The sequence below is a fragment of the Streptomyces sp. NPDC087844 genome (assembly GCF_044742785.1).
In the GTDB taxonomy this organism is placed as follows: Bacteria; Actinomycetota; Actinomycetes; order Streptomycetales; family Streptomycetaceae; genus Streptomyces.
In genome coordinates, this window is record NZ_JBIUVD010000019.1 from 1 (window position 1) to 57,671 (window position 57,671).

21 protein-coding genes and 2 pseudogenes (1 of these 23 running past the window's edge) are annotated in these 57,671 nt (G+C 72.0%); 5 read left to right on the top strand and 18 right to left on the bottom strand.

What is annotated here, in order from left to right; translation table 11 throughout:
• The 9 genes and pseudogenes from ACIOKD_RS30410 to eccD all read right to left on the bottom strand — a co-directional run.
• A pseudogene (locus tag ACIOKD_RS30410) lies at positions 1-14,796 on the bottom strand (hypothetical protein); the annotation flags it as partial.
• An 84-nt stretch (positions 14,797-14,880) separates the two neighbouring features.
• Positions 14,881-15,258 carry a hypothetical protein gene (locus ACIOKD_RS30415; protein ID WP_402090346.1) on the bottom strand — a complete coding sequence of 126 codons (378 nt, stop codon included), beginning with the start codon at positions 15,256-15,258 and terminating at the stop codon, positions 14,881-14,883.
• Positions 15,259-15,260: 2 nt separating this feature from the next.
• A complete protein-coding gene (locus ACIOKD_RS30420; RefSeq protein ID WP_402090348.1) occupies positions 15,261-15,716 on the bottom strand; it encodes a YbaB/EbfC family nucleoid-associated protein in 456 nt (151 codons plus the stop codon).
• A 187-nt stretch (positions 15,717-15,903) separates the two neighbouring features.
• Entirely contained in the window at positions 15,904-19,599 is a 3,696-nt protein-coding gene (locus ACIOKD_RS30425; RefSeq protein ID WP_402090350.1) for an AAWKG family protein, read from the bottom strand.
• A 122-nt stretch (positions 19,600-19,721) separates the two neighbouring features.
• Positions 19,722-20,183, bottom strand: coding sequence for a type VII secretion system-associated protein (locus ACIOKD_RS30430; protein ID WP_402090352.1), 462 nt, complete (start codon positions 20,181-20,183; stop codon positions 19,722-19,724).
• Positions 20,184-20,401: 218 nt separating this feature from the next.
• A complete protein-coding gene (locus ACIOKD_RS30435; RefSeq protein ID WP_267024490.1) occupies positions 20,402-20,710 on the bottom strand; it encodes a WXG100 family type VII secretion target in 309 nt (102 codons plus the stop codon).
• A gap of 85 nt (positions 20,711-20,795) precedes the next feature.
• Positions 20,796-21,131 (bottom strand): hypothetical protein, encoded by a 336-nt coding sequence (locus tag ACIOKD_RS30440; RefSeq protein ID WP_402090354.1) that lies wholly within the window; start codon positions 21,129-21,131, stop codon positions 20,796-20,798.
• Between the two features lie 493 nt (positions 21,132-21,624).
• Entirely contained in the window at positions 21,625-23,196 is a 1,572-nt protein-coding gene (gene eccB / locus ACIOKD_RS30445; RefSeq protein WP_402090356.1) for a type VII secretion protein EccB, read from the bottom strand.
• A 57-nt stretch (positions 23,197-23,253) separates the two neighbouring features.
• Positions 23,254-24,660, bottom strand: a complete 1,407-nt coding sequence (eccD, locus tag ACIOKD_RS30450; RefSeq protein ID WP_402090358.1) for a type VII secretion integral membrane protein EccD — start codon at positions 24,658-24,660, stop codon at positions 23,254-23,256.
• A gap of 476 nt (positions 24,661-25,136) precedes the next feature.
• On the opposite strand from eccD, the gene eccCa reads away from it, so the two are divergent.
• Entirely contained in the window at positions 25,137-29,174 is a 4,038-nt protein-coding gene (gene eccCa / locus ACIOKD_RS30455; protein WP_402090360.1) for a type VII secretion protein EccCa, read from the top strand.
• Between the two features lie 82 nt (positions 29,175-29,256).
• On the opposite strand, the gene ACIOKD_RS30460 is transcribed toward eccCa, so the two are convergent.
• From ACIOKD_RS30460 to ACIOKD_RS30475, 4 genes and pseudogenes are all read right to left on the bottom strand, one after another.
• A complete protein-coding gene (locus ACIOKD_RS30460) occupies positions 29,257-30,540 on the bottom strand; it encodes a S8 family serine peptidase (RefSeq protein WP_402090362.1) in 1,284 nt (427 codons plus the stop codon).
• Entirely contained in the window at positions 30,537-33,854 is a 3,318-nt protein-coding gene (locus ACIOKD_RS30465) for a right-handed parallel beta-helix repeat-containing protein (RefSeq protein WP_402090364.1), read from the bottom strand. The genes ACIOKD_RS30460 and ACIOKD_RS30465 overlap by 4 nt, the downstream gene beginning before the upstream one ends.
• A gap of 165 nt (positions 33,855-34,019) precedes the next feature.
• Positions 34,020-35,198 carry a ricin-type beta-trefoil lectin domain protein gene (locus ACIOKD_RS30470; protein WP_402090366.1) on the bottom strand — a complete coding sequence of 393 codons (1,179 nt, stop codon included), beginning with the start codon at positions 35,196-35,198 and terminating at the stop codon, positions 34,020-34,022.
• A 233-nt stretch (positions 35,199-35,431) separates the two neighbouring features.
• Positions 35,432-36,115, bottom strand: a pseudogene (locus ACIOKD_RS30475) (type VII secretion system-associated protein); the annotation flags it as partial.
• Between the two features lie 573 nt (positions 36,116-36,688).
• Here ACIOKD_RS30475 and ACIOKD_RS30480 point away from each other — a divergent pair.
• The 3 genes from ACIOKD_RS30480 (at position 36,689) to ACIOKD_RS30490 (ending at position 51,139) form a co-directional block, all read left to right on the top strand.
• Complete coding sequence (locus ACIOKD_RS30480; protein WP_402090368.1) at positions 36,689-37,840, top strand: mannose-binding protein; 1,152 nt, start codon at positions 36,689-36,691, stop codon at positions 37,838-37,840.
• 226 nt (positions 37,841-38,066) lie between these two features.
• Positions 38,067-50,075 (top strand): amino acid adenylation domain-containing protein, encoded by a 12,009-nt coding sequence (locus tag ACIOKD_RS30485; protein WP_402090370.1) that lies wholly within the window; start codon positions 38,067-38,069, stop codon positions 50,073-50,075.
• 143 nt (positions 50,076-50,218) lie between these two features.
• Positions 50,219-51,139: a helix-turn-helix domain-containing protein gene (locus tag ACIOKD_RS30490; protein WP_402090372.1), complete on the top strand. Its 921-nt coding sequence runs from the start codon at positions 50,219-50,221 to the stop codon at positions 51,137-51,139.
• 16 nt (positions 51,140-51,155) lie between these two features.
• On the opposite strand, the gene ACIOKD_RS30495 is transcribed toward ACIOKD_RS30490, so the two are convergent.
• The 4 genes from ACIOKD_RS30495 to ACIOKD_RS30510 form a co-directional block, all read right to left on the bottom strand.
• Complete coding sequence (locus ACIOKD_RS30495; RefSeq protein WP_402090374.1) at positions 51,156-51,971, bottom strand: SAM-dependent methyltransferase; 816 nt, start codon at positions 51,969-51,971, stop codon at positions 51,156-51,158.
• A gap of 257 nt (positions 51,972-52,228) precedes the next feature.
• Positions 52,229-53,869 carry a phosphoglucomutase (alpha-D-glucose-1,6-bisphosphate-dependent) gene (gene pgm, locus ACIOKD_RS30500; RefSeq protein ID WP_402090376.1) on the bottom strand — a complete coding sequence of 547 codons (1,641 nt, stop codon included), beginning with the start codon at positions 53,867-53,869 and terminating at the stop codon, positions 52,229-52,231.
• A gap of 171 nt (positions 53,870-54,040) precedes the next feature.
• A complete protein-coding gene (locus tag ACIOKD_RS30505) occupies positions 54,041-54,694 on the bottom strand; it encodes a CHRD domain-containing protein (protein ID WP_402090378.1) in 654 nt (217 codons plus the stop codon).
• A 158-nt stretch (positions 54,695-54,852) separates the two neighbouring features.
• Positions 54,853-55,275, bottom strand: coding sequence for a secondary thiamine-phosphate synthase enzyme YjbQ (locus tag ACIOKD_RS30510; RefSeq protein ID WP_402090380.1), 423 nt, complete (start codon positions 55,273-55,275; stop codon positions 54,853-54,855).
• Between the two features lie 477 nt (positions 55,276-55,752).
• Between ACIOKD_RS30510 and ACIOKD_RS30515 the strand changes: the two genes are divergently transcribed.
• Positions 55,753-56,835: an NAD(P)-binding domain-containing protein gene (locus ACIOKD_RS30515; RefSeq protein WP_402090555.1), complete on the top strand. Its 1,083-nt coding sequence runs from the start codon at positions 55,753-55,755 to the stop codon at positions 56,833-56,835.
• A 75-nt stretch (positions 56,836-56,910) separates the two neighbouring features.
• On the opposite strand, the gene mltG is transcribed toward ACIOKD_RS30515, so the two are convergent.
• Positions 56,911-57,671, bottom strand: the 3' portion of a protein-coding gene (gene mltG, locus ACIOKD_RS30520) for an endolytic transglycosylase MltG (protein WP_402090382.1). Its footprint extends 85 nt past the window's final position; only the last 761 of its 846 coding nucleotides appear in the window; its start codon lies off the right edge, out of view; it ends in the stop codon at positions 56,911-56,913.

Genomic DNA, 57,671 nt, shown 5'->3' on the forward strand with positions numbered 1-57,671 from the left:
ACCCGGGTCCGGATCCTGCTGCATGTGGGCCCGGACATCGGTGACCGCCGTTCCGTCGGTGGACGGTCGGGGCAGGGAGACCGGGTCGACCCAGATGGCCTCGCGAGGTTCCGCGGTGGCGCCCTGCCGGGCCGTCGCCCAGCTCTCGTCGGCCGGATCGGACCGGTCGTCGGTCTGTCGAGGCGCGGGGGTCACCTCGCCGATGAGCGCACCGAGCAGGGCCAGGTGCCGGTCGCGCAAGCCGGCGGGGGCGAGCGAGGAGTCCTCCGGCGCCGCGTCGAGGTCGCCCAGCAGGCTGCCGAGGATGTGGGGGCGGTGCTGGGAGTCGGCATCCCGGTACTCGTCGCGCAGGCCGAGCTGGTGGGTGAGCTCGTGCACGAACTGGACCGGGGCCGCGTCGGCCCACCAGGTGGTCTGGTGCATCGCCTGGTCCCGGCCCGCCAGGTCCACGGTCAGGTGCGGGGCATCCGTGGCGCCCGGGGCACGCGCGACTTCCGGGAGGTCGACGTGCTCGACGGTCACGTGCAGCCGGTCACCGTTGAAGAGGCGGTGGGCCGGGTCGTTCAGGAACTCGTCCACTCCCGCCCTGAGCTGGTCGAACACCTGGTTGACCTGCTCGTTCGTGCCACGCAGCGCGACACGGACAGTCAGCTCGGTGACCGGCTCGCCCCGGTACGAGAACCGCCGGGCGTCGAAGCCGGAGCGCACCACGAACCGCGGACGGGTGTCACGCGGGCCCCTGGGCCGCGATGTGCCGGGTGCCCGGGTCCGCGACACAGTCCCGGCGTCAGTATCGGCCTGGGGAAGTCTCGGACGTACCTCACCGGTGTCGTTTGTGGCCTGCTCCGGAGCACTGGCGACGGGCTGTTGGATGCTGTCGCCGCGGTTGTTGGTCGCGATGCTGCCGGCGAGTTGGGTGAAGGACCGCGCGACGCCGAACAGGCTCTTGTTCGAGGGCAGTAGGCCCTGAAGCGCGGTGTTCCCCGCCAACTCCGCGTGCAGCAGTCCCTTGTAGGCGTTGTAGACCCTCGCCGTGTAGTTGGGTTCCTTGACCGCGTTGATCCGGTAGTCGTTGGTGACCGCGATGGAGGCGAGGTCCATCAGATAGGTCTCGAAGAGATCGGTGACGTCCTGGGACTTGGCTCCCGCCACACCGACCCGCGCGCGCCGCGCGAGCACCTTGGCCATCTCTATGACGATGTCGCGGTAGATGCCGTACCGGATGGTCTTCGGGTAGGCGGCCATGATGTGGTCGGCCTGGCCCGCGCCCTCGGTGTTCATGGTGCGGGGAGTCTTCAGGTCGGTCAGCCCCGGTACCGTCAGGGGCATCCCCCGGTACGCCTCCTCCTGCTCGGGAATCTCCGTGTTGCGGGAGGCGAGGGGGTGCAGGCCGATCTCGTGGGCCAGCATGCCCATGATGTAGCCGGTGTCGTACTTCTCGAAGTAGTAGCTCGCGAGGTTGATCTGGACACCGGCGTCACCCAGGTCGCGTACGTCGGCGGGGGTTTCCGTCGTGCGCAGGTGCAGGGTGATGCGGACAGGACGACCGTCGACGTAACTCTTGATGGTGCTGTGCTCGTCGAGCAACTCGATGATCCGGACGGCCTTGTCGACGTACCTGTCCGTCTGGTTCAGGTTGGTGAACTCGAAGTTCCCCAACTTGAAGGGGCGGAGGACCGGCTCCGGCGCGGGCGCCGGGTCCGGGGCAGGAGACGGGTCCAAGGCAGGATTCGTAGGGGCGTCGGTGCCGGTGTCGTCGTCGTTGCCGGACAACGTGCTCAGCTCGTACGCCTCCTCCTCCAGGGTGCCCGGGAGGTCGCTGCCGGTCGGCGACGGGGGCAGCGGAAGGGTGATCGCGTCCTGCAGGGCCGTGTCCTCGATCTCCGGGGACGTCAAGTCCTTCGGAGGCGTCAAGTCCTTCGGGGCCGGCGTCTTCGAGTCCTTGGGCTCGGGGGCCTTGGAGTCCTTGGGCTCGGGAGCCTTCGAGTCCTTGGACTTGGACTCGGGAGCCTTCAGATCCTTCGGCTCCGGGGTCTTCGGCGTGGGCGCCGGGGTGTGCAGGGTCAGCGGGACGAAGTCTCCGCCCCGGCGGCGGAGCCGGATGTGCGGGCCGCTGTCGCCGGACGGGCCCACGTAGGTGTGAGCGGTTCCGTTCTCCTCGATCAGGGTGACGGTCGTACCGGTCGCCGCGGCGGCCCACTCGGCCATCGCGCGGTCGGCCCCCGGGCCCCACGGGGCCTCGGCGAGGTGGCGGCGCAGATGGCCGTCGCGGGTGTACTGGCTCGGCGCCGGGTCGCCGGGGCGGCCGGCGGGGAGCGGCGGGGGCGTGAAGAGGGTGTCGTGCGCTGTCCGGTCGCCGGGCAGGCCGTACCGGCGCATCAGTTCGGCGGGCGGCACCGTGGCACGCCTGCGCAGCCGTGCCACCTCCGGACCGACGATCCCGGGCTGTTGCGAGGCCTGACGCACTGCCGTGGAGAGCGCGCCGAAGAAGCCGTTGCCGCGGCCGGTGGGCGTGCCCTGGGTGTAGGTGGCGCCGTCGGGCGCGGTGAGGACCCCGTCGCGGTCCAGGCGGTAGCGCGGGCCGCTGCTGTCGGCGGGCGGCAGCCAGGGCGCGGTGCTGTGGCTGCGGTGCGCGGGCGGCTGCTCGGGGGTGGGGCGCGTGGTGCCGACTGCGGGGGTCCCGGTCGTCGTACTCGTACCGGCCGTGTTCGCCGGCAGCGCGGTGGCGACCGGGGCCGGGCTGCCGGGCGGGAGCGCGGCGTGGAAGAAGCCGTCGGTGGCGAAGAGGACGGGATCGGCGGCCGGGTCGACGGAGGCCGGGTCGATGCCGTGCGGGAGGAACAGCTGGTCGCGGCCCTCACCGGTGACCACCGTGAGCGGGGTGCCCAGCACGCGGGCGGCGAGGGCGGGCAGCAGGTCGGCGCCGCCGTGGTCCCCCGCGCGGCGCTCGGGCGGTCCCGGTTCGCCGTCGGGGAGCTCCGTGCCGCCGTCCTGCCGCGGTTCGCTCGCGAACGGGCGGGACAGCGCCACTGTGGCGAGCGCCACCCGCTGATCGGGAGTCGGCCAGTAGGTCTGCGGGAGGCGGCCGAAGGCGTCGAACTCGGCCTGTTGCGCGGGGGTGAACACCACGCCCGCTGTGTCGAGTTCGGCCTGGGTGAAGGTGTCCGCGGCGTCCAGGGCGAGGGCGTCGAGCAGGTCCTGGTTGCCGTCCTCGCCCAGTGACCAGGCGAGGCGGTCACGGGCGGCGCCGATGGCCTCCGCGGTGACCGCCGGATCGCCGGGGTCTCCGGTGAACCGGTCGGCGAGGTCGTCGCCGAGCAGGTACGGCAGACGGCCCCGTGTGTCGGCGGCGGCGAGCAGCGCGTGGAAGAACGAGGCGCCGTCGTGCGGCATGCCGTGCACTTCGCGCACCGTGACGCCGTCCGGCGAGGTGAGGGTGCGCGGCGCGGAGTCGGTGGCGTCGGTGGCGTCGGTGGCGTCGGTGGCGTCGGTGACGTCGGTGACGGTGTACGGCGCGGGTGCCTCGGAACGCCAGTCCGGCGCGGTGTACTCCTGCCGCGCGTCCGGCACCGTGACCGTGGCCGAACCCTGGTGGTGGGCGGTGAGGCGGGAGGCGGCGAGGTGCAGCCGGTGGTGGTCCTCGGCGGCGGCGTCGGTGCGCAGTTGCCAGCGGTGGACCTCCTCGCGGGCGGCCTGCCAGGCGATGACGGCCGGAGAGTAGAACACGTCCGGCGGCAGGTCGGCCGGCTCGCCGGAGTTGTCGTCGCCGAGCGCGGCCCGGTCCTGGTCGCTCAGGTCGAGCCAGGTCTCCCGGGACCGCGCGCGGGCGTCGTAGTAGTTCACCTCGGCCGTGGCGAGGTCGGCGGCTGCCTTGGCCTGGCCGTCCCAGGCCGCGAGGACGTCGTCGGTGAACGAGGTCTCGTCCAGGAGCCCGTGGTCGCGGGCGATGTCCTCGCGCAGCCAGACCAGGGCGGTGGTCTCGGCCTCGGCGGCGCGCGGCCCGCGCCTGGCCTTGCCGAGCGCGCGCAGCGGGCGGCTGTCGGTGAACCGGTGGTCCACCTCGGCCACCGAGAGCCAGCGCACCGGGATCGCGAAGAGCATGCTCCGGTCGGTGACGACCTTGAGGTGGGTGCCGAGGGTGGTGTCGGCGGTGCCCTTGAGGGTGGTGCCGTCGTTCGTGCCGCCGATGGGGACCGTGGCGCCCGGGTTGGTGACACCGGCGTTGCTGTTGCCCGCCAGTGGCGCGGTGCCCACCGCGCCCTCGACGTTGTCGGTGATGCCCGCCTCGGACGCGTCGGAGGTCTTGGCCCGCTGCATGGCCTCCATGCGCGGCTTGTTCTCCACGGCGAGCAGCCGTGCGCCGCGGCGGTGCATCTTCGCGTAGAGGCGGGAGTCGGCGGTGTGCGACTGGCCGAAGAGGTGGGAGGACGCCTGGGTGGGCAGTGATGCGCCGTCCGCGCCGAGCGCCTCGCGGAAGCCGCCGGTCAGGCCGACCTGGGTGGTGGCCTCCTGCTGGGCCTGACCGGGGGCGGTGCCGAGGCCGGTGAGGGAGGTGAGGCGGGCCATGCGTACGCGGTCCACGAGGCCGGTGCCGGTGTGCCGGCTGCCGAGGTCGCCGTCGCCGAAGCCGTCGGCGCGTGCGGTGGCGATGGTCAGGGCGTCGTGCACGCCGGCGGCGCCGCGGATGTCCACGGCGAGGATGCCGGAGCCGATGGTGTCGTCGAAGGGCAGCACGTCCGGGTCGGGACGGCCCCCCGGGTCCCCGGCGGCGGAGGTGCGCCAGGCGGCGATGCCCTCGGGGCGGGCCTGGGCGGCGGTCAGTACGCGTACCGCGCGCTCGGGTTCCGGTATGTCCTGCTCGGTGAGCGCGCCGTCGGACCCGTCGCCGTCCGGGGTGAGCAGGCTGGCGGGAAGCACCTCGTTGAGGGTGCCGACGGGGACGTCGGAGACGCCGGGGGTGAGCGCGTCGCCGGACGAATCCGTCATGGTGACGGTGAGTGCGTATTCGGTGATGATCTCGGCGTGGGCCTGGGTGGTGGCGATGTTCGGCATCGCGGTGGTGCCGGCGGTCTGTGTCCGGACGCTGGACCGCTGCTTGGCCGCGGTGCCCTGGAGCGAGGGGTTGGCGATGAGGACGCCGTCCTCGGCGGCGCGCTGGCCCGCGCTGAGCGTCGCGTCGGCGCCGCGGTCCTGTGAGGTGCCGCCGACGTCGTCGCGGGCGGTGGTGCGGTAGTCCTCCAGCTCGTAGCCGGTGCGCAGCCGGTCCACGGTGGTGGTGACCGGTGTCAGTTTGAACCGGAGCTGTCCGGGGCTGCCGTTGACGGGCAGGTGGAACGGGTTCGTCCAGGTGCGGTAGCGGACCGGCAGGGTCAACCCGTCGGTCGTCAGCTCGTGCAGATGCGCGGCGAGGAAGTCCGGGGAGAGCCGCTGGAGGACCTGCTCCCGGTCGTGGGAGGGCACCCCCATCCGCGTCAGCTGCTGCATCAGCTGCCGTGCCACGGGACTCGCGTCGAGCTGGCCGCTGGGGTGGGTGGGGAAGCGGCGGAACCGCAGGTAGGGCGGCAGCCGGTAGCCGCGGCCGAGGTTGTGCGGTGTGGTGGCGCCCAGGCCGTCGGGGGCCAGGCCGGCCTCGATGACGTCCTGCATCGGCAGGTGGAACATCACCGCGTCGCGGATGCGCTGGAGCGCGGCGGCGGCCCCGCGCGGGGCGAGGGCGTTGCCCAGGCGGCCGGAGACGCGTCCGGCCGCGGAGCTGATCCCGGCCCCGGCACGGGTGCCGACCGCGCCCATCGCGGCCGTCCACCGGTCCCGTACGGCGATGGTCTCGGCGGTGTCGGCGACCACCAGGTACATCCGCCCGGCGTAGGAAAGGGTGGTGTTGCGTCCCCGGGTGACGGTCTGCGAGACGCTGCGGCCCTTGCCCCAGGCGTACTGCAGGGCGGCCGAGTAGGAACCGACCACCGCCGGCCCGCCCGGGGCCTGCTGCAGGGGTGTGTCGGCGCCCTGGAGGCCGAGGGTGGTGCGCGAGACGGCGCTCGCGCTTGCGTTGACGCGGTGTTCGTTGCCGACGGTCGTCTCGGAGCTGGCCGGCTTCGGGTCGCTCCTGACGCGGAAGTTGCTCAGCTCGCCGCGGATCACTCCCTTGAGGTAGTGGGTCCTGAACGGTCCCGCGCCGTTGAGTCCGGCGACTCTGGAGCCGAACGGGCCCAGATACTGGCCCAGTTGTCCGGCCACGCTGAGGTTCGCCATCGCGCGGCGCAGCGCGGTGCGCACCGGGGCGCCGGGTGCGCTGACGTGCCAGGAGGTGCCCGAGGCACGGTCGGCGGTGTCCTGCATGAGCTGCTGGCGCTGCGGGCCGCCCTCGGCGCTGAGCACCACGTGCGGGGCGCGCAGCAGTTTCTTGGTGAGCTGCTGGTCGGGCGACTCCGAGTCGGGCAACGGGCTCGTGCCGTCGAGCAGTTGGTCCGCCTCGGTGGCGGAGAGCGGCTGCGCGGCGGGCGTGGTCGCGGTCGCAGGTGCCGTACCGGTCGATGGCGGGTCAGCGGGGGCGTAACGGTCGGAGCCGTGTGCGGCCGGTACGGCCAGTTCCACCCGTCCGACGGTCTCGTTGCCCCGGGTGAACAGGGGCCGTTCCTCGACCTTGCTGACGAAGACGCCCGCGCCGAGCAGGCCGACCGTGGCGAGCCTCGCCCAGCCGCGCGGGCGGCGGTGGCCCTCGAAGGTGGCGCCCAGTTCCACCTGGTAGCTGTACAGGTCTGCGCCGGTCTGGAACATCAGGTGGTCGTGGACGACCGCGACCGTGTTCCTGGTGGCCTTCTGGTCGGTCCGCCCGTGCCGGAGGCCGACGGCCACGCTGCCGGCCTGGCGCGGCAGTCCCACGTCGGGCACCTTGTCGTGGTCGCGCGGCCCGACGGCCAGCTCGACACCGCCGGACAGAGTGACGGCCGCCTGCTCCCCCTGGCCGGAGACCTCGGTGCCGATCACCGCGTTGCGCAGCGAGCGCTCGCTCATGGTGGTCTCGAACTGCCGGTCGGTCAGGCGCGCCCTGAGGACGAGCGTGTGGTGGCCGCGGCGCACCTTGCCGTCCTCGGTGAGGGTGACGGGCACACCCGTGGTGGACAGGTCGTCCAAACTCTGCGCCAGGCTGGGCCGGTTCAGCGCCTCGCGCACCTGGCGGTCGTTGTGCAGCGCGGTCCGCATCCGCCCGTCGCCGTACCAGAACTTGGCCAGCCGCGGATGCCGCAGCATGAAGGGCGGCACGAACAGCGACGGGTACGACTGGTGCAGCGTGTCCAGGACCGCGTCCGTGAAGGCGTGCATGGGGTCCTGGAGGGCGGGCGTCGGCGTCTGGTTCTGGTCCTGACCGGACGGCTGTACTTGGGTCTGGGGCTGGGACTGGGTCTGTATCGGGGGCGGAGTCCGGGACTGGTCCTGGTCCTGGACAGACGGCTGTACCTGGGTCTGCACCGGAGGCGGAGACAGGGTCTGCGTCTGCGTCTGCGTCTGCGTCTGCGTCTGCGGAGGCGCGACCGGGCGGAAGCCCTCGGCACGGACCTGGCCGCTCAGGTGGACCGGGTCCTCCCGGGTGAGGTACCACGGCACCGGCGGCTCGGCGTCCGGGTGGGGGCCCGCCTGTCCGGGCGTACGGCTGTCCCAGCCCGCGAGGCGGCGCGCGTCCTGGGTGGAGATCCAGTCCAGGCTGACCACCCGCACCGGGCGGGCGGCGGACGGCGGTTCGCCGGGCTTGCGCACCATCAGGGTGCGCTCCACCCGGTAGAGCGCGACCGGGTGGTTACGGACACGGCCGGTCGTCTTGCGGGCCGCGTCGACGCCGAGGTAGTGACCGCGCCCGGTGGAGAGGTCCGCGCGGACGAGGGGGCCGCCCTGGAGGCGTACGTCGGTCTCCAGGCCGGCGAGGGTGTAGTTCGGCCCCGCGGTGACCTGGATTCCCAGGCGGGTGTCACGGACGTGCCCGCGCTCGTTCTGGTACGTGGTCTGCGTGAGGTCGCGCAACTCCGCCTTGACCGACTCGGTGACCAGGGTGGCCCGGTGCGGCACCGACCGCTCCACGATCAGGTGGCCCAGCGGGTGCTGTCCGCTGCCCCGGCTCAGTTCGGGCCCCGTGACCGGCCCCGAGAACCGGCCGAACAACGAGAGCAGCCGCCCCGGCCGGACGTACGAGACCAGGGTGCGGTGCGCCGAACTCCCGGGCCGAGCACCGGAGATGGCGATCGCCATGTCCTCCGGCGAGTCCGTCAGGTGCAGCGCGGTGGTGTCGGTCATCCGCGGCTCGATGCCGTCCGGGAAGGTGAGCGTCTTCGGTGCCCGCTGCGGCCCCTTGTAGGGCACGGTGAGGTCGTCCGGCAGCCGCCAGCTCAGCCCGTCGCGCATGGCGAACTCGGCGGCGTACACCTGCGTGCGCTGCCAACTGGGCTGCGGCGGACGCGGGTTGCTTTGGGGCGTCGTCGTGGTGGTGGTCGTGGTGGTGGTCGTGGTGGTCTTCGGCGCCTCGGTGACGCGCTCCACCCGTACCCGGTAGTGGACATCGTCCAGGTGCAGGTGGGAGCCCTCCCAGTTGCGCCACTCGGACTGGTTGTACGCCTGGGTGCCTTGCGCGTAGTCGGTTCGGCGGGTCCAGCCCAGCGAGAAGCCGATCTTCACCAGCCAGCTGAGCGGCGGGCCCATGCTGATGCCGCCGGCGATCCGGCGCCCGAAGCCGACACTGCGCCCACCGCCCGTCCCCGCCTGGCCGCGCCGCATGGTGTCCACCCGGACGGTGGCGTCACCCACGTTGGAGAAGCGCTCCCAGCGGTGGTACGGGATGGCCTCGACCGTCATCTCGTGGCCGACTCCGGACTTTTCGCGGCCGACGAAGCGAGCACCGCGCGCAGCGGTGAAGGCGTCGGGCTGCTGGGTCAGCAGCCGCAGCAGCTCCGCTTCGTCGAACTGGGCGCGCAGCTTCGCCGGAAGCCTGCCCAGGATCTCCTCGGCCACCTGCTCGGGCGAGCGGAGGGTGGTCTTGCCCAGACCGGTGAAGAGTCCGGTCCGGCGAGCGGGCGGGGTCGTCGCACTCGTCGCGCCGGGCGGAGTGCCGTCGCCCGGGTCGGCGCCCGGGTCGACACCCGGGTTGATCAGGGTCGCGGGCAGGCGGCTGCCGTCCTCGAAGGTGACGATCCCCGGCGCCGGGCCCGGCAGCCGGGCGTCCGGGCCGGTCAGCAGCCGTGCCGGGCGGTACCGTTCGAGTTGAGTCTCCAGCGGTACCGGGTCGCCCCGGTCGGGGGTCTCGGCGGCGGGGCTGTCGAGGTCGGTGACCCCGCCCATGCTGCGCAGCCACTCCCCGAAGACACCGTCGTCGGCGCCCACATCCTGGACGGCCGGGTCCTGGACGGCCGGGTCCTGCTTGCTGTTGAGGTCCGGCTTGCTGTTCGGGTCCGCCGTCGCGTTCGGGTCCGGTACGGGAGTGAGCGGCGCCGAGGCCGGAACCAGCGCGTCGAAGTGGTCGGTGCCGTTGTAGGACAGGTGCAGGGTGCCGCCCTGGCCGCCCGGGTTGAGGGTGTTGACGAAGGTGGTCCCGGGCGACCGCGGGTCGGGCTGGACGAGCCGCAGGTCGAGGTCGAGGGTGTGCGCCAGCGCTTCCGGGAGCAGGTCGGCGAAGGGAGAGGCCCAGAGGTCGGAGAGTTCGGCCGCCGCGGCGACCAGTCCCCTGGCTCCCAGGCGCCGCGCGTCGGCGGGGGTGGGCACCACGGCGGCGAGTTGCGGGTAGTCGCTCGCCCCGATGATCCGCTGCCACTGGGCAGCGTCGGCGCCGGTGACGACGTCCTGCGCGATCCGGTTCCAGCGCCGGTTGATCCGGCGCTGCTCGGTCGCGTCCTGGACCCCGGCGAGGGCGCGCATCCGCAGGTCGTCCACCACGGCGAACACCGGGTCCGGGATCGCGAGGGCCATGTTGTCGCCCAGTTCGGAACCGGTGATCCGGTCACGCAACCGGCTGCGCAGCCCGGCGACGTTCCGCGCGGCCCACGCGGGCGGGATGGTCTGGCTGCGCGCGCTGTCGAGCGCCGCCCGGAAGAGACAGTTCCCGCCACCCGGGGTGTCGAGCCGCCGGAAGGCGATGCCGCTCGCGCGCACGATGCCCGCCGAACCGGGTCTGGCCTTGCTGAGGAGGGTCAGGTCCTCGGCGAGACTCTCCGGGCGGCTCGGCGGGGGCGCCAGGCCGGGTTTGCGGCGGGCGAGTTCGGCGGTGTCCTCGGAGCTCAGCTTCAGCTCGGACAGCGGCAGCGGGGTGCCGGCGAGCGACCAGGTGATCTGCGCGGCGGGGGCGTAGGACAGACCGCGTACGTCCTCCGGCGAGACCATGGTGGTGGGCGGGAGCGCGGGCGGCGGCGGGGGCAGCAGGGCGTCGAGCGTGGTGGAGGGCCCGGCGGTGGACCGCAACATGGCGGCGGCGCGCAGGAGTTCGGTGTACTCCTCGACGGTGGGGTCGGCCGCCGGGTCGGTGCCGGTGTCACCTGTCGCACGGCGCCGGTCGACAGCCATCCGGCGCAGCAGATCCGGCGTCATCCGGCCGTCGCCGTACCGGGCCGCGGTGTCCTGGCTGAGCCAGCGCAGGTTGTCCATGAAGGCGAGCCCGGCGAGCAACTGCCGGTTCTCCGGGCGCCGTTCGGCGTCCGGGCCGAGGGCGCCGCGCAGTGTGCGGACCTGCTGAAGGGTACGGGCCCTGGCGAAGGCGTCGGCCGGTCCCGGGCCCGCGTGCAGGCCGGCGTCCCGGGCCGGACCGTCCAGGTCGGCGCCGCTGGGCTCCGGGGTGAAGAGCCGCCATCCTCCAGGCCCGTCCGGGCCCTCGGTGAGCACCGCGCGAACGTTGCCGTCCCCGTCCCGGGCCGTGCCCACCTCGGTGGTCGGCGCGTACACCTGTCGCCCGGTGCGGTTCGCCACATGCTGCGCCACGGGCAGTCCCGCGACCTCCGGCTGCCGCCCGGTCTCGCAGGAGAACAGCACCAGCGGCCGGTCCTGATCGCCTTCCTGCGCCCACGAGTTGAGCACTTCACCGAGCTGCACACCGCTGACCTTCACGGTGGGGTGGGCCGCGTCGTCGGTGCCGAGGGTGACGGTACGGGGGGTGCCGTGTCCCGCGAAGTAGTCGGCACCGCGCTCGGTGCCCGAACCGGGCAGTGCGGTCGGCGGGCCGGTGAACACGGTACGGCGGACGGGCGGGTCCGCGGCGGTTTCCGGAGCCGGAGCCGGAGAGGCGGAGGTGGTGCGCACACCGCGGAAGGTGTCCTGGCCGAGCAGCGCGCGACGCCCCGCACCGAGCGCCGTACCGTCCTCGGCCGGGTCCTGCGAGATGGTCAACGTCTGTACGGCACGGCCCGGTTGCGGTCTCACGGCCGAGTCCGCGACCAGGCGGCGCAACTGCGCGACGGGCACGGTGTGGCCGTCAAGGGTGGTGACGACCGGACCGCTCACGGGCCGGACGACGATCCGCCCGGCGGGCGGAAGCACCACAGGCAGCACCACCGGGGGCGTCGCGGGGGTGCTGTCCGACGTGGTGGGTGAAAGCGGCGGCGGGGTGCCGCCGTCGCCGGGCCCGCGTCCGCCGCCGAGGTCGGTGGTCCGACCGCCGGTCGCATCGCCGTTGCCCGACTCCAGGTGCAGGTCGGTGGCCGTCTCGGTCCAGGGACGGGACAGGGCTGCGAGCTTGGCCGCGACGGGGGCACCGGTGTCCATGGGGTGCGGACCGACTCCGTTGCCGTTCAGGCCGGTTGTCACCTCCGAGACCAGTTTCGGGCGCGCGGCCGGGGCGGGGGCCGGGTCGCCGCCGGTCGTCACGCCGGCCTGCGGGGCGGGGCCGGCTGTCGCGGAGGGGGCGGGGCCGAGCGCGTCGGCGAGCGGCAGCAGTACGTTCGCGCCGGGGAAGTCGGTGTCCGAGGTGTCCGAGGTGACCGCGGCATCCGAGGTGCCGTCCGTCGTCACGGCGGGCGGCGGCCCGGCGAGTGGGCGGACCCGGACCGGGGCGCCCGGCCCTTCACGAGTCAGCTCGACAGCGGCGCGTACCGGGCGCCCCGATCCGTCCGGCGCGACGACCGCGGGACCGAGCACCACGGCCCGGTCGACCCCGGCACCGTCCAGCAGCTCGGCCGCCTCCGGTGCCCCCTCCCCCGGCGGCGGCACCTCCGAGACCACGATCGTCAACGGGGGTGCCTTGCTGGGTTCGGGGCTCCCGACTGCGGTGGGGCCGGCCTTCACGTCACCCGGGCCCTCCAGGTCACGTACGTCGCCCGTGTCGGCGTACGAGCCGGTGGTGTTCACCTTCGGCGGCGCCGCGCTGGTGTCGGTGTCCGGCGCGGGGGTGCTCTCGGCGGAGTCCGAAGTGACGGGGGTCTCGGCGGAGTTGACCGTCTCCGGGGAGATGGTGGTGTCCGGGGAGGCGGTGGTGTCCGGGGAGAAAGCGATCTCCGGCTCTGTCGTCGTCTCCGGCGACTGCGAGGTCTCGGAGGTGTGCGGGGTCTCCGATGTGTGCGCGGCGTCATCGGCTGTGGTCTGCGAGCCGTCCGCCGGGTTCGTGACGTCCGAGTCCCGGGTGCCCTGAGGCTGCGTCCCGGAGGAGGACTGGTTGGTTCCGGCGGCGGGGGCGCCACCCGGCCGAGCACCTGCACTCGTACCGGAGCCGGTGCCCGTACCCGTACCGGAACCCGCGCCGGTACCGGTACCGGTACCGGTACCGGTACCGGTACCGGTACCCGCGCCCGTCGCAGCCGGGTTGGTCGGGCCGTTGGATGTGACGGGACCGCCGTTCGCCTGCCCGGGCATCGGATTCGTACCGTCGGTGCTGTCGCCCTGCGCGGTCACCTCGTCCGGCGAGGGCTGGACGCTGCTCTGCGACCCCTCGGAACTGCCGGACTCGGGGATGGAGTTTCCCGTGGAGCCGTTGCCCAACCCGTCCATGGTGAGCGGGGTGTCCACCGTGACCGGGGTGCCGAAGCCGTCGAGGGCGCGGCGGACCTCGTCGGCGTCGACCTGGGCGGCGGGGCTGTTCCCGGCCGGGACCACCCGGACCTCGGGCAGCTGCGACAGGTTGCTGTGCAGGTTGTCGCGGACGCCGATCTCGGTACTGCCGGGCTGCTGGGAGCCGCGCAGCTGGGCGAGATCGCGCAGGGCCTGCTCACGGACCTCGGCGGAGCCGTTGTGGACCTGCTGCCACAGCTCGTTCTGCGCGGCGGTCACGGGCATGGGCCCCGGCGAGTACGCCGGCGGGTTCACACCGGTGTACGGGGGCGGGTCGCCGACCGAGTAGGGCGGAGGCGAGCCGTTGCCGGTCAAGTCCCCGGTGAGGTCACCCGTGAAGTCCCCGGTGCCGATGTCCTGTTGGGAGACGGCCGGGGGTGGGTTGCGGGTGGACCCGCCGCCCACGGAGCCGGCGGAACCCGAGGAACCGGACGTGTCCGTGTTCGAGGGGCCGTCGGCGCTGTCGGAGTCGCCGCGGGAGCGCGTGGAACCGTCGGAGTCCCGGGTGTCGGAATCGGTGCTGCCGCCGGAGGCGGTGGGCGGTGGCTGGCTGCGCAACTTCTCGATGGCGTTGCGCAGTTCGGCGCCGCTGTTCACGGCGGTGTCCGAGAGGGTGGCCTCGACCTGGCTGCTGAGGCCCGCGCCGACGAACGTCGACCAGCTGGTGGACCAGTCGCCGTCGAAGGCGCCCTTGATCAGGATCTCCGCGAGCGCCTCACCGGCGCCGGCGGCGATGAAGTCGGTGGTGCCCTTGAGGCCGTAGTGCCCGGCGAGCGCGCCCGGCCGGTCGGCGTTGTTCTTCAGGATCTGGTTGTTCCGCAACAGGCTGGGGTTGTTCTTGAAGGAGGTCGGGTTGAACCGGAACGAGAACGAGTTCTTGTTCGTGAGGTTGGGGCTGTTCAGGTTCGGGTCGGGGCCGGGGCTGTTGGTCGGCGGATTGTCGTTCTTGGAGCCGGGGCCGGGGCCAGGACCGGGGTCGGGGCTCGGCTTGGGGTTCGGCGTGTTGTTCCTGAGATCGAGGTTCGGCGGGTTCCTGAAGTCGGGGTTGTTCTTGAAGTTGAGATCCGGGCCGTTCTTCAGGAAGTTGCTGTCGAATGCCCTGACGATGTCCTTCGCGAACTTGTCGAAGACGCTGGTGAGGAAGCCCGCCGCGGCGCCGAACGCGGCGGACTTGAGGATGTCGTTCCAGTCGAACCCGTCGGGGCGGCGGCCGTTGGGGGCGAAGTTCATCATCGCGAGCCGCACCGCGAAGGTGGTGAACGCCTCGGCGAACGCCTCGGTCAGCGAGGGCGCCAGGTGCAGCCGCTGGAGCAGATGGGTGAGCGTGGCGAGGATCATGAACCGGCTGCGCAGCTTGGCCATCATGATCTGGCTGGCCGAGGCGCCTCCGGTGAAGAAGGACATCGCCAGATAGATGGCGATCTCGATGAGCAGCCGGATGACCTCCGCGATGACCTGCCACTTGGACTCCATGATGTCCATGGAGGTCTTGCGGCGGCCCTCGGCGATCTTGTCGAGCTGGTCGGAGAACTCGCGCAGGTAGTTCTTGCCGCCGTCGTCGATGAGCATGCCCATCGCCTTGGCGTACGACTTGGAGAGGTCGTCGGGCATGACCTCGGCGATGTCGTGGATCGACTTCTCGATCAGCGACGACACCCGGTCGAGCTTCCGGCCGAGCCCGGAGTAGGGCCGACGGCTGTCGAAGGCCAGGTCCTCGTCGGCGTCGATGAGCCTCTCCCCGGTGAGGATGAAGAGCATCGCGTTGACCTCGGGCGACGCCATCATGCTCATCCGGGACCGCCTCGCGCGCCGTTCGGGCAGGACGGAGCGGCCGCTCCCGGCGTCATGACGTGGGAGCGGCCTGCCGTGCGGAGGTCAGCGGCGACCATGCCCGCCGGGGCCGCTGTCGCCGTCCAGCCCATGGGTGTCGATTTCCCTGTTGTTCTGCTCGATGTCCTCGATGTTGGCGTCACGGGTGTTCTTCATCAGCCGGACCTGGCTGACCGTGGCGTCGGTGATGCCCACCAGCGCGTCGCGGATGGACATCATGGTGTCCTTGGTGGTCTGCCGTTCCTTCCGCTCCTGCGGCTTGGCCTTCTCGGCGAAATCGCCCTCCGTACCGGGCCATCCGACCGTGGGGGCCAGTTCGTCGAAGAACTCCTCGGTCATGCTCCTGGTGAGGGCGCCGATCTCCTCAAGCTGTCCCGCCAGTGCCTCGATGCGCTGCGGGTCGACGTAGTACCGCTGTCCCATCGTCAGTCCTCCCCGTCCTCGCCGAGCGCGTCCCGCCAGCCGGGGGCGGCCTCGACGTCGCGTGCCGTGTCCTCGTCGTCCTCGCGCAGCACCTCCGGGCCGAAGATGCGCTCCCAGTCCAGCTCGAAGCCCTTCAGTTCCGGCACGTCGGCGCTGGGCTCGGTGAAGGGTGCCATCGCCTTCATCACATGCTTGTTCATCTTCAGGCGTGCCGCGTTCGCCGCCTCCAGGACGCTCGCGGACAGCTCCTGGTGGGACATGTCGCGGTACTTGTTCTCCAGGAACTCGATCCCGGTCAGCTCACCCTGCGGGCCCACGGTGGCGCGGACCGCACGGTCGGAGGAGAGCACCGCGAACGACGCCTGGCGCAGCTCGCGCTCGGTGCGCGCGACCGCTTCCTGGGCAGCCTGGAGTTCGGCCATGGCCTTCTCCAGTCGCTTCTCCAGCGGTTCCGTCACGCCCGCCCCGCCCTTCTCGTCGGCAACTGACCTGCTGATCTTGCCTGGTGGGTGCCGCTTCGCGGAAGTCCGGGAGGGGTGGGATTCGTCTCTCCCCGGTGGTCGCACCGGTCTCCGCGGTGATCGCACCGGTCTCCGCGGTGGTCACGAAGGTCCCCGCGGTGGTCGCGCCGGGCCTCCACCGTGCTCACCGCCCGATCACGGCCGGAGTGCCGCCCTCCTCGGTGCCCCACACGTCCACGTCCTCCTCCAGGTAGTCGACGGAGCTGGTGGCCCTGCGGCCGGGCTCCGACTCCTCCTCGGTGGAGTCACCGACGCCGCCGGTGGTGTTGACCCGGGAGGCCGGCGCCAGGAAGGTGTCGCTGTCCTCCTGCCGGTTCCACGGGCTGCGCCGCCGGCGGTTGCGACGCTCGCTCTCCTCGGCCGCGTCGACCAGGACGGAGCGCACCCGCTCGCCGTTGCCCTTCTCACCGCCGCCGCCCATGCCGCCCGCGCCGCCGCCCATCGGCATACCGGGGCTGCCCGGTGTCCCGGGGGCGCCGGGGGTCCCGGCCGAGGCGGCCGCGGTGGTGGCACCGAGCGGGGAGGCCGTGCTGTCCGAGAGGGGGGCGACACCGGACGAGCTGAAGTCCGAGGACAGTGGGTCCGACCCGGACAGGCCACCACCGGTGGACCCGAGGCTCGTACTGCCGCCGCCGAGGCCCAGCTCGGAGAGCGGTACGTCCCGGGAGGTGGTGCCGTCGCCGCCGCTCCCGCCTCCGACGCCGTTGAGGTCTCCGAGGCCGTCGAGGACGCTCGAACTGTCCGTGTTCGCGTTCGAGTTGAGGTCGTGCAGGTCCACCCTCTCCGTGTTGCCCTGCGCGTCGGTGACGGTGGCGATGCCGGTGTCCGGGTCGATGACCTGCTTGCTGCCGTCCGGGAAGGTGGTGGTCAGCTGGCCGTTGTCCAGGGTGGTGACGGAGCCGTCCGGGTTGGTGAGACTCGCACCGTGGGTCAGGTCAGTGGTCGTGGTGGTGCCGTCCGCGTTCGTGGTGGTCAGCAGTCCGTTGTCCGGGTCGAACGAACTCTCGCTGCCGTCCGCGAACGTGGTGGTGAAGTCCCCCGCGTCGTCGAGTTCGACGCTGCCACCGGTCGGGGTCTCCAGTCCGTTCCGGTCGCCGTTGAGGTCCCCGAGGTTGCCCAGGTCGTCGATCGACTCGGTGGTGATGTCGCTCAGGTCGTTCAGGTCGCTCAGGTCGTTGAGACTGTTCTGGCCGTTGAGGTCGCCCAGGTTGCCGAGGTTCTCGGTGGTCGTCTTCCCGTCCGGGTCGACGGTGGTCGCCTGGCCGGTCGTGGGGTCGACGGTCTGGGTCGTGCCGTCCGGGAACGTGGTCGTCAGCTTCCCGTCGTCACCCAGCGACGTCACCGAACCGTCCGCGTTCGTCACCTTGAGACCGTCACCCAGATCCTGCGTGGTGACCGAACCGTCCGGCGACGTGCTGGTGAGCAGCCCGCTGTCGGGGTCGAACGAGGTGGTGCTGCCGTCCGGGAAGTCGGTGGTCAGGTCGCCGGCGTTGTTCAGCTGTGTACTGACGCCGGTCGGGCCTTCGAGCACTCCGTCGCCGTTGGCAGTTCCGTTGAGGTCGGTGAGGCTGCCCAGGTCGGTGGTCGTGGTGGTGCCGTCCGGGTTGGTGGTGGTCGCCTGGCCGGTCGTGGGGTCGACGGTCTGGGTCGTGCCGTCCGGGAACGTGGTCGTCAGCTTCCCGTCGTCACCCAGCGACGTCACCGAACCGTCCGCGTTCGTCACCTTGAGACCGTCACCCAGATCCTGCGTGGTGACCGAACCGTCCGGCGACGTGGTCGTGAGCAGCCCGCTGTCGGGGTCGAACGAGGTGGTGCTGCCGTCCGGGAAGTCGGTGGTGAGCTTGCCTCCGTCGGCCTGCGTGTTCCCGCCGGTCGGGGTCCTGAGGGCGGCGCCTCCGGCGTTCAGCCCGCCGAGAGTGCCGAGGGACTGGTTGACCTCGTTCAGGTCGTTCTGGGACCCCTGGCCTCCACCGTTGATGTCGCCGATGTCGCCCGGACTCTCGGTGGTGACCGCGTTCTGCTGGCTCAGGAGGTCGTCGAGGCTGTCGAGGTTCTGCTCGTTGACCGCGTTGGGGTCGTTGAGGCCGCCGAGGCTCTCCGTCACGGACTTGGCCTGTTCCTCGGCCTCGCGCCTGGCCTCCTCCTGCTCCTTCTTCTGCTCCTCGCGCAGTTCGTCCGCGTACTTCTTGTCCTCGTCGCGCTGCTGGTTCTGCTCGTTGCGCAGGTCGTCCTGGAGCTTGTTCGCCTCCTCCTGCTCCTTCTTCTGCTCCTCCCGCAGCTCGTCCTGGTACTTCTTGTCCTCGTCGCGCTGCTGGTTCTGCTCGTTGCGCAGGTCGTCCTGAAGCCTCTTCGCCTCCTCCTGCTCCTTCTTCTGCTCCTCCCGCAGCTCGTCCTGGTACTTCTTGTCCTCGTCGCGCTGCTTGTTCTGCTCGTTGCGCAGCTCCTCCTGGTACTTCTTGTCCTCCTCCCGCTGGCGCTCCTGCTCCTCCCGCAGCTCGTCCTGGTACTTCCTGTTCTCCTCGTTCTGCTTCCTGATCTCCTCCTTCTCCTCATCGGCCTTCTTCTCCTCGTACACCTCCGAGGCCGTGCTGGTCGACTTCGGCTTGGGCACGTTGTCCGCGAAGTCCTCGCCGAGTTCGAGGAAGTGGTTGTTCAGGGCGGACTGCACCGTGGCGGCGGGCTTGCCCAGGAAGTCGTCGACGCCCTGGGTCCAGATCTTGACGGCCTTGTCGCCGACCTTCGCCCAGTTGGCGATGTCGGTGAGGTCGCCGTAGTCCGGGTGCACCTGGGAGAAGCCGCCCTGCGGGCTGTGCCTGACGGTCGTGGAGTAGCGGGTGGTGGTCGACGTGATGTCCGTCTTGGCGACGTTGTTCGCGTCCACCCACTGGGCGAGGTCGTCCAGGACGTAGCGCAGCACCTGGTGCGGGTCGTAGTACGAGGACTTGGCCCAGGCCAGCCAGGCCTCCAGCAGCTTCGTGGCGGAGTCCTGCAGGTACTTGCGGCCCAGTGACAGGGCGCGCGAGTACACCGTGTTGCCGGTGCCGGCCTCGTCGCCGGTGCCGGCCGAGGAGTCGAAGGTCTCGATGTAGGCGTCGTAGTTCTCGCGGATCTTCTGCAGCAGGCTCCGGAAGACCTCCGCGGCCTCACCCTTCCAGCTCGCGTCGTCCTTGCTGAAACGGTCCTCCCAGTCCTTCAGCACCACCTGGTGGTCCCTGAAGAACTTGGCGGCGTAGTCGAAGGACTGCCCGGTGGTGTCGAACGAGTTCAGGTCCACCACGTCGGCCCCCGGTACTCCCAGGTTGCTGAAGCGGGCGTTCTGACTGCTGCCGCGCAGCAGTTCGAGCAGCGCCGCCCGCGGCCCGTTCATGTACCGGGCGAGCGCGACGGTGCTCATCTTGTCTTTGTTGTAGTCCGTGAACTCGTTGCCCTCGCGGACCTGCGCGTTGTTCACGTCGTCGGTGCCGGGGGAGGCGAAGATGATCTCCTCGCCCGCCTTCACACGGCCCTCGAAGACGATCCGGGCCTGCATGATCTTCGTCTTCTTGCCGCTGTCGAAGAACCAGATGTCGTAGTCCTCGCCCGTGTTCGTCAGGAAGCCGGAGTCCTTGACGAGCAGGCCGAGGCTGCGCTCCTTGATGTCCATCCGGAAGAGCTTGCCGCCGTGGTCGGAGCGGAGCGTGTCGAAGACGGTGTTGCGGTCCGGCACGGGGTAACCCGTGATGTGGGTGACCAGAGTGGCCCAGGTGTCGCTCGACGCGTCGCCGGCGTTGTCGTACTTGTCGAGGTTCGCGACGGAGTTGGGATCGTACCGATCGGCCACCGGGCGCCCTTTCTGGTCGGTTGTCGTCCTTGCCGGCGCACAGCGTCGTGGGGGTGTGCGGCCGTGTGTCTACGGGGGCGCGCCGGTCGGCCATGGTCTCGGCCGGCACGTGCGGCACCGGCTCAGTCTTCTTCTTCCGAAGTGCCGGCGGTGAGGGTGTCGACCTCTTCGAAGGTCTGGAGCAGCGTCTGCGCGTCGATCGCTTCCAGGTTCTTGTTCTTGGTCTTGTTGGCTTCCTCGATGGTGTCCGAGAGAGCCTCTTTGAGTTCCTTGAAGAGCTCCATCTGGTCACCGAGCAGCTTGTCGATGGCCTCGGCCGCCGTGCGGACGCCCTCGACCAGCTTCGGCCCCGAGACCAGGGGGTCGGTCACCATCTTGCCGATGCGCAGGAGCTGTTTGTCCTGGGCGAGGTTGTCCGGGGTGGTGTGCCCGTCGACGAGGTGGCCGAGCGGGCGGATGTGGTCCCCGTCGCCCTCCTCGCGGTGCTTCTTGGCGGCGGTGTAGACCGGCTGTACCTCGTTGTCCCGGAAGTTCTCCATCTGCTTGAGGTCGAAATGCTTGACGTCGGCCTTTTCACCGGCCATTGGACGATCTCCTGCTGCTAGGGGGCTTCTGAGGGAACTACGCGAGTGCCGGACGGGGGTACGGGACAGCCCTTCGGGAGCGGTGCGTACGGCCGGTGGCCGGTCCGGCGGACCCGGAGCGCTGGTCCGCCGGACCGGCCTCGCACCGCACGCGCACCACGCCTGGCGCGGCCCTCAGCACGGCAGAGGGGAGGCTCCGGCCAGGCGCGGCTCGGGCCTTAACGGGCGCGAACGTTGCCCCAGTTGTCGGCGCTCTTGCGCTCGTCACGGGAGTGGTTGTCGTGGATGGTCCGGATCAGCTCGCCGTTGTCGCCGAGGAGCCTGGCCATGTTCTTGGTGGCGTTGTCCCACTCCGCCTGGACCACGCGGTACTGCTCCTGGTCCGCGCCCTCCCAGGTGCTGACGAGCGGCTTCAGCTCGTCCTCCAGGTTGTTGAGGGTCGTGATGATCACCTGGGTCTGCTCCAGCAGTTCCTCGATGGCCTGCTGGACCTTGGGGTATTGCACATCAATGATGCCGTCGGCCATGACGTCTCCTCTCGAAGGCCGGGCGCCTGGCCCGGGAAGCTCACGAAGTCCGGCTCCACCGAAGGAAGCCGGTACCGCGGGTGGTTCAGCTCAGTGCTTCGAAGACGCCCTGGCTGGTCTTGCTGTTGAGAACCTCGGTCAGGTCCTGGTTCTCCTTCGCCAGGCGGTCGGCGGAGGTCACGTTCTCCTGCAGCGCGTCGATCATCGTGCTGATCTGGACGACGACCTTCTGCGCCTCGGAGTTCCAGCTGCGGAAGAGCTTCAGCAGAGCCTGGCCTTCGTCGCCGCCGACTCCCGAACGCGCCGCGATCTCGGCGACGTTGTTCTGGGTCTTCTCGACCTGGTTGCGGGCCGACTCCAGAGAGGAGACGCCCCCCAAGCCCTTGGCATAGTCCGCTTTCCTTGCGGCGCTGTCCGCCATGTCACGCTCCCTTCGTTCAGGCGCGTCTCACGCACCGTTGCCCGCTGAGGCTAAAGAGAAAACAGGGTTCCGCGCAACGCGTGCAGGCAAGATGTGAGTAACAGCCGGTTCGGTAGAATTCGCCTGTATGGCAACGGAGTTGTGCGAACGTTGCAGCCGGATGAACGGGTACACCCGTCCTTCCGGGGATACAGCACGCGAACCGCCCCCCGGGGACACCTGCGAAGCGGGCGAAAAGCGGGCACACGAAGAGACCGAACGGTCATGGAGAAGCATCGCCCTCGGCATTGTGCACGTCCCACGGGAATCCCCGGGTGCGGTCCGCCGAAGTTTTGAGCTTCTTCTGAGGTTACCTCTTCGTATCCGAACGCCGTGGGAGTCTCTGTCTCGCGTCATCGGCGCCGAGTTCGGTTCGAATCTTTCCCGGTGCTCCTCTCCTTTCCTTTTCTTTTCCCCCGCGCGACGGGTTCCCTGCCGGAATCGAGGTGTGGCGTCAGTCTCGCGGGGCGGCGCGCACCGCGTCCGTCCTGCCGCTGCCCTCGCGCTTCTCCGGCTCATCGGCGGCACCGCACTCCGGGGCCGTGGCCCTGGGTTCCGTGACGCCCGCGGCGGCGGCCGGATCGAGGTCCGCGCCGGTCGGGAAGGCCGCGAGCAGCGGGGCCGGGACCGAGCCGATGTCCGAGGCCTCGTACCCGAGCGCCGCCAGCGAATCCTTGGCGGAGACGCGGTACTTCACGCCGTTCTCCGCCACGAGGTAGGTCGTCCCGGCGTGCGCGGCGCCACTCGCGTGCAGGGCCCGGACCAGGGCGCCGTGCCCTGGACGTACCACCGTGGCCTCCGTGGGCACACAGGCCGGTTCCAGCGGCTGCGCGGTGCCCGCCGACACGGCGACCGGGGTCAGCTCGGTCAGCGGGACCAGTACCGACCTGATCCGTACGCCGCCGTTGTCGCCGTCCACCTGGGCGCAGAGCGCGGTGCCGCGCTCCGCGGACCGCGGGAGGGGCGGCGCGTCCGGCAGTTCCGCGGAGACGGCGGAGTCCGCGTCCTTCGTCCGGTGCTCGCGCAGCGCGTCCGCGCCGACCGTGCGCACCTCGGGCGACTGCCCCTCGTAGGCGTCCTTCTGGGTGGCCGGGTCTCCCAGTACGAGGGCGGCGCCGAGCCGGGTCAACGGCACCAGGCCGTCCTCGCGCAGCAGGTGGTAGGTGCTGCCGCCGCCGACCACGCTGACCTTGAACAACTGGCCGACGCGGCTTGCCTCACCGCCGAGTTCGGGGCCCTTCTCGCCGCGCCCCGGCACCGCGGGCGGCTTCAGCGCGGGGCCGGGAGCCAGCGCGTCGAGGAAGGCCGCCGAGACGGGCATCGGCTCCTGGGACCCGTAACCGAGGGCGTTGCGGGCGTCGGAGGGGCGGTCGAGCGGCAGCCTGCTGCCCCGCCACACCAGGTACTCGGTGTCGTCCGGGCCGCTCACCAGCACACCGCGGTCGCGGCCGATGCCGCGGGAGTCCAGCGGCATCCCGGCCGCCACGGTGGTGGCTCCGGGCTTGTCGACGCCGGTGGTCGCCACGACACCGGAGGTGTTGGGCAGCGCCCCGTCCGGTCCGGTGACGCACATGTGCCAGGCGCCGTCGTCGAGCTGCCCGGAGGCCGGTACGGCGTCCGGGGCACCGGGGATGCCGACCGGGGAGCCCACCGGAACGCCCTGCAGGGAGGGGGTGTGCACGTCGGCGGTCGCCAGGTCGGAGCCGCCGATCAGCTTCGCCGAGGCGTAGTTGCGCACCGGGTGCAGTACGCCGTCGGTGCCGGTCCACAGATACCGGGCGCCGGTGTCGCGGTTGACCACCAGGTGCTCACCGTCGCGCCAGCCGTCGTTCCCGCCGGGGCGCAACAGGCCGTACACGGTGGCGCCCGCGCCGATCAGGACGGTCACCAGGACGCCGAAGACCACACCGCGGGTGGTGCGCCCGAGCGGGCTCTCCGGGGCGTCCGGGTCGGCCATCAGCAGGCCCGAGCTGAGCCTGCCCATCATGAAACTGTGGGCGTGTACCTGGTCTCGTTTGGACTGCACGGCCTCTCCTCAACTCCATCTGCGTGCCGGGCGTGCGGGTGTGCTCAGCGCGTGTGCTCAGCCGAACAGGCCGCGCAGCCAGCCGAAGAGCCCCGCCGCCCAGAGGGCGAGCGGCAGCAGCGCCACGGCGAAGCCGGTGTGCGCCAGTTCGGCCGCGCGGCCCCAGTACGGGAGCACCCGGCGGCCGGGCACCGTCCAGGCGGCGATCACGAAGCCGGCCGCGGCGCCGAGCAGCACCGCGAAGACGACCGCGCGTCCGGTGCCGTCGTGGTCCGCCGCCCAGGCGCGGGCGAGCAGCAGGAGCCCCAGGACGCCGGGCACGGCCAGGGTCAGCCGCTGCGAGATGTGCACCAGGCCGCGGCAGTGCAGGAGCAGCAGCAGGGTCAGTCCGAGGGCCGTCAGTGTCTCGGGCAGGTTCGGGTGCTCGGTGAGGACGACCAGGGCCGCCAGGGCGATGACACCGGTGGCGGCGAAGAGCGCGGTGACCCAGCGCCCGGCCAGCATGGTGCGCTCGGCGACCTCGTCACCCGCGTAGGGCTCGATGCCTTCCTGGAGCTGGGCGGCGGAGGACGGCAGCGAGGGCAGTCGCATGCCGGCCAGTTTGAAGGCGAACGGCGCGACCGCTCCGGCGGCGAGCGCGACCACGGTCGCCACCAGTGCCACCGAGGCCTGCACGGCCAGGCCGGTGTATCCGATGAGGCCGCCGGCGATCGCGGTGGCCACCGCGACCAGCGCGGTCGCGAACAGGGCCGGGGCGCCGACCGCGGTGGCGGCGAGCGCGAGGACCGCGCCGCCCGCGCCCGCGGCGCCCGCGGCGAGCAGCCGCGCGCCCACGACCTGCCGGGCGTCCGCGCCGGTCAGGTCGCCGCCGGGCAGCAGCCAGCCGGCCAGGGCCAGGCAGGGCGCGACCAGCAGGCCGAGCGCGGTCGCGGAGAGTCGGTCGCCGACCGCGCGGCTGGCCGAGCCGGCGCCCGCGAGCAGCAGCAGTCCGGTCACGGCCGCGTAGGCGACCCGGGAGAAGCCGGAGTTGGGCGTGCCGGGCCACAGGACCAGCGCGAGAGCGGCCGCCACGGTGGCCGCGGCGGTGCCCATCAGCAGCGCGCGGGCCGCTTCGGGGTGCCAGGTGTTCAGGTGCCGGCCAGCGGTGTCGGCTATCCCGTCCACCAGGTCGTCGAGCCGGGCCTCGGGCAGCGCCTCGGTGTGCGGGCGCAGATAGAGCACGGTGCCGTCGGAGAGCCCCGCGTGGGCGAGGGTGGTCTCCTCGTCGAGTGGTGCGTCTCCGAGTTGCTGGAGCACCCAGCCGGCGTGGTCGAGACCGGCTTCTTCCGCCTCTTCGCCGACATAACGCAGCAGTGTGGGCAGCAGATCGGCGACCGGTACGTCGGCCGGCACGGCCAGATCGACGGAGACGCTCGGCGCACGTACGGTCAGGCGGCACAGTTCGGCCACAGCGCTGTCGGTCATCAGCGTAACTCTCGTCTTCCGTGGGGGCTTTGACAGGAGGACTTCCCCGGGGCAGTGGGAGGGCCTCCCCGGGAGAGGGATGTGCGAAGAGTACGGAAGGTCCGCGCGCGGTCGGGAACGGGGGTGTCCGGCCGGTGAATTTCGTCCGCGCGGCCGACGACCGCCCCTCCCGCGTGGACAGGTCGCGTTCCGTGAATGCAGACTACTGCCTACACCCGCCGGATCGTGCTGCGGACCGGACGCATTGTCCGGTATGGAGTTGTCCAACACGGGAGTTGACCGTCCCCGCTATCCGCTCGAAACATTCACCCGGCGTTCCGCGCGTGACGCGGTACCGGGAGAATGGGCTGGGTGCGGTCTTTCCCGCTACCGGGTGCGCCGGTATTGGGTGCGGGCCGGAAAGCCAGTAAAACCGGAGGTTCTGTTCCTTGAGTGTCGTGCTGTTTCGCCGGCCGGCCCGCAGACGCGGACCGCAGATGCCCGAGGGGCAATTGACCCTTCAGGAGCCACCGGTCCTTGCCGAGAGCGTGCCCGACACCTCGGCGATATGGACCTATTTGCCGATGGCGCTGATGTCGGTGTCGATGATGCTGATGTTCCTGCGCCCCGGCGGCGGGAACGGCGTCTTCATGTATCTGGCGATGGGCGTCATGGCGCTCTCCGCCGGTGCGATGCTGCTGGGGCAGCTGATGCGCCGCTCCAGCGAGCGCAAGCAGCGCCTGAAGGGCGAACGGCGCGACTACCTCCGGTATCTGGCGCAGACCCGCAAGCGGGTCCGGTCCACCATCACGGAGCAGCAGCGGGCGCTCGCCTGGCGTCACCCCGACCCCGCCTCACTGCGCTCGCTGGCCCGCACCTCCCGGCTGTGGGAACGCCGCCCGGCCGACGAGGACTTCGGCGAGGCACGGCTCGCGGTCGGCGAGCAGCAGCTCGCACTCACCCTGCAACCGGTCTCCACCCGCCCGGTGGAGGACCTCGAACCGCTCTGCGCGCATGCCCTGCGCCGTTTCATCCGTGCCTACTCCACCGTCCCCGAGCAGCCTCTCGGCCTCTATCTGCGCTCCTCGGCCCGGGTTCTGCTGCGCCCGACGGAGACGGTGGGCCAGGCGGCGTCCGCCGACCCGGACGTCCAGCCGGACGGGGAGAGCCGCGAGGCCGAGGGCGTGCCCCCGGCCGAGGGCCCCGGCGCCGACGCCGTACGTGCCCTCGTGCGCGCCGCGCTCGCCCAGCTCGCGGTGTTCCACGCACCCGAGGAGCTGTGGATCGCGGTCTGTGTCAGTGACGAGCGGCGGCCCGACTGGGAGTGGGTCAAGTGGCTGCCGCACGCGCTGCACCCGCACGAGGAGGACGGCGCGGGCCAGGTCCGCCGGATCACCGCCGAACTCACCGAGCTGGACGACCTGCTCGGCGCCGAGTTCGCCGAACGCCCCGGCTTCGACGCGGATGCCCGCCCCGGCCGTGACGAGCCGTACACCGTCATCGTCCTGGACGGTGTCAGCGTCCCCGAGGGCCACCGCTGGGAAGGGCACGGCTACCGCAACGCCGTGGTCATCGACGTCTCCGGGGCCCTGCGCTGGCGGCCCGGCCGCAACACGCTGCGGCTGACCGTCGGGCCGGACCGGGTGAGCCTGGTGCGCACCGACCGCAGCCGCAAGGAGCGCTCCGTGGCGCTCGGCCGCCCCGACCGGCTCGGCCCGCTCGGCGCGGAGTCGCTGGCCCGGCTGCTCACCTCCCGCCGGATCAGTCTGGGCACCGACATCTCACAGCCGCTGGACACGGACGTCGAGCTGACCACTCTGCTCGGCATCCCCGACCTGCACCGGCACGACCCGCAGACCCTCTTCAGCAAGCACATCGGCTCCGCCCGGCTGCGGGTGCCGGTCGCGGTCGGGGTGGACGGCCGCCCGGTGGAGCTCGACATCAAGGAGTCCGCGCAGGGCGGCATGGGCCCGCACGGCATGCTCATCGGCGCCACCGGGTCCGGCAAGAGCGAGCTGCTGCGCACCCTGGTCCTGGGGCTCGCCCTGACCAACTCCTCCGAGACCCTCAACTTCGTCCTGGTCGACTTCAAGGGCGGCGCCACCTTCCTGGGCCTGGAGGAACTCCCGCACACCTCCGCCGTCATCACCAACCTCGCCGACGAGGTCGCCCTGGTGGAACGTATGCAGGACGCCCTGCACGGCGAACTCATGCGCCGTCAGGAGCTGCTGCGCTCCGCCGGCAACTACACCTCCGCCCTGGAGTACGAGCGGGCCCGCGCCGCCGGGGCCGACCTCGCTCCGCTGCCCAGCCTGTTCGTGGTGGTCGACGAGTTCAGCGAACTGCTGTCCACGCACCGGGAGTTCATGGACCTGTTCGTGATGATCGGCCGCCTCGGCCGTTCACTCGGAGTCCATCTGCTGCTCGCCTCCCAGCGTCTGGACGAGGGCCGTATGCACCAGTTGGAGAGCCATCTCTCGTACCGCATCGGTCTGCGTACCTTCTCCGCCATGGAGAGCCGCGGCGTGCTCGGCGTACCGGACGCCTACCAGCTTCCGGCCCAGCCGGGCAACGGCTATCTGAAGTCCGGTGTGGAGGCCCTGACCCGGTTCCGGGCCGGCTACTCCTCGGGCACCTACCGGCGGCGTACCGGCGCGGTCGTCCAGGCCCGGGTGGCCAGCCAGGTGGTGCCGTGGACCAGCGGCTGGGTGGTGCCCCGCACCCTGGAGGCCGCGCCCGAACCGGAGCCGGAGAACGAGGAGAGCGAGGAGGACGAGGAGACCCTGCTCGCCGTGGCCCTCGACCGGCTGCGCGACTCCGGCCCCGCCGCCCATCAGGTGTGGCTGCCGCCGCTGGACGAGCCCTCTCCGCTGGACGTGCTGCTGCCCGGCCTCGCCCCCGACCCCGAGCGCGGTCTCACCGCCACCGGCTGGCCCGGCAACGGCAGGCTCCGGGTTCCGGTCGGCCTGGTGGACAAGCCCTTCGACCAGCGCCGCGACCCCCTGGTCGTGGACCTCTCCGGGGCCGGCGGCCATGTCGCCATCGCGGGTGGTTCACAGAGCGGCAAGTCCACCCTCATGCGCACCCTGATCAGTGCGCTCGCCCTCACCCACACACCTGCCGAGATCCAGTTCTACTGCCTCGACTTCGGCGGTGGCGGTCTCTCCCAGCTCGCCGCGCTTCCGCACGTCGGCGGCGTCGCGGCGCGGCTCAACCCGGAGCGGGTGCACCGGGCGGTCGCTGAGGTCATGACGCTGCTCGCCCGGCGCGAGCAGTTCTTCGTGGACCACACCATCGACTCCATGCAGTCCTACCGCCGGCGCCGGGCCGCCGGGGAGTTCCCCGACGAGCCCTTCGGCGACGTGTTCATGGTGGTCGACGGCTGGTCGACGGTCCGCCAGGACTACGACGACCTGATCCAGAAGTTCAACGAACTGGCTGCCCGCGGCCTCAACTACGGCATCCACCTGCTCATCACCACCACCCGCTGGGTGGAGCTGTCCGCCCAGGTCCGCGACCAGGCCGCCACCCGCCTCGAACTGCGGATGGGTGACCCGATGGACTCCGAGATCGACACCCGCAAGGCCCGTTCGGTGCCGCGCAGCGGTGGTCGCGGCATCACCGCGGACACCAAGATGCACTTCCTCGCCGGGCTGCCCCGCCTGGACGGCAGCGGCTCTCTCGAAGACCTCGGCGACGGTGTCGGCCATCTGGTGGCGGAGGTCGCCAAGCACTGGCCCGGCGCGCCCGCCCCGCAGGTCCGGATGCTGCCGCACCGGCTGCCGCTCGCCGAACTCCCGGCGCCGGAGTCCACCGAGGGCGACGGCATGCGGCTGCCTCTCGGGATCGACCAGGACGCCCTGGAACCGGTCTGGCACGACTTCAGCCGCACCCCGCACCTGGTGGTGGTCGGCGACACGGAGAGCGGCAAGACGAACCTGCTGCGCCGCATCACAGAGGGCATCACCACCCGGTACTCGCCCACCGAGGCGAAGATCATCGTGGTCGACTACCGCCGCACCCTGATCGACACCATCCCCGAGGAGTACCGCATCGGGCACGTGATCTCCCTGGACAACCTCAAGGAGACCATCGAGGGCGCGGCGCGTGCCATGAAGACCCGCGTCCCGGGGGCCGACATCGCTCCCGGCCGGATGCGCAAGTGCGACTGGTGGACCGGCCCTCGGCTGTTCATCCTGGTCGACGACTACGACATGGTCTCCGGCAGTTCCTTCCAGAGCCCCATGGAGCCGCTCTTCGAGTATCTGACGCTCGGCTTCGAGATGGGTCTGCACCTGGTCGTCGCGCGCAGCGCCATGGGCGCGGGACGCGGTCTCAGCGACGGCCTCATCCGCCGCCTCGACGAGGCCAACAACCCGGCGGTCCTGCTGTCCTGCCCGCCCACGGAAGGCCGCCTCTTCGGCAACGCGAAGCCGCGCAACCTGCCGCCGGGCCGGGCCCTGCACATCGCCCGCCGCCGCGAACGCCTGATGCAGACGGCACTCGTGGACGAGCCCCAGCCCCAGACGGACTGAAGGCAAAAGATCGCGCCGTTCCCCGCGCCCCTGAAAAGGGGCGCGGGGAACGGCGCGACCAACCCGCACCCGGCGAACGAGGTCAGTCCCCATCCGCTTCCGCGGCAACCGGCCGCGCAGAAGCGGAAGCAGAGGCAGGCCTCCACCCCCGCGCCCGAGCCCTCGGCAGAGCGAACGCGCCCCACAGCACGGCGAGTACACCCCCGGTCCCGAGGACCACGAAGAGCGTGGCCCGGTCGGTGGCCCGATCAGCCGCGGACGTGTCGCGCACGGTCACGGGATCAGCCGCCCGCTCACCCCCACCCGCCGCACCGGACTCCCCGAGAACCGTCGTGACCGCGGCATACGGATCGAGCTGCGGGATGTCCGCCGGATACGCCGTGGCGGTCAACCGCCGAGCGACCTCGTCCGGCGAGTCGTCGGGGCGGGCGGCACGGACAGCCGCCGCGGCCCCCGCGGCATAGGCGGTCGCCACCGACGCGCCCGCGCCGAGATAGTGCCCGTCGCCGCGCGGACCGCCGGAGACCACCCCCGCGCCGGGCGCGGCCAGATCGATACCGCTGGTGGCCAGGGCGTTGTCCGGACGGACTCCGGCGGGAAGCATGTCGGCGACCGACAGGACGCCGGGTTCGGCGGCCGGCCAGTAGCTACGGGCCGGGATCTCGTCAGCGGCGCCCCGCGGCGGATCCGGCGTGGCCGCCGCGACCACCACCGCCCCCGCCCGGCGCGCGTCGGCGACCGCACGCGTCAGCTCCGCGTCACGGCGTGGCAGCGCCACGGAGACCGCGATGACCTCGGCATCGGCCTCGGTCGCCGCGCGCAGAGCCGCCACGACCAGGGCGGAACTCGCCTGACCTCGCTCGTCGGTACCGCGCAGGGCCAGGATCTTCGCACCCGGGGCGACCCCGGTCAGCCGCGCGCCGTCCCCGCCGTCCCCGTCGGCCCCGGCGGCTCCGGCGGCTCCGGCGGCTCCGGCGATCAGGCCGGCCAGGAAAGTACCGTGCCCGACGCAGTCGTCACCGCCCGCGCCCCGGGCGGTGACCCGGCCGTCGAGCCCCGCGGCCCCGGTGTCCACACCGGTGTCGATCAGGGCGACGGTCACACCCGCACCGGTGCTGTACCCGTGCAGCCGGTCCAGATCGAGGCGCTGGCGCGACCAGTCCTGCTTCTTCGCCTTCTCGCGGGAAGCGGGCGTGCAGGCCGCGTCCGAGTCGATCGAGGAAGGCATGCCGGGCAGTTCCTGGCCCTTCTTCCCGTCGGCCGCCGGCACGCGCGCCAGTGGCACCGCCTGGGCCGTGACGGCCGTGGGCAGCAGCAGGGCGGCGACGCAGCCGACACCGGACAGCAGGCGGGCGGACGACCTCATCGGGGAGCCGCCTTCGGAGTCACGGTCACGACGTCTCCGGGAAGGAGGATGCGCAGATCGTCCAGGGTGGGCGTGGTGAGCGAACTGAGCCGTCCCGCCTGCCGGGTGACCATCGACTCGACCACCTGGCGGGCCAGGCGTGCGTTGCCGAAGGACCGGTCCCGGGGCAGCGCTTCGAAGTACTCCTTGAGCAGCGGGCCGGTGCCGGGCCCGCACTCGTAACCCATGTTCGCGGCCTGGGTCCGGACGATGGTGACCAGTTCCTCCGAGGAGTAGTCGGCGAAGGCGATCCGGCGCGGGAAGCGGGAGGACAGGCCCGGGTTGGAGGCGAGGAAGCGCTCCATCTCGTCGGTGTAGCCGGCGACGATGACGACGACCTCGTCGCGGTGGTCCTCCATCAGCTTCAGCAGGGTGTCCACCGCCTCCTGCCCGAAGTCGGCGCCGTTGCCGCGCGGGGTGAGGGTGTACGCCTCGTCGATGAACAGCACGCCGCCGCGGGCCTTCTCGAAGACCTCGCGGGTGAGTTGGGCGGTGTGGCCGATGTAGCGGCCGACCAGATCGGCCCGGGCCGCCTCGATCAGCTGGCCCCGCCGCAGGACACCGAGCTGGGTCAGGATCTCCCCGTAGAGACGGGCGACGGTGGTCTTGCCCGTACCGGGCGGGCCGGTGAAGACCAGGTGGTTGCTGAGCGAGGGCACCGGCAGTCCGGCGGCGGCACGGTGACGGGCCGTGGTGATGAGGTTGACCAGGTCCGCGACCTCGCGCTTCACCTCGGACAGGCCGATCATGTCGCCCAGGCGGGTCAGCGGGTCGTCGGCCGGAGCCGCGGTCTCGGCGGCATCCGTGACGGCGGTCGCGGAGACGTCGTCGGGCAGCAGCAGCCGCAGGTCGCGCTCACCGACCTGCTGCTGGGAGGCGAGCCGGACCGCCTGTCTGTCCACCATCTCCTCGAACACCCCGCGCGCGGCACGGCCGTTGCCGAAGCCCTCGTCGCGCGGCATCGCCTCGAAGTGCGCGGCGAGCGCCGCCTCGGTGCCCTCACCCAGCTCGTACTGGTGCTGGGCGCACATGTTCTCCATGATCGCGACCAGTTCGGGCACCGAGTAGTTCTCGAACTCGACGGTCCGTGAGAAGCGCGAGGCCAGACCCGGGTTGGAGCTGAGGAAGGAGTCCATCTCGCGGGAGTAGCCGGCGGCGACCACCACCACGTCGTCGCGGTGGTCCTCCATCAGTTTGAGCAGGGTGTCCACCGCCTCGCGGCCGAAGTCGGCGCCGCCGTTGTTGCTGTCCGAGGTGAGCGTGTACGCCTCGTCGACGAACAGGACACCGCCGAGCGCCCGTTGGAAGGTCTCGGTGGTCTTGATGGCGGTACCGCCGACGACCTGTGCGACCAGGTCGGCGCGTGAGACCTCCACCAGGTGACCGCTGCGCAGCGAACCCAGTTCGGCGAGGATCGCCCCGTAGAGGCGGGCGACGGTGGTCTTACCGGTGCCGGGCGGCCCGGCGAAGATCAGGTGGCGGCTCATGGGCGGCGCCGACATGCCGAGTTGTTCGCGGCGCTGGGCGAGCTGGGTCAGGTTGACCAGGGTACGTACCTGCTGCTTGACGTTCTCCAGGCCGATCAGCGCGTTCAGGGCGCCGAGCGGGCCCTCCGGGCGGTCCGCCGGCGGCGCGTCCGCGGCGCCGGAGCCGGCCGGGTCGGTGTTCTCGGCGCTGCCGGAACCCCAGGCGTCCCGCTTGCCGTTGCCGGTGCTGTTCAGGCCTTCCACGGCGAGCCGCTCGCCGGGGGCGGTCTGCACCAGGCCGCCGCCCTCGTTCTCCCGGGCCAGGCAGTTCACCAGGGAGACCGGCGCGGTGGACTCCACCCGGAAGCCGTCCTGGGCGCCGCCGGAGACCTCGCAGCCGCTGAGTGAGGCGAGCGCGCCCTCGCGGAGCAGGAAACCGTGGCCTTTGGGGGCGTGCACCGAGGTGCGGTTGGCGGTCAGTTCGCCGCCCGCGGCGACGACCACACCTTCCTCGCCTGATATCTCGACGCGGAAGTCGCGGACGGTGACATTGCCGCCGTCCTCGACGACCAGGCCGTTGGTGGTCGTGTCGGAGACTCCGCCGCCGGCCAGGTAGAGGGTGCTGCCCGAGCCCACGCGGACACCCGCGCCCTTCGGCCGGACGATCTCGCAGTCCTCGGCACGGCCGCGGGCGTTCTTGGAGACCACGATGCCGTCGCCGGCGGGCTCCACCAGCCGGGCCCGGCGCAGCAGCGGGTTGGCACCGCCGCGCACCGCGATCGCGGGCGAGCCGCCGATCACCTCCAGGTGGTCCAGCTCCGCCGCCGAGTCCTCCTCCAGGAGCAGCCCGGCCTGGTCGCAGTCGCGGACCGTGAGGCCGGTGAGGGCCGGGGAGGCCGCCCCGGCGACCCGCAGGGCCGCGCCCTGCGCGCCGTCCACCCAGCAGTCCTCGAAGGTGCCGCGCGCCCGGTCGGTGACCAGCACGCCGTGTCCGCGGGTGCGCGAGACGCGGCAGCGGCGCAGCACCGGGTCGGTGCCCTTGGCCAGGACGATCCCGTTCCCCGACGAGCCGGTGACGCGGACGTCCTCCAGCGTCGTACGGCCCCCGCTGCTCAGGTGCACACCGGTACTGGTGTCGTGCACCACCGTGCGGATCACCGAGAGGGAACTGTTCTCCTCCAGGGCGATGGAGGGTTTGTCGGTGGACGAGATGTCGCAGTCCTCGACGGTGCCGCGGGAGTCGCCGTTGGCGAGCAGGCCGTTGCCGCGGGCGTCGCGCACCGTGCAGCCGCGGACACGTGCCTCGCCCTGCTCCGCGAGGACCAGGCCACTGGTGCCCAGGTGCTCGAAGGTGCAGGACTCCACGGTGGTGGGCGTGGTCGAGGTGACCACGATGCCCGCGCCCTGCGAGTTGCTGACCCGGCACTCCCGCAGCGCGATCGACCCGGTGCCCCCGGCCAGCAGCGCGGTCCAGGCGGAGCCGATGACCTCGCAGCCGTCGAGCGCGGCCTGTCCGCGCCGCACGTCCACGGCCGGCTGCTCGGCGTCGCCGCCGCGCAGGGTCAGTTCGGAGAGCATCACGGCGTCGGCACGCAGCGCGAGCACACTGCCCGAGCGCGGCCGGATCTCCACGGTGCCCCGGCCCTCTTCGGCGGTGAGGGTGACCCTGGTGTTGATCACCAGGTTCTCCGCGTACGTCCCGGGCCGGACGCTGATGAGCGCGCCGGTACGGGCAGCCGAGAGTGCCTCACCGATCGTCCGGTAGCGATCCCGGTCCCCCGGACCGACCGTCAGTACCTGGCGCGACACGCACCAACCTCCTTGCCACGGGGGCTTCCTCTGCGGGCGCCCCCTCACCGGGGGCGCGTGTCGGCGAAACCGACGGTGCCATCATGCCTCGCCCTGGGGCGGGCGGGTGCCGAGAGGGGTGCCCCCGGGTTCTCCGGGGCCCTCTCGGACTGCGGGCGCCTTGTCTCAGACGCTCCACTTCTGGTTGTCGGTCCCCGCGCAGCTCCACAGCTGCAGCCAGGCACCGCTGCCCCGGTTGTTGTCCTTGATGTCGACGCACTTGCCGACGACGGTGTTGACCAGGTCGTGGCTGGCGTTCAGCACGAACTTCTGGGCGGCGTTGCCACTGCACCGGGCGATCTGGATGGGCGTGCCGTCGTTGTAGTTCGCATTGGCCACGTCCAGGCAGAGGCCCTTGATACGGACGGTGCCGTCGGAGGCGAACTGCCATTTCTGGGCGGCCCCGCCGTTGCAGTCCCACACGAACAGCTTCTTGCCGTCGCCGAAAACGCTGCCCGGAACGTCGATGCACTTGCCCGAGAGGTGACTGCGCAGGGAGACGGGGGCGCTGAGAGTCACCCCTGAACCGGCCTTCGTGGACTTGCTCTTGCCCCCACCGGACGTCGTCTTCCCACCGCTCTGCTTCGCCGGCTGTTCCTGCTGACCGGCGTCCTTCCGAGCGGCGTCCTTCTTCGGCTCGCCGTCACCCTTGCCTTCGCCCTTGCCCTTGCCCTTGCCCTGGCTCTTCGCCGGGGCGGACGTGGCGGCGTTCTGGGCCGACTTGCCCTGCTGGACGGTGTCCTTCTTGCCGTCTCCCGCGGAACCGGTGTCGGGCGAGGTCTCCGCGAACTCGCCCGGTACGTCCTGGGCGTTCCCACCCAGCACGGTTCCGGCCGACGCCGGTCCCCCGCGCTCCGTGTCGTCGTCCCCGCCGAGCATCAGCAGCGGCACGGACACGAGCAGCGCCCCCGCGACGGCGGCCCCGGCCAGCACCGCCTTGCCCGGCCGGCCCACGGGCCCGGTCCGTTGCTGCGGCCGGTCGATCGCGGTCGCCGTCATGGTCCGTACGAGCGCGGGGAGCCGGCTCTTGGCCGCGGCGGCGGCACCGGGGTCGGCCTCCGCCTCTCCGCCCTCGGACCTGGTCCCGGCCTCGGCTTCCGGCTCGGTCGCGGCTTCGGGCTCGGGCCTGCGCGCCGACTCCGGCTTGGGCTCCGACTCCGGCTTGGGCTCCGACTCCGGCTTGGGCTCGGCGACGGCGGTCGCGGCCGTCTCCTCGCTACCGGAACCGCTACCGGAACCACCTTGGGAACCGGAATCGGCAGCCGCACTCGGGGAGGCAGGGGGCTGCTGGGCCGAACGTGTCACGGGGTCCTCCCTGCGATGTGAGGGCTGTGGGGGTGGAGTCCAGGAGAACTGTCGGTCGTCGGCGGCGCGGTCACGGCTCCGGTACCAGGGCCGGAGCCGGCACGGCCCGCTGTGTCAGAGGTAGTTACGGAGGGAGGAGTTACGGAGGGAGGAGTTGCGGAGAAAGGAGCTGCGGAGGGGGGACCGAAACCCTCCGTCGTCACGGCGTCCACCTCGTGAGCCTTCTCCACGCCCGGTCCGCGTACGGGACCGACAAGGCTGTCCGCCGGGACCAACAAGGGGGCCGCGGCTGCGGCGTTGACCATCAGCTGGGTGCCCGAACCGCTCAGTGACCGGGCCAGCTGCCGCGCTGGAAGCCTGCCATGGCGAAGTACCGGGGACATGAACTCGTGTGCCGGTGAGGTGAACAACAGCACCACCGGCGCCCCGTCCTGCCCGGTGCCCGTGAGCGGTCCGCCGTCCGGCGCGCGCACCACGGTCACCTCCGCCTCGGCGAGCGCCGCGAGTGCCTCGTCCACCGAGCCGTAACCGGTGGCGGCCCGTTGCGCCGCCGCGTCCACCGGGTCGGTGGGCTCCGGCCAGCCGAGCACCCGGGCCGAGGGCCGGTACGCCGGGTTGGCGCGGTACTCACCCACGCCCCCGCTCTCGTCCGACTGCCACTCCCCCAGGACCGCCCACTCCGGCGGGGTCCGCTCCTCGGTCCACTCCGGGTCGATCAGCCCGATCCAGTGACCGGGAGCCCGGCGGGCAGCGGCCCGTACGGCCTCGGGTATCTCGGGGGTGTCCGAAGTGTCAACGGTGTCCGTGGTGCCCGCCGTGCCCACGACCGGTGCGCCGTTGGCCGCGGTCGCGCCGGAGCCGTCGAACACCACGGGCAAGGCGTCGTGCCTGCCCTCCTGCCGTTCTCCGGGCCGCATCTTCACCTGAACTCTTCGGTCCGTACGGATTCCTGGGTGCCGCACCTGCACGCGCGCACGCCGATGTCGATATCGATCACATCGGGAAGCCAACAGGATGCCACACGAGCCCCGCGCGTGGGGCGTGGGGGCAGACCCGTATCGGGCGACCGCGTGCCCGTTTGCTGCCCGGGTGGAGAACTTTCCGGGAGCAGTGAGGCGTGGGTGGACAAAGCGATGGGGTGGTTGGGGCTGAGGGTGCTGCTGTCGCCCCTGTGACGGGCTAGGTTGGGTCTGCCAGCGGACCCGTCCATGTGCAAGTGCCCTGTACCGCCTTGTACAAGTGCCTTCCATCCGGACGTCCAAGCCAGGGCCGTACGGGAAGGCCTCGCAGCTCAGGAGGGCATCGGATCGGTCTGCGGCAGCCACCGCGGCGGGTTGCACGGAACTCGACGACCAGGATCGAGCCGGACTGGCCCACCTCGGCGCGGCACCTGCCCAACGCCTGCCGAGCCGGTTGGCGTCGGCCCGGCCCAGCCGTTGGCCGGGCCGCTGCCCACCACCGACAGCTCCGCCACCGAGGAGGAGTACCGCATGTCCCCCCAGCACCACACCCCCGGCGCGAACGCGGAGGGGGCCGCCGGCGCGGAGGAGGCCGAGTCCACTCCCGCGTCCCCACCCGCGTCGTCGTCGGCACCGGACGAGCGAGCACCGGCGCCTGCCGAGGCCCCCGAAGCCTCCGAGGCCCCCGAGGCCCCTGACGCCCCCGAGGCGAAGCCGGGCGCCGTTCCGGCCGGCACGAAGGGCACCACCCCGGCAGCGGAGAGCGGCACCGACCCGGACGGCGAGACCGGCACCGAACCGGACGGGGAAACCACCGGCACTCCAGCCACCCCGTCCACCGCAGCCGCTCCTAGCGCTCCTACCGTCCCTGCGGCGCCCTCGCCCACGGCGGAAACCACCGCGGCACCTGAGGCTCGCACGGAAGGCGTCGCCGTGGCGGCGGCCGTCGCGACGACCTCACCTGGCACGAAGACCGGCACCGGCGTCAACGGCGGACGCCCCCGCAAGCCGGTCCTGGCAGGGGCCGCGATCGCCGGCGCCGTCCTGATCGCCATACCGCTGCTGCTGGCCGGGAGCGCGCAGGACGACGGGCGCCCCGATTCCAAGGGGCTGGCCGCGGACGGTTCCGACACCGTCCTGAACGCGAGCTCAGCCCCTGCCGTCCTCGACGACTACGTGGCCGGGACGCCCAGTTCGTCCCCGCGCAAGGAGAAGCCGAAGAAGAGCGAGGCTGCGCAGATCGTCCCCAAGGCCGCCGCGGCCGTGCCGGAGGCCACGACGAGCAGCCCGGCCGCGAAGAAGTCGAAGTCCCCGGCCAAGGACAAACCGAAGGCGGCCCCCAAGGCGGACCCGAAGCCGAACTGGGGCACCAAGACCGTCTACGCCACCACTGTTCTGCGGGCCAACCAGTCCTGGAGCACCAACCGCATCCGCATGGTCATGCAGCCCGACGGCAACCTCGTCGTCTACAACGAGAAGAACAAGCCGATCTGGGCGTCCATGACCTTCGGCAGCGACCACCGGGCGATCTTCCAGGAGGACGGCAACCTCGTCATCCACAATGCCGACGACCGCCCGATCTGGGCCTCCCGGACCCAAGGCCACGAGAACGCCCAGCTGATCCTCCGAGCCGACGCGAAGGTGGTCGTCCTCCACAACGGCGCAGTCATCTGGTCGACCTGACCCGAGCGGCCCCTCACGCCCGTCGCACAACTCACTGCCCCTTACGACCCTCCCACCAGGCCCCTGCGCCCGACCCCGAACCGGGGAACGGGGCAGGGGCCTGTGGCTTCCGGGGGCCCACGTACTCCTCATACTGGGAAGCCCGCAGCGCGCCGCCTCCCCTTTTCCACGCCCGGACGCTTCGCTCAGGCACCGACAGCTCGCCCACGCACGAACGAACGGACTCATGACTCCTCCCGAAACGCTGCTGGACGTGCTGCTGGACGCGGCCCACCGGGCACCTGGACAAGTCGTCGTCCACGTCCGCGGGGACGGCAGCGAAGTGGCCGTCACCTTCCGGCAACTCCTCGAAGAGTCCCTGCGGGTCGCGGGCGGCCTCCGGGCCGCAGGAGTCGCCCCGGGTACCTGTGTGCCGGTGCTCGCGGACCGCAGCGAGGATTTCCAGCCGCTGTTCTGGGGTGCGCTGGCGGCCGGCCTGGTTCCGGTGCCGCTCGCGCCCGACGTACGGCGGGTCGGGCCTGTGTGGGAACACCTCGGCCGCCCGCCCGTCGTGGTGGACGCGGCCTGCGCGGAGGTGGCCGAGCAACTACCGGGTTCTGTCCAGGTGTTGCGGCTGGAGGCACTGCGCGAGTGCCCGACACCGGCCGCACCCGCGATGCCCGCGCCCGACGACCTGGCGTTCCTGCAGTTCTCGTCCGGCAGCACCGGGGCGCCCAAGGGTGTGGAGCTGACCCACGCCGCCGTGGTGGCCAACCTGCGGCAGATAGTCGCCGTCTCGGCCCTGTCCGAGCGGGATGTCCTGGTCAGCTGGATGCCGTACTTCCACGACATGGGGCTCATCGGCACCCATCTGGCACCGCTGGCCTCACGGACGAAGCAGGTGAAGATCGGCCCGCTGTCGTTCGCGAAGAACCCGCGCCTGTGGCTGGACGTGACCGCCCGGCACCGGGGCACGGTCCTGTCGGCCGCCAACTTCGCGCTCGCGCTGACCATCCGGCGCGTACCCGAGGACGTACTCGCCGGACTCGACCTGAGTCCGGTACGGCTGATCCTGGTCGGGGCCGAACCCATCTCCGCGACGGTGTGGCGGGACTTCGCCGCCAGGATGCGTCCCGCCCGGCTGGTCCCGCGGGCGGCGACACCCGTGTACGGGCTGGCCGAGGCGACCTTGGCCGTCACGTTCCCGCCGCTGGGCGAAGTGGCGGTTCCCGTCACCCTGGAGCGAGCCGCACTCGCCCGGGGCGTGGTGGTGGAACGCGAGGCGGACGGGGAAAGCCTGCCGGGGACGGGCGTCCTGGCAGCGACGGACGTCGTGGAAGTGATGGACGTCGTGGAAGTGATGGACGTCGGCCCGCCGGTGCCGGGCTGCTCGGTCCGGATCACCGACGACACCGGCCGGTCGCTGGGCGACCGGCGGGTGGGTCACATCGAGGTGCGGGGCCCGCAGATCGCCCGCGGCTACCACCGGCTGCCGGAGACGACAGCGCTGTCCTTCGCCGAGGACGGGTGGCTGCGGACCGGGGACCTGGGATTCCTGCGCGACGGCCGCCTGTGCGTCAGCGGCCGCCACAAGGACGTTCTCTTCCTCAACGGCCGTACCTTCCACGCCCCGGACATGGAGGAGGTCGCGAGCACGAGCCCCGGGCTGCCGCCAGGAAACCCGGCGGTGATCGGCTCGACCGACCCGGTGACCGGCTGCGAGCGCGTGGTGGTCTTCGTACCCTGGGCCCGGCCGCCACGCGGTGCCGCCGAGGTCCTGGACGGGGTCGCACGGCGGCTCCGTACCGCACTGGGGCACGACGACGTGCGCGTACTCGCACTGCCGCCGTCGGCCTTCCCGCGCACCACGAGCGGCAAGCTGCAACGGCAGCGGATGAGGGCCCGCTTCGAGAAGGGCGCGTACCGGCCCTCGGCGTCCTCGTCGTCCCCGCCCCCGCCCACGCCCTCGCCCCCGCCCCCGCCCTGCGGAATCCCGGCAGCCCTCGTGAACCCCGCGGCCCCCGCGGCCCCTCGTTCGTACGACGCCATGCGGCAAGTGGTGCGCGGTGCCTGGGCTCAGGCACTGCGTCTGCCGGAGGCTTCCTTCGGAGACAAGGACCGCTTCTCCGAGGTGGGCGGCACCTCGCTGAAGGCCATGGAGGCGCTCGCCCGGCTGGAGGAGTCCCTGGGGGTCACGCTGGGGCCGGCCGTGATGCGCCACGACACCGTCGCCGCGCTCACCGACCACCTGCTGGGCATGGCGGGGGAGGCCACGGCGCCGCACAAGCCGGCTTCGGACGGTCCGTCGGTTCGGTCCTCACCGGATGACGCGTCGTCGGCGACGGCGGTCGTCGCGATGGCCTGCCGTTTCCCCGGCGCGAGCACGCCGGAGGAGTTCTGGGACCTGCTGACAGCCGGCCGTGACGCCGTCACCGAGGTGCCACAGGACCGTTGGGGTACCGCCGGCACCGCTGGCACCGCACAGCCCGGCCGCTGGGGCGCCTTCCTGGACGACCCCGCTGCCTTCGACGCCACCCACTTCGGCATCGGCGACGAAGAGGCCCGCACGCTCGACCCGCAGGCCCGGATCTTCCTCGAACTCGCCCACGAGGCCCTGGAACGCGCCGGTTACGCCGGACCCCGCCGACGCGGCCTGCGCATCGGTGTCTTCGCCGCCGTCGGAGACAGCGGCTACCGCCGGATCCTCGCCGACGCCTCCCCCGCCCTGCCGCCGTCCGCGACGACACTGACGGGCAACCTCCCCCATCTCGTCGCCGCCCGGGTCTCGCACTGCCTCGACCTGGACGGCCCGGCCCTCGCGGTGGACACCGCGTGCTCATCGGGTCTGGTCGCGCTGCACCTGGCCCGCCGCAGTCTCGCGGACGGCGAGTGCGACACAGCCGTCGTCGGCGGAGTCAACCTCCACCTCACTCCCGACGGACACGAGGCCCTGGAAGCCGCCCAGGCCCTCTCCCCCACCGGACGCAGCCGCGCGTTCAGCACGGCCGCCGACGGCTTCGTACCGGGCGAGGGCGGCGCGGCCCTCGTCCTGCGACGCGTGGAGGACGCCCACCGGGACGGTGACGACGTACTCGCCCTCGTTCGCGGCACCGCCGTCAACAACGACGGCACCTCACTGAGCCTGATGGCACCCAACCCCCTGCGACAGCGCGAGGTGATCACGCGCGCGTACGAGGTCTGCGGCGTCGATCCGGCATCGGTGACGTATGTCGAGGCGCACGGGACGGGCACGGCCGTCGGTGACCCCATCGAGCTGCGGTCACTGGCCCACGCCTTCCCCGCGCGCGCGGACGGTCTGCCACGGCTGCTGGGCTCGGTGAAGACCAACGTCGGACACCTGCTGAACGCCGCCGCCCTGCCCTCCCTGGTGAAGGTCGTACTGGCACTGCGGCACGGCCGGCTGCCCGCCTCCCTGCACCACTCGCCGCCCTCGCCCGCCGTCGAGCGCTCCGGATTCGCGCTGGTCACCGAGACCGGGGCCTGGGCGACGGCCGGCCCGTCCGATCCACGCAGAGCGGGTGTCAACGCCTTCGGCTTCGGCGGCACGAACGCGCACGCCGTACTGGAACAGGCACCGCCGCCCACGGCACAGGAACGGGCCGGCGGCAGTGGCCCGCACCTGCTGACCCTGTCGGCGAACAGCGCGGCCGGGTTGGACGCCTGGACGTCCCGCCTCCTCGACCATCTGCACGCGCACCCGGAGTTGGACGAGGGTGACGTGTGCCGGGCGGCGGCCACGGCCCGCGACGAGGGTGCTCATCGCCTCGCCGTTGTGGCCGGGGGTGACCTGCGCGAACGCCTGGCCGCCGCCACGGCTCCCGGCGGTGGCCGGCTGCCGGGCGCGGTCGGCGGGACGGTGACGCACCGGCCGCGGACCGTTTTCGTGTTCCCCGGCCAGGGTGCGCTCCGACCGGGCCGGGGTCGGGCCTTGTACGCGACGGCGCCGGTGTACCGCGACACGCTCGACGAGGCGTCGGCCCATGTCGGCCCGGTGCACGGACGGGAGTTGACGGCCTGGTCCGTCGAGCCCGACGTGGACCCGGCGGCCCAGGCCGCCACCGAGGTCGCGCAGCCACTGCTGGTGGCCCACGGGGTGGCGCTCGCCCGGCAGTTGCTGGCCTGGGGCGTACGGCCGGACGCAGTCGTCGGGCACAGCGTCGGAGAACTGACCGCCGCCTGCGTCGGCGGAGCGCTGTCGTTCACCGACACCCTGGCCTTCGCGGCCGAACGCGGACGCCTCATGGGCACGTCGACTCCGCCGGGCGCGATGGCGGCGGTACGGGGAGCCGACGAGGAGCAGGTGGCGACCCTGGTGGCGGCGGCTCCCGACGAGCTCGCGGTCGCCGCCTACAACGGGCCCGGCAGGCTGGTGCTCTCCGGCAGCCACGAGGCGGTCGAACGGGCGACGCGGGAACTCTCCGCGCGGGGCGCGTCCGTACGCGCGTTGGAGGTGTCGCGCGCCTTCCACTCACCGCTGATGGAGCCGATCGCCCGGCAACTGGCAGCGGCAGCGGTTGGGTTGAGGGCCACAGATGATCCCGGCCTTCCGGTGCTGAGCACGCTCACCGCCGAGTGGCAGCCGCGCATGGACCCGGACCACCTGCGCGAACACGCGCTGCGACCGGTGCTGTTCGGGCGGGCAGTGACCCGGCTGCTCGACGAGGGCTACGACACGTTCGTGGAACTGGGGTCGCCGGAGAGCCTCGCAGGTCTCGTACGGGCGACCGCCGCCGCGCGGGAGCCGGCGGACAGGACCGGCTCCGACAGGGACGTCCTCGTGATCTCCGCGCCCGTAGGGCGGAAACGTTCCGGAACTCCGCAGGACGATGCGCCGGGCGGAGCGGGCGAGTTGCTGGAGACGGTGGCGCACCTGTGGGCCCGCGGTGCGCCACTGGACCGTACGAAACTCGACCGGGGCCGTCGGCGGGTTCCGTTGCCGCCCTATCCGTATCAGCGGCGCCGCCACTGGCCCGATGCCGCGCGGCCAGGCCTGCTGCACCGCGTCACCTGGCAGAGGACACCCCTGTCGCCGAACGCGTGCGGACCGGTGCTGGTGACCGGCCCGGACTCGACAGCCGTGTACGACCTCACCCAGCGCCTCGCGGACCAGGGCGTGCGGACCGGCGCTGTCCCCGGAGTCCGCCCGCAGGCGGTGATCCTGCTGGCCGGGCCCACCGCCCGTGGCACGTCCGCCGAGATCGAGCGGATCCAGCGCGAGCTGATCGCGGCGTTCCACGAGGCACTGACCCTGTTCGACGTGACCGGGGCCGGCCGCCTGCTCGTCGTGACCGAGGACGCGCACGCCACCGGGCACGGCCGCGAACGACCGAGTCCGGTCCAGGCGGTGTTGGGCGGCCTGACGCTCGCCGTGCCGTCGGAGTCCGCCGGAGCGGTGGCCAACTGGGTCGACCTGTCCTGCCTCGACGACGCCGAGCAGCGGTCGCGAGCCGTCCTCGCCGAAGTGACCGCACCCCAGGCGGCCGGCGCCGTCGCCTGGCGGGACGGACAGCGGCTGGTACGGACCGTCACGCCCGAGGCGATCGTCACACCCGAGGCGACCGTCGCACCCAGGACCGCGAATCCGCCCGGCCTCCCGGACCGGCTGCCCGCCGACGGCACCTTCCTCATCACGGGCGGCGCCGGGGGCCTCGGCTCCGCCCTGGCCCGGGAACTCGCCGGGCGTGGCCGCCCGGTACTGCTGCTCACGGGCCGTTCCCCGCAACCGCCCGCGGGTCTGCTGGCGGAACTCACCGGCCTCGGCGCCGACGCCCGCTACCACCGGGCCGATCTCACCTCGCGGGACGACGTGGAGGCGCTGATCGCCGAACTGCCCGCGCCGGACGCCGTCTTCCACGCGGCCGGAGTCGTACGTCCTGGAAGTCTGCGCGGGACGAAGGTGGAGGAGACGATGGAGGCGCTGGGCGCGAAGACGCTCGGCACCGTGTTGCTGTCCGAGGCGCTGAAGCGGCACGGACGCACCCCCGACGTGTGCGTGGCGTTCTCCTCCGTCTCCTCGATACTGCCGGGACTGGCCGGGGCACTTGGTGCCTACGCGGCGGCCAACTCCTTCCTCGACTCGTTCGCCGGCGCCGAGCGGCGGGCGGGGCGGCCGTGGCTGTCGGTGAACCTCGGGCCGTTCGCCGAGACGGGCCTCGCCGCCGCGTTCGCCGCCGATACCCTCCCCGCCGATGCCTTCCCCGCCGAGGGGAGCCGGCCGTTGGCGACCGCGCCGGCGTTGGCGGCACTGCGGACCGCGTGCGGCACCGACGAGGCGCAACTGGTCCTCGCCGACCGGACCGCGGCCCAGCCGGACCGGGTCCGCACCCGCCCGCCGAGTACGCGCGAGCCGCTGCCCGCGCCGCGGTCCGCGGCCGACACGATGACACCCGTGTCCGGCACCGCCACACTGCTGCGGGAACTGCTCGCACAGTCGCTGAGCGTCCCGGCGTCCACCGTCGACGACGACGCGCCGTTCCTCTCCCTGGGGCTGGACTCGCTGGGCGCGGTCGACCTGGTCAAGCGACTCGAACGCAGGACGGGGCGGTCCCTGCCCGCCACGCTCTTCTTCGAGTACCGGACCGTACGGGAACTGGCCGCCCACCTGGACACGGACAGCGCCCCGGCCGGAGCGGGGGCAGAGGCGTCCGCTCCCCTACCCGCCACGGACCCGGCCGCCTTCGCCCTCACCCCCGTACAGCTGGCCCTGCACACCAGCAGTCGGCTGCATCCCGGCGTCCCGGCCCGCGGTCATCTGCGGATGACGGTCCGCGGTCCCCTGGACACCCATGTCCTGGGGCAGGCGCTGGCCGCCCTGGCCGAACGGCACGGCATGCTGCGCCTGCGGATCGACGATTCCGGCACCGGCACCGGCCCCGTGCAACGTCTGGCTCCGGCTACTCTGCTGTCGACCTGGTACGAGGTCCGCGAGTGCGGTGCCGAGCAGGTCGCCCACCTCGAAACGGCTCTCTGCAACCAGCCCTTCGACCTGGCGACCGGACCGCCCGTACGGGCCGTGCTGCTCCGCCAGGAGGCACATGTCGCGCATCTGCTGCTGGTGGTCCACCACGCGGCGGCGGACGGATACAGCCTGAACGTCCTGGCCGAGGAGTTGTGGTCCTCGTACACCGCGCTGTGGCGGGGGGAACACCCGCGGCCGGCGCCGGACGCGCCGAGCTTCGCGCGGTACGCCCGCACCACTCGCTCCTCCGACACCACCGCCTCGGATGCCGACCGCCGCTACTGGACCGAGCGGCTGGCCGAACACCGGGCCGGGGGCGGCGAACCCCTGCGGCTGCCCTACGACGGCGATCCGGACGCGCCTCCGTCGGGCCCGCTCGTGCAGCACTACGGCTCGCTCGACGCGACTCTCACCGCAGGCCTGGAACGGCTGGCCGCCGCACACGACGTGTCCCTGTTCCATCTGCTGCTCGCCGCGTACGTGCGCTGTCTGTCGCGGTGGACCGGACGGCAGGACATCGCGGTCAACGTGGCCCGCGCTCGGCGCGAGGAACGCTTCCCCGACGTGGACCGGCTCGTCGGCCCGCTCGCCGACACCCTCCCCCTGCTCTGCCGCACGGCCCCCGAGGAACCGGTCGTCGCGCTGGCGCGACGGCTGCGCCGCAGCTGGCTGGAGAGCGAACGGCACTCCGGGCTGAGCAGCCTCGACCTGGCCGGCCTCCTGTCCGGCGGAGGTTCCCGCACCGCGAGCCCGGCGGGCTTCAGCTTCGCCCGTTTCCCGGCACGCATGGCGGCCGACTGCCCGGTCGAGGTACGGGCCGACGCGGCCGGCACCGGTTCGGCCGCGACCCGGCTGAGCCTGCTGTGCTGGGCGGACGGGTCGACGCTGCGCATGTCGTGGAACTTCCCGTTGCCTCTGTTCGACCCGCGCACGGTGACGCGCCTGGACAGGCAGTACCGCGCCGAACTGGCCGCTCTGTGCACGCCGCTCTCCGGGTCTCCCCGGGAGACCGACGAACCGCACGGTGTGGTCGGCCGACTGCTCCGCCGGTTCCGTGCCACGCCCGACGCCACCGCCGTGGAAGCCGACGGAACGGCCCTCACCTACGCGGCACTCGACCGCGCCTCCCAGCTCCTGGCGACGCGGTTGCACGCCGCCGGTGTACGGGCGGGTGACCTGGTCGGTCTGCTCACCGAGCCCGGCCCGGACACCGTGATCGGCGTGGTCGGCATCCTGCGTACCGGAGCGGGCTGGGTCCCGCTGGACCCGACGTACCCGGCCGCCCGGCTGACGGACCAACTGCGGCGCGCGGACGTCTCCACCGTGGTGTGCCATGAACCGACCGTGCGTGTCACGGAGTCGCTCGGCGACGACGGAGTGCGTGCGGTACGCGCCGACGGCTCGCCGGACCCGCGGACGGACACCACAGCGCCCGTACCCGCGTCGACCTCGGTTCCCGACGCGATCGCGTATGTCATCTTCACCTCGGGTTCCACCGGCCGCCCCAAGGCGGTCCCGATCACACATCGGGCGATGGAGAACTACCTCGACTGGGCCATCGGGACGTTCGACTACGACGCCGGTGACCGCCTGGCGCAGACCGCGTCACCGTGCTTCGACGCCTCGGTACGCCAACTGCTCGCACCCCTGCTGGTCGGCGGCACCGTGGTGACCGTACCGCGGGACCTGCTGCGCGATCCCGAGCTGCTGCTGGCGTACGCGGAGCGGACACGGATCACCGTGTGGAGTTCCGTCCCGACGCTGTGGGAGCAACTGCTGTCGGCCGCCGAGGAGCGCGTACGCCGGGGAGCGGGACGCCCGGACCTGTCGGCGCTGCGCTGGGTGCACGTGGGCGGGGAGGCCCTGTCCGCCGCGCACGTACGCCGCTGGTTCGACCTGTTCGGCGACCGGCAGCGGATCGCCAACCTGTACGGCCCCACCGAGACGACGATCAACGCCACCTGCCAGGTCATCACGGCGCGTCCGGCCGACGACGTGCGGACGCTGCCGATCGGACGGCCGGTGACCGGCACCGACCTGATCGTGGTCGGCGCCGACGGCGTGCCCTGCCCCGAGGAGGAGCCGGGTGAACTGCTGATCGCGGGAGTCGGCCTGACCCCCGGCTACCTGGGGCAACCCGAGCTGACCGCGGCGGCGTTCACCGTGCGGGACGGTCGGCGCTGGTATCGCAGCGGCGACCGGGTCCGGCTCCGCGCCGACGGAGTCCTGGAGTTCCTGGGGCGGATCGACGACCAGGTGAAGATCCGTGGCAACCGGGTGGAGACGGGAGAGGTCGAGGCGGTTCTGCAGACGCATCCCGGGATCACTCAGGCGTCGGTGGTCGCACGTGAGGGACGGTTGCTGGCGTTCGTCACCCCCCGGCCCGGTGCCGGGCAGCCGGAACCGCCGGACGTGCGCCGTCACGTGGCCGGTCTCCTGCCGCCGTACATGATCCCGGCGCGGATCCCCGTGCTGGACCGGCTGCCGCTCAGCGGCACCGGCAAGATCGACCGCCGGGCGCTCGAAGACGCCCCCTCGGCTCCGGAGGCGGCCACCGGCGGGGCGGCTCTCCCCGCCACGGACACCGAGCGCCGACTGGCCGCCGTCTGGTCCGAGTTGCTGGAGGTCGACTCCGTCTCCCGGGAGGACGACTTCTTCGACCTGGGCGGCGATTCGCTGCTCGTCCTTCAGGTGTTCGCCCGGCTCGGCGAGACCAAGGCACCGCTGCCCCGCCCCACCGTCATCTACGAGAACCGCACCCTCGCGAAGCTGGCCGCCGCGGTGGACGCGACCGCCGCGGAAGGGCATCCGGCACCGGCGGCGACCGCGCCCACGGACCACGCGGAACCCTTCCCCGTCACGCCGGCCCAGCGCGGTTTCCTCCTCGCCGAAGCCCTCTCGCCGGGCGGAGGCGGTTCCTGGCCCGCGCGGCTGCGGCTGTCCGGCCCACTGGATCCAGAGATCTTTCAGGCCTCGGTGGACCTGCTGGTGGAACGCCACGGCATGCTGCGTACCGTCTTCCCCGCCGGCGCCCGACCGCCCGTCCAGCAGGAACTCCCGCCCTCCCTGCGCCTGCCGGTCACCTTCGAGACACTCACCGACCCCACCGAGGTGGACGAACACGCGGCGGCCGAGGCGCGGCGGCGCTTCGAACCATGGGCCTGGCCGCTGCTCCGGCTCCGGGTCCTCACCGTCACAGAACACGAACACGTCCTCATCGTGCACGCACACCACGTCATCGGCGACGGATACAGCGCCGCACTCCTCGTACAGGAGCTGACGGCCGTCTACGACCGGCTGGCCGCGGGCCGCACTCCCGAACTGCCCGCACCGCGTACCACCTTCCGTGACCACGCCCTGCTGTCGGCCGAGTCGCAGCCGGACACCGCGCCGGGTGCGGCGGAGCGGCGGGCCCGGGTCGACGCCCTCTACCGGCAGCCCGCTCTGCGCACCACCGACAAGGACGACGGCGCGGAGTTCGTGTCGGCGGGATTCGTACTCGACGCCGGGCGGACGGCCGCGCTCCGGGCGCTCGCGGCGAAGGCGGGAGCCACCCTGTACGCGCCGCTGCTGACCGCGTACCACCAGCAGTTGGCGCGGCTCACGAGCCAGGCGGACCTGATCGTCGGCCTGGCGGTGAGCGGTCGCGACCGGGGCCTGGCGCTCGACGCACACCGTGTTTTCGGCCCGTTCGCCACCGCCGTACCCGTACGGCCGACGACCGTGCCGCCCGGTGAACCGGAACCGGACTTCGGTGCCGCCCTGCGGCGCGTCGTCGCCGAGGCCGAAGAGGCGCGCAGGCACGAGGACATCGTGCCCCGCAACGCCGACGGACTGCCCCTGACCTCGCAGTTCTTCTTCACCTACCTCGACTTCTCCGTTCTCGCCGCTGCGCACGGGCAGTCGCTGACCGCCTCGTGGGACGACGGGGACAGCGCGTTCGCGCCGCCGTCGTCGGCGACGGACGTGTTCCTGGCCGCACGCCCGGAGGGCACCGGACTGCGCGTGACGGTACGAGGATCGGCCGCGGTCTTCTCCCCGTCGGCGCTGGCCGACTTCGCTCAGGCGCTGCGGGAACGGCTCGTACACGCCGTGAACTCACCCGTTTCGAGCCGCCCGTCGAGCCCGCCCCGGTCCCGGGAGACGATGGACGCCGCCCTGGTCGGCTATCTGCCCGCCCCCGGCCACCTGGCCCGGCTGGCAGGGCTGCCCGAGGACGCTCTGCGACGGGAGGACCTGCGCGCGATGCTGTTCCCCGACGGCGCGCCACGCCTGCTGGAGACGGTCCGCACACCGCTCGGCAGGTCGGGTTTCGTCTGCGTGCCCCTCTTCTCCGACGAACTCGGCCGGGACCCCGAACTCGTCGCGCACACCGCCCGCGCGGTGTCACTGGCCTCCTCGCTCGGAGCCCGGTGCGTCTCCCTGGCCGGCATGATCCCCTCGCTGACCGGTTACGGCTTCGACGTACTGCGCTCCACGGACCTGGGCCCGGCCGCCGTGACCACCGGGCACGCGGCGACCGTCGTCTCCGTGGTCCGGACCGTGCACGCGGCACTCGACGCCACCGGAAAGGACCTGGCGGACCTCGACGTCGCTTTCGTCGGGCTGGGATCGATCGGCACGGCCTCCCTGGACCTGCTGCTCTCCCGGGCCGCCCGACCGCCACGGCGGCTGCTGCTCTGCGACGCGCCCGGCAGCGGACCACGGCTGCGGCACCTCGCACAACGACTGAAGGAACGCGGCCGGGCCGATGAGGTGGAGGTGGTGGAATCCCGGCCGACACTGCCCGACGCCGTGTACGGGGCCGGTCTGCTGGTGACGGCGGTGAGCAGCACCCACACACTCCTGGACGTCGACCGGCTGACGCCCGGCACCGTCGTGGTCGACGACTCCTTCCCGCACTGCTTCGACACCGGGCGGGCGCTGGCCCGAATGCGGGAACACCGGGACGTACTCGTCCTGGGCGGCGGACTCCTGCGTCTCGGCGACCTCAGCCGCGAGATCGCCGAAGGGCTGCCGGCAGCGGCGGCGGCCGGATACCTGGCCCAGCCATGGCTGGCAGGAACCCTCGCCTCCTGCCGAACGGAGTCCCTGCTGCACGCGGCGGACCCGCGACTGCCGCTGGTGCGCGGTCTGGTGGACGGATCGGCGGCCCTCGCCTACTGGCAGGCCACCGAACGCGCGGGGGTCACAGCGGGCCCGTTGCACCTGCTCGGCCACACCGTCGGACCGGACCCCCTGGCGGGTGTGCGCGTGGCAGGAGCCGGCTCCCGCTGAACGCACGCGCTCCGGCCCCGATCGAGCCAGCCCGTTCCCCGTCCCGACGGCGAGTCCAAGATCATGTACAGGACAGCCCCTAGGATGGCCGGGCACAGTGTTCGGATGCGCGCGGAGTTGCGTTCACCGCAGGGAGACTGCCCATGAGCACCACAGAAACCTTAGGTTCGCCGTTCGACGGCCGTGTCTCCGACCGCGGAGTTCTGGACGGCCAGTCGGCCGGTCCCGTGATGCCGCGTCTGGTGCTGGGCGCACGGCTGCGCGCGCTGCGGGAGGAGAAGGAGATCTCCCGCGAGGCCGCGGGGCATGTCATCCGCGCCTCCCGGTCCAAGATAAGCCGACTGGAGGGCGGCCGGCACGGGTGCAAACTGCGTGACGTGGCCGATCTGCTCACGCACTACGGAGTCACGGACGAAGCCGAGCGCGCCACCTTGCTGGCGTTGGCCGAAGAGGCCAACACCCCCGCCTGGTGGCAGTACTACAGCGATGTGGTGCCCGCCTGGATGCAGACCTGCCTCGGGGCCGAACAGGCGGCGAGCGTCATCCGCTGCTTCGAGGTACAGCGCGTACCCGCCCTCCTGCAGACCCCCGCCTACGCGCGCGCCTCCATCCGGCTAGGCCACCCGGGCGCCGGCGCGCGGGAGATCGAGCGGCGCGTCACGCTGCGCATGGAGCGCCGACGGGTTCTGCGCCGGAAGCCGCCCGCCCGACTGTGGGCCGTGATCGACGAGGCGGCGCTCCGGCGCCCGGTGGGCGGCATCGACACGATGCGCGCCCAGCTCAGGCATCTCATCGAGCTCTGCCGGCTCCCTCAGGTCACCGTCCAGATCATCCCGTTCCTCGCCGGCGGTTACGCGGCCGAGGGCGGTCCGGTCACCATCCTGCGCCTGCCCGGCGGTCAACTGCCCGACGTGGTCTGTCTCGAACAGCTGGCCACCGCCCTCTATCCCGACAAGCCGGCCGAGATCGAACGGTACTGGGATGTCATGAACCGCCTGGTGCTCGAAGCCGAGTCACCGGACGAGACGCCCACGATCCTGCACCGCATCCTCCAGGAGACCTGACCCCCGACGGACGGCCTCAGCGTTTGAGGGCGACACCGCCGTACTGGTGCACCTCGGCGGGCAGGCCCAGGGCCTCGGTGTCGGGGCGCCAGCGCGAGCACGACGCCACACCCGGTTCGAGCAGTTCCAGACCGTCGAAGAAGCCCTCGATCTGCTCGGGGCCGCGCAGGATGTACGGGATCGAGCCGCCCTCGTTGTACTGCTGGATGGCCTCGACGTACGCCTGGCTGGTGTCGGTGCTGTCGTACTGCACGAGGTAGCTGCCGGGCGGCAGCGCGTCCACCAGCTGCCGCACGATGGAGCGTGCCTCGTCGTAGTCCTCGATGTGGCCCAGGATGCCCATCAGCATGAGAGCGACCGGCTGGTCGAAGTCGAGCGTCTTGGCGGCTTCCCGCACGATCGTCCCCGGATCGCGCAGATCGGCGTCGACGTAGTTGGTGACACCTTCCGGTGTACTGGTGAGCAGCGCGCGGGCGTGTGCCAGTACCAGCTGGTCGTTGTCGACGTAGACGATCCGGCTCTCGGGGGCCACCCGCTGAGCGATCTGGTGGGTGTTGTCCACGTTGGGCAGTCCGGTGCCGATGTCCAGGAACTGCCGGACGCCCTCCTCGGCGGCCAGATGACGGACGGCGCGGGCGAGGAAGTACCGGGCGGCACGCGCTCCGGTCTCGATACCGGGGAAGAGGGCGCGGAACGCGTCGCCGGCCACCCGGTCGACTTCGTAGTTGTCCTTCCCGCCCAGCCAGTAGTTCCAGATCCGGGCCGACTGCGGCACGGAGGTATCGATCTTGGAGAACGCCTCCCGCTCGGAGTTCTCTGCCTCGTCAGTCATGGACGCTCCTGTGCGTGCGTATGCGTGGGTGGTGTGAGGACCACGGAACCGTCGAACGCCGGTCGTGGGCGCCCACGTTATTCCTCACGCCTCGGCGCATGTGCAACACCGGCCCCAACACACCCTGTTCGGCCACTCGTTGGCTCGATTGCCGTCCTGCCCCAGCGGCTTCGGCCGCCCGCGAAGCCGCGCTCCGGTGAGGCGACGGCACCGAATCCACGGGAAGTCGAGCACTCGGGGTCCGAGCCGGGCCGGTGTCAGGTGTTCAGGGCCGCGAGCACCATGGACCTGGCCTCCTCCTGGATCTGTTGCAGGTGCTCCGGACCGGAGAAGGACTCCGCGTAGATCTTGTAGACGTCCTCGGTGCCCGAAGGGCGGGCCGCGAACCAGGCGTTGGCGGTGGAGACCTTGACCCCGCCGAGGGCGGCGCCGTTGCCGGGTGCCTCGGTGAGGACCGAGGTGACCGGCTCGCCCGCGAGGGTGTCGGCGGTGACCTGGCGGGGGGACAGCTTCGCGAGCAGCGCCTTCTCCTCGCGGGAGGCCGGGGCGTCGATGCGCGCGTAGGCGGGGGCACCGAAGCGCTCGGTGAGCCGCGCGTAGTGCTGGGAGGGCGTCTCGCCGGTGACGGCCGTGATCTCGGAGGCGAGCAGGGCCAGGATGATGCCGTCCTTGTCGGTGGTCCACACCGAGCCGTCGCGGCGCAGGAAGGACGCGCCGGCCGATTCCTCGCCGCCGAAGCCGAGCGTCCCGTCGGACAGGCCGTCCACGAACCACTTGAATCCGACCGGGACTTCGACCAGTTTCCGGCCGACGTCCGCCGCGACCCGGTCGATCATCCCGGACGATACGAGGGTCTTGCCGATCCCGGCCGCGGCGGGCCACTGCTCGCGGTGCGAGAAGAGATAGGAGATCGCCACGGCCAGGTAGTGGTTGGGGTTGAGCAGGCCGCCGTCCGGGGTGACGATGCCGTGCCGGTCGGCGTCGGCGTCGTTGCCGGTGGCGATGTCGAACCGGTCGCGCTGCTCGATGAGCGAGGCCATGGCGTACGGCGAGGAGCAGTCCATACGGATCTTGCCGTCCCAGTCCAGCGTCATGAAACGCCAGGTGGGGTCGGCGAGCGGGTTGACCACCGTCAGGTCGAGCCGGTGCTGCTCGGCGATCCGGCCCCAGTAGGCGACCGAGGCGCCGCCCAGCGGATCGGCGCCGATGCGCACGCCGGCCGCCCGGATCGCGTCCAGGTCCAGCACGTTCGGCAGGTCGGCGACGTAGGTGCCCAGGAAGTCGTGGCGGCCGGTGCCGGGTGCGGTCAGGGCACGGGCGTAGGGGATGCGGCGTACGTCCTTCATGCCCGCGGTGATGATGTCGTTGGCGCGGTCCTGGATCCAGGAGGTCGCATCGGAGCCGGCCGGGCCGCCGTTCGGGGGGTTGTACTTGAAGCCGCCGTCGGCCGGCGGGTTGTGCGAGGGGGTGACCACCACCCCGTCGGCGAGGCCCGAGGTGCGGCCGCGGTTGTGGGTGAGGATGGCGTGCGAGACCGCGGGGGTGGGTGTGTAGCCGTCGCCCTGGTCGATGAGGACGCTCACGTCGTTGGCGGCGAACACCTCCAGTGCCGTGACCCGCGCCGGCTCGGACAGGGCATGGGTGTCGGCGCCCAGGAAGAGGGGGCCGTCGGTGCCCTGCGCGGTGCGGTACTCGCAGATGGCCTGGCTGGTGGCCGCGATGTGGTCCTCGTTGAACGCCGTCGTGAGGGACGAGCCGCGGTGCCCCGAGGTGCCGAAGGCCACCCGTTGCCCGGGGTCGGCCGGGTCGGGGTGCAGCGCGTAGTACGCCGTGACCAGACGTGCCACATCGACGAGATCCCCGGGTCCCGCGACCTGCCCTGCTCGCGCGTCCTGCATGTCCCGCTCCTTAAGCCTCAAGCAAGGTCGACCATCGAGTCCGTTGCGTGCCGACCCATTCTCCCCTGCCCGGCCTTCCGGGACGCACACCGCGCGACGCGATGTCGGCGCCCTCCGTACCCGGCCGGCGAGGGCCCGGGACCCCGCAGGGCGCCCGGACCCTCGCCCCGACTACTCGACGTCCTTGATGACGGCGGTGAGGGTGTCCTCGTTCATGGTGTCGGGAACGTCGACACCGGAAGGAAGCGCGTAGGCCTGGCCGCGGACGGCCCCGCCGGGGAACTCACCGGTGTGGATGTTGAAGTACCAGTTCTCGGGGTTGGCCTTGATGCCCCCCAGCAAGTCCTTGTCGTCGACGGTGACCGTGCCGAAGACGAACTTCCTGCCGTCCGCGAGCTTCTCCGTGAAGAAGGGGATCTTCACATCGCCGTTGACACCCTTGACGCCCTTGTGGAGATGGCCCAGGGTCGGCGTCCCGATCCCGGTGAAGGTGAACGCGTAGGAGACCTGGTCGCCCTGGATCCGCATCAGGGCGAGCGCGTGCCCGTCCTTGTCCCCCACCGCGGGACCGCCCTCGACCGGGACCTCGTCGGCACCGGTGAGGACCGAACCGAAGAACGCCGCGTCCGCCGCGTTCTTCTCCCACCGACCGACGCCCCGCGCACCGGCGTGCTCCGTACCGGATGACGCGTGCCCGCCGGCGGCCGGGCGGCCGGCCTCGGCGCCGGTCACGGTGTCCTCCCCGTTGCAGGCGGTCAGCAGAAGCGCACCCGCGACAGCGGATACGGCGATCATTCCAAAGCGCTTGCTCTTCATGGCAGTCATGCCCTTCCCCGTGCTGCGACCGCGGTTGTTTCGCGGCCCGTCACCCACCACACGGACTGCCCTCACGGCACCCCTCACCCCATGACAGCCCTGAGACACTCCTGAGACGGCCTCCGGTCACTCGCGACGCGACCTTGACACCGCAAGGGCGGTCCCGCTCACCCCAGGAAGCTCAGCCGCACCGTGCGGTCGGGGTTGTCCTTGTTGGTGTCGACGAGGCACACCGACTGCCACGTCCCCAGTTCCAGCCGCCCGTTGATCACCGGCAGGGTGGCGTGCGGGGGCACGATCGCCGGTACGACGTGGTCCCTGCCATGACCGGGGCGCCCATGGCGGTGCTGCCAGCGGTCGTCGGCGGGAAGCAGGGTGTGGAGAGCGGCGATCAGGTCCTCGTCGCTGCCGGCGCCCGTCTCCAGGACGGCGACGCCCGCTGTCGCGTGGGGAACGAAGACATTGAGCAGGCCGTCACGGCCGCCCGCCGCTTCCCGGAGGAAGGTCTCGCACGCACGGGTGAGGTCGACGACCGCTTCGCTGGAGCCGGAGGTGATGTTCAGGACACGGGTGGTGAAGGCATCGGACATGAACCAATCCTGACCCACGCAGGGAGCTCCACACCCGTGACGGCTCCGGGACAGCCGTGCTGTCGGTTGTGCTACCGGTTGTGCCGGCGGTTCTGGACACCTGGTTCCGGTCCGCTTCCCTCTCCGCGCCACGGCACCTGCCCGCGCGCCCTGGACGCACGGGCCCGGGTCCAGGCACACCGGCACACCGGCTCGTCGGCGAGCTGGGGCAGCGCCGGGGCTGCGCCGTACTGCTGGAGCGTCCGGGCACCGAACCGGCCGCCTGGACCGGCCCGCCCGGGAAGATCCGCGCCTCCCGCACAGTTGGTAGAAGCGTGAACAACACGGGAGCGCGGGTACGGGAAGTCGATGTGGTCGTGGGGGGGGGGGGGGGGGGGCGCCGGGGGCGGGCCCCCCCCCCCCCCCCCGCCCCCCCCGCCCGCCGGGGGGGGGGGGGGGGGGGGGGCCGCCGCGGGGGCGGGGGGCGCCCCCCACCACCTGCGGCGCACCGGCTTCGAGCCGGAGCGGGACTTCGTGGTCCTGGACCACGCGCCGCGGCCGGGCGGCGCCTGGCAGTTCCGGTGGCCGTCACTGACGTACGGCAAGGTGCACGGCATGCACGCGCTGCCCGGCATGGAGCTGACGGACGCGGACCCCGACCGGCCGTCCTCCGAGGTCGTCGCCGAGTACTTCGCCGCCTATGAGCACGCCTTCGACCTGCGCGTACGGCGGCCGGTCGACGTAAAGGCCGTACGCGAGGGCGACGCGGGCCGACTGCGCGTCGAGACGTCGGACGGTACGTGGGCGACGCGGGCGCTGATCAACGCGACCGGCACCTGGGACCGGCCGTTCTGGCCGAGCTATCCCGGTCAGGAGACCTTCCGGGGGCGGCAACTGCACACCGCCCGGTACGCCGGCCCGCAGGACTTCGCCGGGCAGCGCGTCGTCGTCGTGGGCGGGGGCGCGTCCGGTACGCAGCATCTGCTGGAGATCGCCCCGTACGCGGCCGGGACCACCTGGGTGACGCGACGGCCGCCGGTGTTCCGGGAGGGGCCGTTCAGTGAGGACGTGGGCCGGGAGGCGGTCGCCCTCGTGGAGGAGCGGGTCCGTCAGGGGCTGCCACCGAAGAGTGTCGTGTCGGTGACCGGTCTGCCGCTCAACGACGCGATCCGTCAGGGCCTCGCGGACGGGGTCCTGGACCGGCTGCCGATGTTCGACCGGATCACTCCGGACGGCGTGGAGTGGGACGACGGGCGTCACGTGGCCGCGGACGTCATCCTGTGGGCGACCGGCTTCCGCGCGGCTGTCGACCATCTGGCCCCGCTGCGGCTGCGCGAGCCCGGCGGAGGCATCCGCATCGAAGGGACCCGGGTGGCCGCCGATCCACGGATCCATCTGGTCGGGTACGGGCCGTCGGCGAGCACCATCGGCGCCAACCGTGCCGGGCGGGCGGCGGTACGGGACATCAGGCGGCTGCTGTCGGACGCTCCGCGGGTCACCCCGCTCGCCACGGTGGACCCTGCCGTTCCGGTCGTGTCCGTCGCGCCGGTCGCCTCGGTCGCCGTGGAGGCCGGTGGCTGACGTACGATTTCCCGCGCCCCCGGAGGGGCGCGGCGGGCCCCGAGAGCACCTACCACGCCGTCATCGCGGCCCGGCTCAGCCCGACGACGCCGAGGCGCCCTTGCCGGCGCGGTTGAACTCGGCGACGTTCCTCTTGTGCTCCTCGTAGTCGGCCGTGAAGCGCGTGTCGCCCCGCTTGACCGTGACGAAGTACAGCCAGTCGCCCTGCGTCGGTGCGACCGCGGCACGCATGGCCTCCTCACCGGGATTCGCGATCGGCGTCGGCGGCAGCCCCATCCGCGCGTACGTGTTGTACGGGCTTTCGAGCTGTGTGTCGTTCCGGCTGGTCCGCAGGGTGCTGCGGTTGAGCGCGTAGTTGATGGTGGAGTCCATCTGCAGCGGCATGCCCCGGTCGAGCCGGTTGTAGATCACCCGGGCCACCTTGCCCATGTCCGCCTTGGTGGCCGCCTCCGCCTGCACGATGCTCGCGACGGTGACGGTCTGGTAGACGTTCATCGCGTTGCGCTCGGCCCCGGCCGTGATGGTGCCGCCACCGAACTTCTTGTTCGCCGTGTCGACCATGTACGAGAGCAGGGAGGCGGGGGTCGACTTCTTGTCGATGGGATAGGTCGCCGGGAAAAGGTAGCCCTCGGGGTTGCCGCTCGCGTCGTTCGGCAGTTTGAGGCGGGCCTTGTCCAGGGACTTCTTGCTGGAGCCCGCGGGCAGGGCGAGGGCCTTGTCCATGGCCGCGTAGACCTGGCCGGTTCGCCAGCCCTCCGGGATCACCAGGGCCCGGGGCTCCTTCTTGTCGTCCGTGCTCAGCAGCGGCACCGCCACGGCGGTGGCCGCCACGACGG

Excerpts from the sequence above, each read along its gene's own strand:
- ACIOKD_RS30415 (WP_402090346.1), bottom strand. The coding sequence starts at position 15,258 with ATGGGACAGCGGTACTACGTCGACCCGCAGCGCATCGAGGCACTGGCG.
- ACIOKD_RS30430 (WP_402090352.1), bottom strand. The coding sequence starts at position 20,183 with ATGGCCGGTGAAAAGGCCGACGTCAAGCATTTCGACCTCAAGCAGATG.
- ACIOKD_RS30435 (WP_267024490.1), bottom strand. The coding sequence starts at position 20,710 with ATGGCCGACGGCATCATTGATGTGCAATACCCCAAGGTCCAGCAGGCC.
- ACIOKD_RS30440 (WP_402090354.1), bottom strand. The coding sequence starts at position 21,131 with ATGGCGGACAGCGCCGCAAGGAAAGCGGACTATGCCAAGGGCTTGGGG.
- eccD (WP_402090358.1), bottom strand. The coding sequence starts at position 24,660 with ATGACCGACAGCGCTGTGGCCGAACTGTGCCGCCTGACCGTACGTGCG.
- eccCa (WP_402090360.1), top strand. The coding sequence starts at position 25,137 with ATGCCCGAGGGGCAATTGACCCTTCAGGAGCCACCGGTCCTTGCCGAG.
- ACIOKD_RS30460 (WP_402090362.1), bottom strand. The coding sequence starts at position 30,540 with ATGAGGTCGTCCGCCCGCCTGCTGTCCGGTGTCGGCTGCGTCGCCGCC.
- ACIOKD_RS30480 (WP_402090368.1), top strand. The coding sequence starts at position 36,689 with ATGTCCCCCCAGCACCACACCCCCGGCGCGAACGCGGAGGGGGCCGCC.
- ACIOKD_RS30485 (WP_402090370.1), top strand. The coding sequence starts at position 38,067 with ATGACTCCTCCCGAAACGCTGCTGGACGTGCTGCTGGACGCGGCCCAC.
- ACIOKD_RS30490 (WP_402090372.1), top strand. The coding sequence starts at position 50,219 with ATGAGCACCACAGAAACCTTAGGTTCGCCGTTCGACGGCCGTGTCTCC.
- ACIOKD_RS30495 (WP_402090374.1), bottom strand. The coding sequence starts at position 51,971 with ATGACTGACGAGGCAGAGAACTCCGAGCGGGAGGCGTTCTCCAAGATC.
- pgm (WP_402090376.1), bottom strand. The coding sequence starts at position 53,869 with ATGCAGGACGCGCGAGCAGGGCAGGTCGCGGGACCCGGGGATCTCGTC.
- ACIOKD_RS30505 (WP_402090378.1), bottom strand. The coding sequence starts at position 54,694 with ATGACTGCCATGAAGAGCAAGCGCTTTGGAATGATCGCCGTATCCGCT.
- ACIOKD_RS30510 (WP_402090380.1), bottom strand. The coding sequence starts at position 55,275 with ATGTCCGATGCCTTCACCACCCGTGTCCTGAACATCACCTCCGGCTCC.